General features: G+C 60.6%; 50 protein-coding genes. 21 read left to right on the top strand and 29 right to left on the bottom strand.

Annotated features, from left to right (window positions below; translation table 11 throughout):
* The first annotated feature begins 3 nt into the window (after positions 1 to 3).
* The 6 genes from V3W27_RS07275 to nagE all read left to right on the top strand — a co-directional run bounded on the left by V3W27_RS07275 (position 4) and on the right by nagE (position 7,972).
* Positions 4 to 519, top strand: a complete 516-nt coding sequence (locus V3W27_RS07275) for a L,D-transpeptidase family protein (protein ID WP_027610965.1) — start codon at positions 4 to 6, stop codon at positions 517 to 519.
* Between the two features lie 282 nt (positions 520 to 801).
* Positions 802 to 1,533: a GntR family transcriptional regulator gene (locus tag V3W27_RS07270; protein ID WP_442962646.1), complete on the top strand. Its 732-nt coding sequence runs from the start codon at positions 802 to 804 to the stop codon at positions 1,531 to 1,533.
* 30 nt (positions 1,534 to 1,563) lie between these two features.
* A complete protein-coding gene (nagA, locus tag V3W27_RS07265; protein WP_330206305.1) occupies positions 1,564 to 2,670 on the top strand; it encodes an N-acetylglucosamine-6-phosphate deacetylase in 1,107 nt (368 codons plus the stop codon).
* The gene (locus V3W27_RS07260) at positions 2,651 to 3,673 is read left to right on the top strand and encodes an SIS domain-containing protein (protein ID WP_330206304.1); all 1,023 of its coding nucleotides are present in this window, start codon (positions 2,651 to 2,653) and stop codon (positions 3,671 to 3,673) included. Before nagA ends, V3W27_RS07260 begins: the two co-directional genes overlap by 20 nt.
* Positions 3,674 to 3,707: 34 nt before the next feature.
* Positions 3,708 to 6,221, top strand: coding sequence for a phosphoenolpyruvate--protein phosphotransferase (gene ptsP / locus V3W27_RS07255; protein ID WP_330206303.1), 2,514 nt, complete (start codon positions 3,708 to 3,710; stop codon positions 6,219 to 6,221).
* 35 nt (positions 6,222 to 6,256) lie between these two features.
* On the top strand, positions 6,257 to 7,972 hold the full coding sequence (gene nagE, locus V3W27_RS07250) for an N-acetylglucosamine-specific PTS transporter subunit IIBC (RefSeq protein WP_330206302.1): 1,716 nt from the start codon (positions 6,257 to 6,259) through the stop codon (positions 7,970 to 7,972).
* A 54-nt stretch (positions 7,973 to 8,026) separates the two neighbouring features.
* Here nagE and V3W27_RS07245 read toward each other — a convergent pair whose 3' ends face one another.
* From V3W27_RS07245 to purL, 5 genes are all read right to left on the bottom strand, one after another.
* A complete protein-coding gene (locus V3W27_RS07245; protein WP_007967820.1) occupies positions 8,027 to 8,473 on the bottom strand; it encodes a hypothetical protein in 447 nt (148 codons plus the stop codon).
* Positions 8,457 to 9,095: a DUF6036 family nucleotidyltransferase gene (locus V3W27_RS07240; protein ID WP_247267841.1), complete on the bottom strand. Its 639-nt coding sequence runs from the start codon at positions 9,093 to 9,095 to the stop codon at positions 8,457 to 8,459. The genes V3W27_RS07245 and V3W27_RS07240 overlap by 17 nt, the downstream gene beginning before the upstream one ends.
* Positions 9,096 to 9,367: 272 nt before the next feature.
* A complete protein-coding gene (locus V3W27_RS07235; protein ID WP_330206301.1) occupies positions 9,368 to 9,730 on the bottom strand; it encodes a DUF6124 family protein in 363 nt (120 codons plus the stop codon).
* Between the two features lie 1,090 nt (positions 9,731 to 10,820).
* Positions 10,821 to 11,132: a YqfO family protein gene (locus V3W27_RS07230; protein WP_115988147.1), complete on the bottom strand. Its 312-nt coding sequence runs from the start codon at positions 11,130 to 11,132 to the stop codon at positions 10,821 to 10,823.
* Between the two features lie 5 nt (positions 11,133 to 11,137).
* Entirely contained in the window at positions 11,138 to 15,034 is a 3,897-nt protein-coding gene (gene purL / locus V3W27_RS07225) for a phosphoribosylformylglycinamidine synthase (RefSeq protein WP_330206300.1), read from the bottom strand.
* Positions 15,035 to 15,319: 285 nt separating this feature from the next.
* Between purL and mltF the strand changes: the two genes are divergently transcribed.
* Entirely contained in the window at positions 15,320 to 16,780 is a 1,461-nt protein-coding gene (gene mltF / locus V3W27_RS07220) for a membrane-bound lytic murein transglycosylase MltF (RefSeq protein WP_097086355.1), read from the top strand.
* A 127-nt stretch (positions 16,781 to 16,907) separates the two neighbouring features.
* Here the strand turns inward: mltF and pdxJ are convergent, their stop codons facing one another.
* From pdxJ to lptF, 8 genes are all read right to left on the bottom strand, one after another.
* Complete coding sequence (gene pdxJ / locus V3W27_RS07215) at positions 16,908 to 17,651, bottom strand: pyridoxine 5'-phosphate synthase (protein ID WP_122595029.1); 744 nt, start codon at positions 17,649 to 17,651, stop codon at positions 16,908 to 16,910.
* A gap of 39 nt (positions 17,652 to 17,690) precedes the next feature.
* Positions 17,691 to 18,380: a DNA repair protein RecO gene (gene recO / locus V3W27_RS07210; protein ID WP_330206299.1), complete on the bottom strand. Its 690-nt coding sequence runs from the start codon at positions 18,378 to 18,380 to the stop codon at positions 17,691 to 17,693.
* 170 nt (positions 18,381 to 18,550) lie between these two features.
* Positions 18,551 to 19,453 carry a GTPase Era gene (gene era / locus V3W27_RS07205; RefSeq protein ID WP_003221935.1) on the bottom strand — a complete coding sequence of 301 codons (903 nt, stop codon included), beginning with the start codon at positions 19,451 to 19,453 and terminating at the stop codon, positions 18,551 to 18,553.
* Positions 19,446 to 20,135, bottom strand: coding sequence for a ribonuclease III (gene rnc, locus V3W27_RS07200; protein WP_024011703.1), 690 nt, complete (start codon positions 20,133 to 20,135; stop codon positions 19,446 to 19,448). The genes era and rnc overlap by 8 nt, the downstream gene beginning before the upstream one ends.
* 183 nt (positions 20,136 to 20,318) lie before the next feature.
* Positions 20,319 to 21,173 carry a signal peptidase I gene (lepB, locus tag V3W27_RS07195; RefSeq protein ID WP_025112167.1) on the bottom strand — a complete coding sequence of 285 codons (855 nt, stop codon included), beginning with the start codon at positions 21,171 to 21,173 and terminating at the stop codon, positions 20,319 to 20,321.
* Positions 21,174 to 21,182: 9 nt separating this feature from the next.
* On the bottom strand, positions 21,183 to 22,979 hold the full coding sequence (gene lepA, locus V3W27_RS07190; protein ID WP_003221926.1) for a translation elongation factor 4: 1,797 nt from the start codon (positions 22,977 to 22,979) through the stop codon (positions 21,183 to 21,185).
* Positions 22,980 to 23,151: 172 nt separating this feature from the next.
* Positions 23,152 to 24,213 carry an LPS export ABC transporter permease LptG gene (gene lptG, locus V3W27_RS07185; protein WP_007965162.1) on the bottom strand — a complete coding sequence of 354 codons (1,062 nt, stop codon included), beginning with the start codon at positions 24,211 to 24,213 and terminating at the stop codon, positions 23,152 to 23,154.
* Positions 24,206 to 25,327 carry an LPS export ABC transporter permease LptF gene (lptF, locus tag V3W27_RS07180; RefSeq protein WP_330206298.1) on the bottom strand — a complete coding sequence of 374 codons (1,122 nt, stop codon included), beginning with the start codon at positions 25,325 to 25,327 and terminating at the stop codon, positions 24,206 to 24,208. Before lptF ends, lptG begins: the two co-directional genes overlap by 8 nt.
* Positions 25,328 to 25,635: 308 nt before the next feature.
* Between lptF and V3W27_RS07175 the strand changes: the two genes are divergently transcribed.
* The 5 genes from V3W27_RS07175 (at position 25,636) to rlmF (ending at position 32,320) form a co-directional block, all read left to right on the top strand.
* Positions 25,636 to 27,126: a leucyl aminopeptidase gene (locus V3W27_RS07175; RefSeq protein WP_027610952.1), complete on the top strand. Its 1,491-nt coding sequence runs from the start codon at positions 25,636 to 25,638 to the stop codon at positions 27,124 to 27,126.
* Between the two features lie 60 nt (positions 27,127 to 27,186).
* A complete protein-coding gene (locus V3W27_RS07170; protein ID WP_330206297.1) occupies positions 27,187 to 27,615 on the top strand; it encodes a DNA polymerase III subunit chi in 429 nt (142 codons plus the stop codon).
* A gap of 8 nt (positions 27,616 to 27,623) precedes the next feature.
* Entirely contained in the window at positions 27,624 to 28,019 is a 396-nt protein-coding gene (locus V3W27_RS07165) for a hypothetical protein (protein ID WP_027610950.1), read from the top strand.
* Positions 28,020 to 28,219: 200 nt separating this feature from the next.
* Positions 28,220 to 31,066, top strand: a complete 2,847-nt coding sequence (locus V3W27_RS07160; protein WP_007965170.1) for a valine--tRNA ligase — start codon at positions 28,220 to 28,222, stop codon at positions 31,064 to 31,066.
* A gap of 234 nt (positions 31,067 to 31,300) precedes the next feature.
* Positions 31,301 to 32,320, top strand: coding sequence for a 23S rRNA (adenine(1618)-N(6))-methyltransferase RlmF (gene rlmF, locus V3W27_RS07155; RefSeq protein WP_330206296.1), 1,020 nt, complete (start codon positions 31,301 to 31,303; stop codon positions 32,318 to 32,320).
* A 185-nt stretch (positions 32,321 to 32,505) separates the two neighbouring features.
* Here the strand turns inward: rlmF and V3W27_RS07150 are convergent, their stop codons facing one another.
* Positions 32,506 to 32,787, bottom strand: coding sequence for an HU family DNA-binding protein (locus tag V3W27_RS07150; protein ID WP_003221909.1), 282 nt, complete (start codon positions 32,785 to 32,787; stop codon positions 32,506 to 32,508).
* A 395-nt stretch (positions 32,788 to 33,182) separates the two neighbouring features.
* On the opposite strand from V3W27_RS07150, the gene yejK reads away from it, so the two are divergent.
* Positions 33,183 to 34,187, top strand: a complete 1,005-nt coding sequence (gene yejK / locus V3W27_RS07145) for a nucleoid-associated protein YejK (protein WP_330206295.1) — start codon at positions 33,183 to 33,185, stop codon at positions 34,185 to 34,187.
* Entirely contained in the window at positions 34,187 to 34,537 is a 351-nt protein-coding gene (locus V3W27_RS07140) for a glutaredoxin family protein (protein ID WP_330206294.1), read from the top strand. The genes yejK and V3W27_RS07140 overlap by 1 nt, the downstream gene beginning before the upstream one ends.
* A 117-nt stretch (positions 34,538 to 34,654) precedes the next feature.
* Here the strand turns inward: V3W27_RS07140 and V3W27_RS07135 are convergent, their stop codons facing one another.
* From V3W27_RS07135 to V3W27_RS07115, 5 genes are all read right to left on the bottom strand, one after another.
* Entirely contained in the window at positions 34,655 to 35,590 is a 936-nt protein-coding gene (locus V3W27_RS07135; RefSeq protein WP_330206293.1) for a glutathione S-transferase family protein, read from the bottom strand.
* A gap of 84 nt (positions 35,591 to 35,674) precedes the next feature.
* Positions 35,675 to 35,977, bottom strand: a complete 303-nt coding sequence (locus tag V3W27_RS07130) for a GIY-YIG nuclease family protein (RefSeq protein ID WP_027610945.1) — start codon at positions 35,975 to 35,977, stop codon at positions 35,675 to 35,677.
* A gap of 39 nt (positions 35,978 to 36,016) precedes the next feature.
* Positions 36,017 to 36,487, bottom strand: coding sequence for a nuclear transport factor 2 family protein (locus V3W27_RS07125; RefSeq protein ID WP_027610944.1), 471 nt, complete (start codon positions 36,485 to 36,487; stop codon positions 36,017 to 36,019).
* A 204-nt stretch (positions 36,488 to 36,691) separates the two neighbouring features.
* Complete coding sequence (locus tag V3W27_RS07120; protein WP_183785814.1) at positions 36,692 to 37,978, bottom strand: CynX/NimT family MFS transporter; 1,287 nt, start codon at positions 37,976 to 37,978, stop codon at positions 36,692 to 36,694.
* A complete protein-coding gene (locus tag V3W27_RS07115; RefSeq protein WP_097086330.1) occupies positions 37,968 to 38,627 on the bottom strand; it encodes a FadR/GntR family transcriptional regulator in 660 nt (219 codons plus the stop codon). Before V3W27_RS07115 ends, V3W27_RS07120 begins: the two co-directional genes overlap by 11 nt.
* Before the next feature lie 497 nt (positions 38,628 to 39,124).
* Here V3W27_RS07115 and V3W27_RS07110 point away from each other — a divergent pair, with 497 nt between their 5' ends.
* Positions 39,125 to 40,501 (top strand): S8 family peptidase, encoded by a 1,377-nt coding sequence (locus V3W27_RS07110; RefSeq protein WP_330206454.1) that lies wholly within the window; start codon positions 39,125 to 39,127, stop codon positions 40,499 to 40,501.
* Positions 40,502 to 40,570: 69 nt separating this feature from the next.
* On the opposite strand, the gene V3W27_RS07105 is transcribed toward V3W27_RS07110, so the two are convergent.
* From V3W27_RS07105 to V3W27_RS07090, 4 genes are all read right to left on the bottom strand, one after another.
* Positions 40,571 to 41,335 carry an amino acid ABC transporter ATP-binding protein gene (locus V3W27_RS07105; RefSeq protein WP_003221897.1) on the bottom strand — a complete coding sequence of 255 codons (765 nt, stop codon included), beginning with the start codon at positions 41,333 to 41,335 and terminating at the stop codon, positions 40,571 to 40,573.
* Positions 41,336 to 41,348: 13 nt separating this feature from the next.
* Positions 41,349 to 42,446 carry an amino acid ABC transporter permease gene (locus tag V3W27_RS07100; RefSeq protein ID WP_027610941.1) on the bottom strand — a complete coding sequence of 366 codons (1,098 nt, stop codon included), beginning with the start codon at positions 42,444 to 42,446 and terminating at the stop codon, positions 41,349 to 41,351.
* A 10-nt stretch (positions 42,447 to 42,456) separates the two neighbouring features.
* Positions 42,457 to 43,638 carry an amino acid ABC transporter permease gene (locus V3W27_RS07095; RefSeq protein WP_097086328.1) on the bottom strand — a complete coding sequence of 394 codons (1,182 nt, stop codon included), beginning with the start codon at positions 43,636 to 43,638 and terminating at the stop codon, positions 42,457 to 42,459.
* A gap of 65 nt (positions 43,639 to 43,703) precedes the next feature.
* Positions 43,704 to 44,735: an amino acid ABC transporter substrate-binding protein gene (locus V3W27_RS07090; RefSeq protein WP_007965188.1), complete on the bottom strand. Its 1,032-nt coding sequence runs from the start codon at positions 44,733 to 44,735 to the stop codon at positions 43,704 to 43,706.
* 468 nt (positions 44,736 to 45,203) lie between these two features.
* Between V3W27_RS07090 and V3W27_RS07085 the strand changes: the two genes are divergently transcribed.
* The 5 genes from V3W27_RS07085 (at position 45,204) to V3W27_RS07065 (ending at position 50,507) form a co-directional block, all read left to right on the top strand.
* Entirely contained in the window at positions 45,204 to 45,860 is a 657-nt protein-coding gene (locus tag V3W27_RS07085; protein ID WP_330206292.1) for an alpha/beta hydrolase, read from the top strand.
* Positions 45,861 to 45,956: 96 nt separating this feature from the next.
* Complete coding sequence (gene rhlB, locus V3W27_RS07080; protein WP_247267855.1) at positions 45,957 to 47,429, top strand: ATP-dependent RNA helicase RhlB; 1,473 nt, start codon at positions 45,957 to 45,959, stop codon at positions 47,427 to 47,429.
* Between the two features lie 135 nt (positions 47,430 to 47,564).
* The gene (locus tag V3W27_RS07075) at positions 47,565 to 48,509 is read left to right on the top strand and encodes an ornithine cyclodeaminase family protein (RefSeq protein ID WP_330206291.1); all 945 of its coding nucleotides are present in this window, start codon (positions 47,565 to 47,567) and stop codon (positions 48,507 to 48,509) included.
* A gap of 151 nt (positions 48,510 to 48,660) precedes the next feature.
* Positions 48,661 to 49,788, top strand: coding sequence for an NAD(P)/FAD-dependent oxidoreductase (locus V3W27_RS07070; RefSeq protein WP_330206290.1), 1,128 nt, complete (start codon positions 48,661 to 48,663; stop codon positions 49,786 to 49,788).
* Between the two features lie 92 nt (positions 49,789 to 49,880).
* Positions 49,881 to 50,507 (top strand): helix-turn-helix transcriptional regulator, encoded by a 627-nt coding sequence (locus V3W27_RS07065; RefSeq protein WP_330206289.1) that lies wholly within the window; start codon positions 49,881 to 49,883, stop codon positions 50,505 to 50,507.
* 100 nt (positions 50,508 to 50,607) lie between these two features.
* Here V3W27_RS07065 and V3W27_RS07060 read toward each other — a convergent pair whose 3' ends face one another.
* The 6 genes from V3W27_RS07060 to V3W27_RS07035 all read right to left on the bottom strand — a co-directional run bounded on the left by V3W27_RS07060 (position 50,608) and on the right by V3W27_RS07035 (position 55,873).
* On the bottom strand, positions 50,608 to 51,384 hold the full coding sequence (locus tag V3W27_RS07060; protein WP_330206288.1) for an ABC transporter substrate-binding protein: 777 nt from the start codon (positions 51,382 to 51,384) through the stop codon (positions 50,608 to 50,610).
* Positions 51,385 to 51,656: 272 nt separating this feature from the next.
* The gene (gene moaE, locus V3W27_RS07055; RefSeq protein ID WP_007965204.1) at positions 51,657 to 52,109 is read right to left on the bottom strand and encodes a molybdopterin synthase catalytic subunit MoaE; all 453 of its coding nucleotides are present in this window, start codon (positions 52,107 to 52,109) and stop codon (positions 51,657 to 51,659) included.
* 3 nt (positions 52,110 to 52,112) lie between these two features.
* The gene (gene moaD, locus V3W27_RS07050) at positions 52,113 to 52,355 is read right to left on the bottom strand and encodes a molybdopterin converting factor subunit 1 (RefSeq protein ID WP_330206287.1); all 243 of its coding nucleotides are present in this window, start codon (positions 52,353 to 52,355) and stop codon (positions 52,113 to 52,115) included.
* Complete coding sequence (gene moaC, locus V3W27_RS07045; protein WP_330206286.1) at positions 52,352 to 52,825, bottom strand: cyclic pyranopterin monophosphate synthase MoaC; 474 nt, start codon at positions 52,823 to 52,825, stop codon at positions 52,352 to 52,354. The genes moaD and moaC overlap by 4 nt, the downstream gene beginning before the upstream one ends.
* A 239-nt stretch (positions 52,826 to 53,064) precedes the next feature.
* A complete protein-coding gene (locus V3W27_RS07040) occupies positions 53,065 to 54,459 on the bottom strand; it encodes a PhoH family protein (protein WP_027610931.1) in 1,395 nt (464 codons plus the stop codon).
* A gap of 337 nt (positions 54,460 to 54,796) precedes the next feature.
* Positions 54,797 to 55,873 (bottom strand): polysaccharide deacetylase family protein, encoded by a 1,077-nt coding sequence (locus tag V3W27_RS07035; RefSeq protein ID WP_442962649.1) that lies wholly within the window; start codon positions 55,871 to 55,873, stop codon positions 54,797 to 54,799.
* A gap of 313 nt (positions 55,874 to 56,186) precedes the next feature.
* Here V3W27_RS07035 and yaaA point away from each other — a divergent pair, with 313 nt between their 5' ends.
* On the top strand, positions 56,187 to 56,966 hold the full coding sequence (gene yaaA, locus V3W27_RS07030; protein ID WP_108181747.1) for a peroxide stress protein YaaA: 780 nt from the start codon (positions 56,187 to 56,189) through the stop codon (positions 56,964 to 56,966).
* The last annotated feature ends 705 nt before the right edge of the window (positions 56,967 to 57,671 follow it).

The raw sequence follows: 57,671 nt of genomic DNA, 5'->3' as shown, positions 1-57,671 counted from the left end.
TCAATGCGCTGGTTGCTTGCCCTGTTTTGCCTGTCGTTCGTCACCGTGTCCCAAGCGTCATTCGTGACCACCGTGACGCCGTCGAATACCCCGATGATCGAAAAAATCCTGGTGCTCAAATCGGCTCATCAACTGCAATTGATCGCCGACGGCAAGCCGATCAAGACCTATCGAATCTCCTTGGGCAAGGGCGCGAAAAAAGGCCCGAAACTGATTGAAGGCGACAAACGCACGCCCGAAGGTTTCTACTGGATCGACTGGCGCAAGGTCAGTGAAAAATTCAACCTGGCGATGCACATCTCCTACCCGAACATCAGCGATTCGGCCCGTGCCCGCCGCGAAGGCGTCGAGCCTGGCGGCATGATCATGATCCACGGCACCCCGGATTCGGAAGAAACCCCGGAAGACCTGTTCCACACCCTGGACTGGACCGACGGCTGCATCGCCATGCGCAACATGGACATGCGTGAAGTCTGGGGTCTGGTGCCGGACGGCACGATGATCGAGATCCGTCCTTAGCCCGCGACCACTGGTCACCTGAAAAAAATAAATCAAAAGATCGCAGCCTTCGGCAGCGCCTACAGGGTTGATACCACTTCCCACTGTAGGAGCTGCCGCAGGCTGCGATCTTTTGCTTTTTACAGCCCACCCCTAATACCACTTCAATCCACAACCCCCGAAACCCGCCATTTCGTTGGGCTAAACGCCATTTCCCCGCGTTGACATGGTATTCAAGTGGTATTAATTTCCGCCCCACAAGCGAGCAACAACAATCCTATACTCGCGTCGGAAATGACCTACATGAACGACCTCCAGGCCCTACGCCCAGATGACTCCCAGCCGACGCCGCTGTACCTGCAGCTGGCGCGCAATCTGGAATCGGCGATCCATTCCGGGCAGTGGAAGGCCGAGCAGGCGATGCCGTCCGAGCGCAACCTCAGCGAGCAACTGGGTATCTCCCGGGTCACCGCACGCAAAGCGCTGGAAGTGCTGCTCGATCAAGGTCTGATCCGCCGCCTGCAAGGTTCCGGCACGTTCATCACACCCCGTCTGGAACAACCGCTGTCACGCCTCTCGGGCTTCAGCGAAATGCTTCGCCTCAAGGGCTTTGTCCCCAGCTCGCAGTGGCTGGAACGCGAAATCACCCTGCCGACTCACGAAGAACTGATCCGCCTGAGCCTGTCGCCGAACGACAAGGTCGCGCGCATGAAACGCCTGCGCAAGGCCGACGACACGGTGATGGCCATCGAGATGAGCACCCTGCCCGCCAAGATCATGCCCAAGCCGCAATTGGTCGGCGATTCACTCTACGAGTACCTCGACGGCATCGGCAAACCGATCGTCCGCGCCCTGCAGCACATCCAGGCAATCAACGCCTCGGACGAGTTCGCCGCGCTGGTCGGCATCGCCCCCGGCACCGCCATGCTGCTGATGACCCGGGTCGGCTATCTGGAAGACAACACGCCGATCGAAGTCACCGACACTTATTGCCGCAACGACTACTACGACTTTGTTGCAGAGCTTCGCCGCTGATCAGCAGCCAGGCCAAACGAGAGAACCGAAATGTCCGAAGACAACATCCTCACCGCCAGCGGCTGGGTTCGCGGCCGGCTGATCCACGAACACGGCAAAGTCGTGTCGATCGAAGGCGTGCCCTGCGATCCGGCCGACAATGATCTGCCCTACCTGCTGCCGGGTTTCATCGACCTGCACGTCCACGGCGGTGGCGGCAAAGACATCATGGAAGGTGCCAGTGCCTTCGAGACCATCACCCGCACCCACGTGCGCTTCGGCACCACTTCGCTGCTGGCCACCACCATGACCGCGCCGAGTGCTGAGATCTCCAGCGTGCTGAAAGAAGTCGGCGAGTTCTGCGAACAGCGTCCGCAAGGCGCCGCCCGGGTACTCGGTGTGCATCTCGAAGGCCCGTACATCAACCCCGGCAAACTCGGCGCGCAACCGAATTTCGCCCACACCGCGTTGATGGCCGAGGTCGAGCAATACCTCGCGCTGGCGCCGATCCGGGTGATCACCATCGCCCCGGAAATCGCCGGTCACGACGGATTGATTCGTGAACTGAGCAGCCGGGGCATCCGCATGCAGATCGGCCATACCCTCGGCAGCTACGAGGAAGGCGTCGCCGCTCTGGAGGCTGGCGCGACCAGTTTCACCCATTTGTACAACGCCATGAGCCCGCTGCATCACCGCGAACCGGGGATCGTCGGCGCCGCGCTGGCCCACGCCAAATTCGCCGAACTGATCCCGGACTTGCTGCACGTGCATCCCGGTGCGATCCGCGTGGCCCTGCGTTCGATCCCGTGCCTGTACTGCGTCACCGATTCGACCGCCGCCGCCGGCATGCCCGACGGTGAATACAAGCTCGGCAGCCACACCGTGACCAAATGCCTGGGCGGCGTGCGCCTGCCCGACGGCACGCTGGCCGGCAGCACCCTGACCATGGATCAGGCCCTGCGCAATCTGGTGAAGATCGGATTGCCGATCGCCGAGGCCTCGCAACGTCTTTCGCAATTCCCCGCCGACTACCTCGGCATCACTGAACGCGGGCGCCTGCAACCGGGGGCCTGGGCCGACTGCGTGCGGCTGGATCGCTCACTCACACTGACCGCCGTCATGGTCGAAGGAGAAGACATTGACTTCAAAAATGCTTGAAGAGGCGCTGTCCTCGTTCGAGGCCGTGCAAGCCCAATTGCAACAGCTCGACCCGCAGATGATCGAAATCGCCGGGCGCCTGCGCCGTCAGCCGCCGCAAGTGGCGATGACCGTTGCGCGCGGCAGCTCCGACCACGCGGCGAGCTACTTCGCCTACCTGACCATGCAGCAACTGGGCGTACCGGTGGCGTCGTTGCCGATGTCGGTGGTGACCATGCAGCAGGCGCCGCTGAAGGTCAGCGGTCAGGTGGCGTTCGCGTTCTCGCAATCGGGTCAGAGCCCGGATCTGGTCAACAGTCTGCGTCTGCTGCGCAAGCGCGGCGCACTGAGCGTATCGATGGTCAATGCCGCCGATTCGCCATTGGAAGCGGCGTGTGAATTCAGCCTGCCGTTGCTCGCCGGTATCGAAAGCAGCGTCGCCGCGACCAAGAGTTTCATCGCCACCCTCAGCGCCAGCGCCCGCCTGATCGCGCACTGGAAAGAAGACAGCGAACTGCTGGAAGCGCACAACGCCCTGCCCGAAGGACTGCGCGACGCGGCGCAACAGGACTGGAGCACCGCGATCGACGCCTTGCGCGACTGTGAACGGCTGATGGTCATTGGCCGTGGTGCCGGTTTTGCCATCGCCCAAGAGGCCGCGCTGAAATTCAAGGAAACCTCGGCCATTCAGGCCGAAGCGTTCAGCAGTGCCGAAGTCCGTCACGGCCCGATGGCGCTGATCGACGAACACTACCCGCTGCTGGTGTTCGCTCCACGCGGTGCCGAACAGGCCGGTCTGATCAGTCTTGCGGCAGAGATGCGTCAACGCGGCGCTCGCGTGCTGCTGGCCGCGCCGGACGACATCCTCGAACGCGACCTGACCCTGAGCCGCGCCGAACACCCGGCCCTCGATCCGATTCTGGCGATCCAGAGTTTCTACGTGATGGCCGCAGGTCTCGCCGTGGCCCGCGGCATGGACCCGGATCAGCCGCGCCACCTGAGCAAAGTGACCCGTACGCACTAAGTCCGAATGACTGCACACCTGATGAGACCGAGCCATGCACAACAACAATAAAGAGCTGACCCTCAGCGCCCCGCTCAGCGGCCCGGTGCTCACGCTCGCCAAAGTCCCGGACGCGGTGTTCGCCAGCGGCGCGATGGGTGACGGCATCGCCATCGACCCGCTGAATGACACCCTGTATTCGCCCTGCGCCGGGGAGATCATCCACGTCGCCCGCACCGGCCACGCGCTGACCGTGCGTGCCGATAACGGCGCGGAAATCCTCCTACATCTGGGCCTGGACACCGTTGAACTGAACGGCGAAGGCTTCTCGATGCTGGTCAAGCAAGGCACGCGGGTCAGCAACGGCCAGCCGTTGTTGCGCTATGACCTGGACAAGGTCGGCCAGCAGTGCAAAAGCCTGGTCAGCCTGTTGATCCTGACCAACAGCCAGGATTTCCAGGTGCGCCCGATCACGCTCAAAGCGGTGAAGGTCGGCGAGCCGCTGCTGCACATCATTGCACGCAACAGCTCTGCGGCGACTGCCGAAGCGGTTGGCGGGCCAGAGGTTCAGGGTCAGGTGCTGGTGGCGCATCGCGGCGGCTTGCATGCGCGCCCCGCCGCGCTGATTCGCCAGACCGCACAAGGTTTCAAGAGCCAGTCGCAGCTGCACTTCGCCGGTAAATCGGCGCCGTGCAACAGCCTGATCGGCCTGATGGGACTGGCCATTGGCGAGCAGGATGAAGTGCACGTCAGTTGTCAGGGGCCGGACGCCGAAGCCGCGCTGCAAGCCTTGCTCAATGCGTTGGCGACTGCCCTGCTCGACGATCATCACGCCGCTGCACCGGTCAGCGCCGCACCGCGCAAGCGCCCGGCCGAAGCTGGCGTACTGCAGGGTGTGTGCGCCGCGCCGGGACTGGTCGGCGGGCCGCTGTTTCGCCTGAACGCGATCAGCCTGCCGGCAGATGCGGGCAATCATGCTCCGCTTGAGCAACTGCAGAAACTTGAAGCCGCGCTGAATCAGGTTCGCGGCGAAATCAACGCCACGCTCACCCAAGCAAAAAAGCACAAGAACATCGATGAAGAAGCGATCTTCGCCGCGCACCTGGCCCTGCTCGAAGACCCGGCCCTGCTCGACACCGCGCAGCATTCCATCGACCAAGGCACGGCGGCGACCCACGCCTGGAGCCAGTCGATCGACGTGCAGTGCGAAGTACTGCAACACACCGGCAGCGCGCTGCTGGCCGAACGCGCCAACGATCTGCGCGACCTCAAGCAACGTGTCCTGCGCGCCCTGCTCGGCGAAGCCTGGCATTACGACGTGCCGGCCGGCTCCATTGTCGCTGCGCATGAACTGACGCCGTCGGATCTGCTGCAACTCAGCGCGCAAGGTGTCGCCGGGTTGTGCATGGCCGAGGGTGGCGCGACCTCGCACGTGGCGATTCTGGCGCGCGGCAAAGGCCTGCCGTGCCTGGTTGCACTGGGCGCCGCTTTACTCGATCAAGCACAAGGTCAGTCGGTGGTGCTGGATGCCGATGGCGGTCGCCTCGAACTGGCGCCGAGCACCGAACGCCTGGCCGAAGTACAACAGGCGCAAATCGAGCGTCAGCAACGCCGCGATGCGCAACAGGCCAAGGCGCATCTGCCCGCTGAAACCCGCAATGGCGTGGCGATCGAAGTGGTCGCCAATGTCGCCTCCAGCCATGAAGCGGCAGACGCTTTTGCCAACGGTGCCGATGGCGTCGGCCTGCTGCGCACCGAGTTTCTGTTCGTCGACCGGCAGACCGCGCCGGACATCGAAGAGCAGCGTGCCGCCTATCAAGCCGTGCTCGATGCCATGGGCGAGCACTCGGTGATCATCCGCACCATCGACGTCGGTGGCGACAAGCAACTCGACTACCTGCCGCTGCCCGCTGAAGCCAACCCGGTCTTGGGTCTGCGCGGCATTCGTCTGGCTCAGGCCCGTCCGGAAATCCTCGATCAGCAACTGCGCGCACTGCTGCAAGTCAGCCCGCTGCGCCGTTGCCGGATCCTGTTGCCGATGGTCACCGAAGTCGACGAACTGCTGCACATCCGCCAACGGGTCGATGCGCTGTGCCTGGAGTTGGGCATTAATCAGCGCCCGGAAATCGGCGTGATGATCGAAGTCCCCGCCGCCGCGCTGCAAGCCGAACAACTGGCCGAGCACGCCGATTTCCTGTCGATCGGCACCAACGACCTGTCGCAATACACCTTGGCCATGGACCGCGACCACGCCGGCCTCGCCGCTCGCGTCGATGCCCTGCACCCGGCGCTACTGCGGCTGATCGCCATGACCTGCGCAGGTGCGGCGGTGCACAAGCGCTGGGTCGGCGTGTGCGGCGCCCTCGCCTCCGATCCGCTGGCGACACCGGTGTTGATCGGCCTGGGCGTGACCGAGTTGTCGGTGAGCCCGGTGCAGATCGGTGAAATCAAGGATCGCGTGCGCCAGTTGCACGAGGCCGAATGCCAACGCCTCAGCCGCGACCTGTTGAAACTCAACAGCGCCGCTGCGGTTCGTCACGCCTGCCATCAGCATTGGCCTCTGCACTAACAACAAGCTCTCTATAAAGAGCAGGGAGAACCACCATGTACCAACTCTTCATCGAAGGCCTGCAACGCCTCGGCCGTGCGCTGATGCTGCCGATCGCGATCCTGCCGATTGCCGGCCTGCTGCTGCGTCTGGGTGACACCGACCTGCTGAACATCGCGATCATCCACGATGCCGGGCAAGTGATCTTCGCCAACCTGGCAATGATCTTCGCCATCGGCATCGCCGTCGGATTCGCCAAGGACAACAACGGCACCGCAGGCCTCGCCGGGGTGATCGGTTACCTGGTGATGATCTCCACGCTCAAGGTGCTCGACCCGAGCATCAACATGGGCATGCTCGCCGGGATCGTCAGCGGCCTGATGGCCGGCGCGCTGTACAACCGCTTCAAAGACATCAAGCTGCCGGAGTACCTGGCATTCTTCGGCGGCCGGCGCTTCGTGCCGATCGTCACCGGGTTCGCAGCCGTCGCGCTGGGCGTGGTGTTCGGCTACATCTGGCCGCCGATCCAGCACGGCATCAACAGCTTCGGCGCCTTGATGATGGAAAGCGGCAGCATCGGTGCGTTCGTCTTCGGCGTGTTCAACCGCCTGCTGATCGTCACCGGCCTGCACCACATCCTCAACAACATGGCGTGGTTCGTGTTCGGCAACTTCACCGACCCGACCACCGGAGCGTTAGTAACCGGCGACCTGTCACGCTACTTCGCCGGCGATCCAAAGGGCGGCCAGTTCATGACCGGCATGTTCCCGATGATGATCTTCGGCCTGCCCGCCGCGTGCCTGGCAATGTACCGCAACGCGTTGCCGGAGCGCCGTAAGGTCATGGGCGGGATCTTCCTGTCGATGGCGCTGACCTCGTTTTTGACCGGGGTAACCGAGCCCATCGAATTCGCCTTCATGTTTTTGGCGCCGTTGTTGTATCTGCTGCATGCGCTGCTGACCGGCCTGTCGATGGCGATCACCAATGCGCTGAACATCCATCTCGGTTTCACCTTCTCCGGCGGCTTCATCGACATGGTGCTCGGTTGGGGGCGCTCGACCAATGGCTGGCTGGTGATTCCGGTCGGGCTGGCGTACGCCGTGGTGTATTACGCGGTGTTTGATTTCTGTATCCGCCGCTTCAATCTGAAGACGCCGGGGCGTGAGGACGTGGCCGCCACCGAGAAGTCGGTGCTTACGGAAAACGAACGTGCCGCTGCGTACATCAAGGCCTTGGGCGGTGCCGAGAATCTGCTTACCGTGGGCGCCTGCACGACTCGTCTGCGTCTGGAAATGGTTGATCGCAACAAGGCTTCCGACGCTGACTTGAAAGCACTGGGTGCGATGGCCGTGGTACGCCCGGGCAAGGGCGGCAGCTTGCAGGTGGTGGTCGGGCCATTGGCCGACAGCATCGCCGACGAAATCCGCCTCGCCATGCCGGCGCTGGGGCGTGCGTTGGTGGCTGCGCCTGCGGTGGTGGTCGAGGAACCAAAAGCTGCAATGGTCGCTGCACCGGAAGCCCAACAATGGCTGACGGCGTTGGGCGGTAGCGACAATGTGCTGCAGCTGGACTGCATCGCACTGACCCGCATTCGCCTGCAACTGGCCGATGGTAAAGCGTTGTCCGAGGCTCAGTTGAAAGAGCTGGGTTGCCAGGGTGTCAGCCCGCTGGAGGGTGGGGTCTGGCATTTGTTGATTGGCGAGAAAGCGGCGAGTTTGAGTGGGGCGATTGAGGCGCTGGTTAATCGGAGTGAGGTCAGCGCCAAGGTTTAATCAACACAAAAAAACCGGCTCAGGCCGGTTTTTTTTATCGCTGGCACGTTCAGCTCAGGGTAAATGCTGTTCTGCCTGGTAATGGCGAGTCTGGAATGGCATCAGCGTTTGAACCTTCAATCCAAGGCTTTCTGCTAACCCCCAAGAGACGGCTAATTGATCCTTGCGATTTCGTAACGAAACCATCTTTGGAGGTGCAACATCCTGCTTCGGCGTCGAGTGCGCGAAAAGCTGCAACGCATGCAGCGTTTCCAGCACGCGACTATCAGACACACAAGAGAAGCGCGTAAACCGCTCCAACAGGTAAGCCGCGCGACGGCGTTCTATATCGTCACTGTGATTTTTCAGAAACGCCTTAACCTCGCTTTCAACACTAGAATTCGAGTACCACACTTCTTTCGCGGCGTTCACCAGCGCGACGTCATCGGCCTGATTGAGAGGGCTCCTGACGAGAGTATCCAACGCGGATGAGAGGACGTGCGCGTCATTCACCTTCGTCATCTCCCTTCTCCAGATAGTCTTGCAATATGTTAGTCAGCACCGAAGTCGGCGCCTCTTTGTTGCCAACATATACATCAATGGCCTGCAATGCCAGACGCCGAAGCTCGCTGGTCAGTATGAATCCAAACCTGAGAAGGGCATTGATGTCGGCGATATCGTGATCGGTAGCCCTGCCCAGTTTTGTAATGGCTATGTCGACGGGTGCAGCAATATGTACACGGAGAGGGGACACCCGCGAAAACTCTGGCAGGGGAATACTTCGAGACCAATAATCTTCGTGGATCGGGCCAAAGCTAGTGTTGTATTGCAAGTCGTAGTTCAACTCCATCTTTCGCGCAGAACGCTCATCGACAAACGGCTCCGGCACCTCGGCAAGCAGCGTACGCAGGTCGAATCCTGCCGGAATACAAGCCTCATAGATTTCCGCGTCGACGTCCAACGATATGCGGTGATTGGTGTAGAGGTGAACCGCGCATCCTCCAAACACGATGATCTTGACCGCCCCCGGCGCAGCGTTCTCTTGAATCAGTTCCGTCTCGACTGACTTGAACATCGATACCAGCGCCCGCCCCAACGCGGTGTTCGTGTTGATACGGGGCGTAACGACGGGAAGCAATTCCATTTTAAACCTCAGAGTCATAGCGACGGCTCAGTGAAAGAGCAACATCCCGTTTTCGGTCTATTGCCAAGTTCGCTGTTTGCCAGAGACAACCCAAGGTAGAGAGGCTGCTTCCGAGGGACAACCTGAACATCTGGTAGGAAAAATCTACTAATTGATGAGGTACAGGAAGTATTCCGACAGCTAGAAAAATGCTTTCGCGAGCAAGCTCACTTCCACAGTGAAGCATTTCAAATGTGGGAGCCAGCCTGCTGGCGATGAACGATGGGCGCTCGTCAGGTTTGTGGATCGACCCGATCCAGCGCCCGGTTTACCGCGAGTTCGGCGAGCATGACGATTTGCTGGATCGCCAGTGCGGTGCTGCGTTGCAGGCCGCTGAGTTCGCTGGCGAAGTTGCTGGCCATGGCACTGGCGCAGGCCAACGATTCGTAGGCGTGGGCCAGCAGGGTTTCTGTTTCGATGCTGGGGTTGACCAGGAACATCGTGCTGGGCTGATGCGCCTCAGCGGATTGCGGGGTGAAGTAGAAATCGACAGCGCGCTTGATGGCTTCACGGTCTTTCGTCAAGTCTTCAACCCGGATGGCGTCGGCGGGTGGAAGTGTGACTTTGTGGGGTGGGTCGGGGATCAGTTTGTCCAAAATTCAACTCCTGCTACGGCGTGTGAAGATGCCATCTTCGCCGGATCTCACGCGGCAAAGAGGTGGCAGCTATGTGCAGGGTGAGATCCACCGGAGCAGGCAACCGGCCAGACCGAAGTCTGCCCGCACACAGCCGCCATAAAGCAGGCAGCAGATTGAGCTGGCGCCAATTATCGTGGTGTTGGCGCTAGTTGCAAGCATTCCGGGGATCTCACGCCCGGTCGCTGAATTGGCAGCGACAGACGAAGCCTAGAGACCGGACGTCCGAGGGACAACCTGAAAACCTTGTGGGAAGCTTCTGGTTATTTGACACAGATTTAAACAAGCCCAATGCCCTTGGTGACCAGACTGGCCCCATCGCCAGCAGGCTGGCTCCCACAGTTTCAACCCGGTTTATTCAGATAGAGACTGGTCGGCTGTCAGGCCGCCATCGCTGGCAAGCCAGGCTCCCACAGGGGTTGTGGGCATCTGCAATGGATCAGTGAGCTATCAGGATGCCTTCGCGAGCAAGCCCGCTCCCACAGTTTGAACCCGGTGTATTCAGGTAGAGATTGGTCGGCTGTCAGGCCACCATCGCCAGCATCCTGGCTCCTGCAATTTAGCAAGCGCACACCCCATGCGGCGAAGCCGCCCCACTCCAGGATGAGCGCAAGCTCGGCTGTCGCTCTTGATCTTGATCCACGGGCGACGTCGGAAGGCTGAGTGGAGGGATTGATCCGGGGGTGGGAGCGCAGCGACCGTTTGGCGCAGCCAAACACAGCGAGAGGAGGTGCAGCGAAGCAAACCGGAGGCGCTGCGCCCGGATCAATCCCGCAGCGAAGGGATCCCGAGCCCCAGCGAGCGGGCCGAACGCAGGAGCAAGCGTTTTGGGTTACTTTTTAGGCGTTTGTAAAAAGTGACTCGCCGTAAGGGCGAAACCGCCAGCCGCTGCACCCGAAGCAACGGATATTCACACAGTCAGCCAGAGCATGGTCGCCTGTCAGGGCGCCATCGCGAGCAGGCTCACTCCTACAGAAAAGCAAATCGCAGGCAACAAAAAACCCGCAGACAATCACTCATCTGCGGGTTTCTCATTCCAGCGGCAGAAAGATCAGAAATCCTCCAGCCGCCACACCTCATAAGCCGGCGTCTCGTAAGGGTGGCTCAACTTGAGAGCAGCCACCACATCACCAATCAACGCGTCACAAACCACAAGCTCAACCTTCCATTCCTCGACCCGCTCAACCTGCCCCGCCTCACCAATGAACGGCTGACTGCCGTCCAAAGGCCGAAACTGACCAGACCCAAGCACCTGCCAAGCACAGTGGTCATAGTCCCCGATCCGCCCACCACCGGCAGCGAATACAGCGTCCTTGACCACCTCGACATGACTGTCAGGAACAAAAAACCCGAGCTTGTACACGACGCTTAGTTCACCCAGACGCGAGCATTACGGAACATGCGCATCCAAGGAGCATCCTCGGTCCAGTCTTCCGAACGCCACGAGTTCTGCACCGCGCGGAACACCCGCTCCGGGTGCGGCATCATGATCGTCACGCGACCGTCGCGGCTGGTGAGACCGGTGATCCCGCGCGGCGAACCGTTCGGGTTGGCCGGGTAGGCTTCGGTGACCTTGCCGTGGTTGTCGACAAAACGCATCGCCACGCAACCCGACAGATCGGCTTCCAGCAAGGCTTCTTCGCTGGAGAACTCGGCATGGCCTTCACCGTGAGCGATGGCGATCGGCATACGCGAACCGGCCATGCCCTGCAGGAAGATCGAGTTCGATTCCTGGATCTGCACCATCGCCACGCGCGCTTCGAACTGCTCGGAGCGGTTGCGCACAAAGTGCGGCCAGAACTCGCTGCCCGGGATCAGCTCGTGCAGGTTGGACATCATCTGGCAACCGTTGCACACGCCGAGGGTGAAGCTGTCGTTACGCTCGAAGAAGCCCTGGAACGCATCGCGGGCACGGCTGTTGAACAGCGCCGACTTGGCCCAGCCTTCACCGGCGCCGAGTACGTCGCCGTAGGAGAAACCACCGCAGGCCACCAGGCCTTTGAACTCGTTCAGGTCGACGCGGCCAGCGAGAATGTCGCTCATGTGCACGTCGATCGCGTTGAAACCGGCACGGTCGAACGCGGCGGCCATTTCCACCTGACCGTTGACGCCCTGCTCACGCAGCACGGCAACCTGTGGGCGGATGCCTTTCTTGATGTAAGGCGCGGCGATGTCCTGGTTGACGTCGTAGCTCAGCTTGACGCTCAGGCCCGGGTTGTCTTCTTCCAGCAGCGCGTCGAACTCTTGCTCGGCGCAGTCGGCGTTGTCGCGCAGACGCTGGATCTGATAGCTGGTCTCGGCCCACTGACGTTGCAGCAGACGGCGCTGGCCTTCGAACACGGTGTCACCGTTGAAGGTGATGTTGATCTGGCCGTTGTTGATCGGCTGACCGATCACCGACACGCAGTCACCCAGGCCGGCCGCGCTGAATTGCGCGAGGATGTCCGGGGTGGCGTCCTGACGAACCTGGATAACGGCACCCAGCTCTTCGTTGAACAGGATCGCGGCGATTTCTGCCGAGTTTTCGGCAACGCTGTCCAGGTTCAGGCTCAGACCGCAGTGGCCGGCAAAGGCCATTTCCACCACGGAGGTCAGCAGACCACCGTCGGAACGGTCGTGGTAAGCCAGCAGGTGACCGTCGGCATTGAGGCCCTGGATCACCGCGAAGAAGGCTTTCAGGTCTTCGGCGTCGTCGACGTCCGGCGCCTGCTTGCCGAGCTTGCCATGAACCTGAGCAAGGATCGAAGCACCCATACGGTTCTGACCGCGACCGAGGTCGATCAGGATCAGGTCGGTGGTGCCCTTGTCCATGCGCAGTTCCGGGGTCAGGGTCTGACGGATGTCAGCCACTGGGGCGAAACCGGTCACGATCAGTGACATCGGCGAGGTCACGGTTTTTTCTTCACCGTTGTCGTTCCAGCGGGTGGCCATGGACATCGAGTCCTTGCCCACCGGAATGGTGATGCCCAGCTCAGGGCACAGTTCCATGCCGACCGCTTTCACGGTGTCGTACAGACGCGCGTCTTCGCCCGGGTGGCCGGCGGCGGACATCCAGTTCGCCGACAGTTTGATGTCGGAAATCTTGTTGATGCGCGAAGCGGCAATGTTGGTCAGGGTTTCGCCGATGGCCATGCGGCCCGACGCTGGAGCGTCCAGCAGCGCCAGCGGAGTGCGCTCGCCCATGGCCATCGCTTCACCGGTGTAGACGTCGAAGCTGGTGGCGGTAACTGCGACGTCGGCCACCGGAACCTGCCATGGGCCGACCATCTGGTCACGGGCCACGAGGCCGGTGATGGTACGGTCGCCAATGGTGATCAGGAAGCTTTTGCTCGCCACGGCCGGGTGATGCAGGACGCGTTCGATGGATTCGCTGATGTCGAGGTTCGACGGATCGAAATCGTCGCCCAGCTCGGCTTCGCGAACCACCGAACGGTGCATGCGCGGGGCCTTGCCCAGCAACACTTCCAGTGGCATGTCCACCGGGTTGTTGCCGAAGTGGCTATCCGTGACAGTAAGCTGCGGCTCGGCAGTGGCTTCGCCGACCACGGCGAACGGGCAACGCTCACGTTCGCAGATCGCCTTGAAGCGCTCGAAGTCGGCCGGGCCGACCGCCAGAACGTAACGTTCCTGGGATTCGTTGGACCAGATTTCGTGCGGGGCCATGCCCGGCTCGTCATTTGGAATGTTGCGCAGTTCGAAACGGCCACCACGGTCGCCGTCGTTGACCAGTTCCGGGAAGGCGTTGGACAGACCGCCCGCACCCACGTCGTGGATGAAGCTGATCGGGTTCTTGTCGCCCAGTTGCCAGCAACGGTCGATGACTTCCTGGCAGCGACGCTCCATTTCAGGGTTTTCACGCTGAACGGAAGCGAAGTCCAGATCCGCCGAGCTGGTGCCGGTGGCCATGGAAGAAGCGGCACCGCCGCCCAGACCGATCAGCATGGCCGGGCCGCCGAGCACGATCAGCTTGGAGCCGACGAGAATCTCGCCTTTCTTGACGTGTTCTTCGCGGATGTTGCCCATGCCGCCCGCGAGCATGATCGGCTTGTGGTAACCGCGAACTTCGTCACCGTGCGGGGTGCTAATCGATTGTTCGAAGGTACGGAAGTAGCCGGTCAGGGCCGGACGACCGAATTCGTTGTTGAATGCGGCGCCGCCCAGCGGGCCTTCGATCATGATGTCCAGCGCGGTAACGATGCGCTCAGGCTTGCCGTACGGCACTTCCCACGGCTGTTCGAAGCCCGGGATCTGCAGGTTCGATACGGTGAAACCGGTCAGGCCGGCCTTTGGCTTGGCGCCACGACCGGTTGCACCTTCGTCGCGGATCTCGCCACCGGAACCGGTGGACGCGCCCGGGAACGGGGCGATCGCGGTCGGGTGGTTGTGGGTTTCGACCTTCATCAGGATGTGCACCGGCTCCTGCACCGCGCCGTACTGGCGGGTTTCCGGATCCGGGAAGAAGCGGCCGGCGACGTTGCCGACGATCACCGAGGCGTTGTCCTTATAAGCGGACAGCACGCCTTCGTTGTGCATCTGATAGGTGTTCTTGATCATGCCGAACAGGCTCTTTTCCTGGCTCTCGCCGTCAATATCCCAACTGGCGTTGAAGATCTTGTGGCGGCAGTGCTCGGAGTTGGCCTGGGCGAACATCATCAGTTCGATGTCGTGCGGGTTGCGCTTGAGACCGTTGAAGGCGTTGACCAGGTAATCGATCTCGTCTTCGGCCAGGGCCAGGCCCAGCTCGGTGTTGGCCTTTTCCAGCGCGGCGCGGCCGCCACCGAGGATGTCGATCGCGGTCAGCGGCTTCGGCTCGGCGTGGCTGAACAGACCGGCGGCCTGTTCCAGATTGCCCAGAACGATCTGGGTCATGCGGTCATGCAGCACGTCGGCGATTTGCTGGGCTTCGGTATCGCTGAACTGGCCAGCGACGTAGAACGCGATGCCGCGCTCCAGGCGCTGGATCTTGCTCAGGCCGCAGTTGCGGGCGATGTCGCTGGCCTTGCTCGACCATGGCGAGATGGTGCCGAAACGCGGCAACACCAGAAACAGACGGCCGGTCGGCTCTTGTACCGGAACGCTTGGGCCGTACTTCAGAAGGCGCGCAAGCACCTGCTGTTCGTCGCCGGTCAGGACGCCGGTGACTTCGGCGAAGTGAGCGAATTCAGCATACAGGCCACTGACAGCTGGAACCTTCTGGCTCAGTTGCTCAAGGAGTTTGCTGTGGCGAAAGGCAGAAAGGGCAGGAGCGCCGCGCAGGATCAACATCTTCGGGACAGCCTCGGGAAGGGGTGTGCTTTGAGGCCGTGCATTCTAGCCTAAACCGCCCTCAACATCACCCGAAACGCTACGCACGGTTGCACTCGGATATCAATCTGTGTTTCTGCCTTTGAAGTCAAATTTCAAGGGTGTGCGAGCAGCGCTTATTTTTTCTGTCACAAAATGCCGTTCAGCCCTATTCCTGCGGGGTTTCGTGCGGTTTTGTGATCTCTAGCAGACAAGCCGCTCACTGTCGAGATATGGCGCCCGCAGCCGTTTGCGTATACTGCGCAGATGTTTTTCCCAACGGCTTTGCGTCCGCGGTACGCCAAATGGCTGATCGCAACCGGACTCTTCCTGATGCTCGGTGGCTGTGTTGATAAACCCAACACACTCGAGCGCGTAAAGGAGGATGGTGTGCTGCGGGTGATTACCCGTAACAGCCCCGCCACCTACTTTCAGGATCGCAGCGGTGAAACCGGCTTCGAATACGAGCTGGTGAAGCGCTTCGCCGACGATTTGGGGGTTGAACTGAAGATCGAGACCGCCGACAACCTCGACGACCTGTTCAACCAGATCGGCAAGCCGAACGGCCCGGTGCTGGCGGCGGCAGGTCTGGTCAGCAGCGAGGATCGCAAGAAGCAGGTGCGGTTTTCCCACTCCTACCTCGAAGTCACCCCGCAGATCATCTACCGCAACGGCCAGTCGCGCCCTACCGATCCAGGTGATCTGGTCGGCAAGAAGATCATGGTGCTCAAGGGCAGCACCCACGCCGAACAACTGGCGGAGCTGAAAAAGAAATTTCCAGGCATCGAATACGAAGAATCCGACGCCGTTGAAGTGGTCGACCTGTTGCGCATGGTCGATGAAGGCCAGATCGACCTGACGCTGGTCGACTCCAACGAAGTGGCGATGAACCAGGTGTACTTCACCAACATCCGCGTGGCCTTCGACCTCGGCGATGCGCGCAGCCAGAGCTGGGCCGTTGCCGCTGGCGAAGACAACAGCCTGCTCAACGAGATCAACGCCTACCTCGACAAGGTGCAGAAAAACGGCACCCTGCAGCGCCTGAAAGACCGCTATTACGGCCATGTCGATGTCCTCGGCTACATGGGCGCCACCACCTTCGCCCAGCACTTGCAGCAGCGCCTGCCCAAATACGAACAGCACTTCAAAACCTACGCCAAGAAAGAGAAAGTCGACTGGCGCCTGCTGGCGGCCATCGGTTATCAGGAATCGCTGTGGCAACCGGCAGTCACTTCGAAAACCGGCGTGCGCGGTTTGATGATGCTGACCCAGAACACCGCTCAGGCGATGGGCGTGTCGAACCGTCTAGATCCCAAGCAAAGCATCATGGGCGGCGCCAAGTACCTGGCCTACATGAAGGATCAGCTCGACGAATCGATTCAGGAGCCGGACCGCACCTGGTTTGCCCTGGCGGCGTACAACGTCGGCAGCGGTCACCTCGATGACGCACGCAAACTGGCGTCCCGCGAAGGCCTGAACCCGGACAAGTGGCTGGACGTGAAGAAGATGCTGCCGCGCCTGTCGCAGAAGCAGTGGTACAGCAAGACCCGCTACGGCTACGCCCGGGGCGGCGAGCCGGTGCATTTCGTGGCGAACATCCGTCGCTACTACGACATCCTGACCTGGGTGACCCAACCGCAGCTTGAAGGCGATCAGGTGGCCGAGGGCAATCTGCATGTGCCCGGTATCGACAAGTCAAAACCGGCTCAGGAGCCTGCCCCGCTCTAACCAACAGCATAAATCCAATGTGGGAGCGGGCTTGCTCGCGAATGCGGTGTGTCAGTCGACATGTTCTTTGACTGATACACCGCATTCGCGAGCAAGCCCGCTCCCACATTGGGTTCTGGGGTGTTGCTTAGGGCTTGGCGGCAGCCAAGATCAGCGCCTTCATCTCGGACACTGCAGACTTGAACCCGACGAACAACGCATGCGCCACCAGCGCATGGCCGATGTTCAATTCGTTGATGCCTTTGATCGCCGCCACGGCTTCGACGTTGTGATAATGCAGGCCATGCCCGGCGTTGACGATCAGGCCCTGCGCCAGACCAAACGCCACACCGTCCGCCACACGCTTCAACTCTTCAGCAACTTCGGTCGGGGTTTCGGCATCAGCGTAACGCCCGGTGTGCAGTTCGATGGCCGGCGCACCAACGCGCTTCGAAGCAGCGATCTGGCGCTCGTCAGCATCGATGAACAGCGACACCTCGCTGCCGATCTTCGACAGGCGCTCGACCGCTGCCCTGATGCGTTCTTCCTGCCCCGCTACATCCAGACCGCCTTCAGTGGTCAGTTCCTGACGGGTTTCCGGGACCAGGCAAATGTGCGCCGGACGGATGCGCTCGGCGAACGCCATCATTTCTTCGGTGACGCCCATTTCGAAATTCATGCGGGTCTGCAGCACATCCTTGAGCAGCAGCACGTCGCGCTCCTGAATGTGCCGGCGGTCTTCACGCAAGTGCACGGTGATGCCATCGGCGCCCGCCTCTTCCGCGTCCAGCGCTGCCTTGACCGGATCCGGGTAGCGTGTGCCACGGGCCTGACGCAGGGTGGCGACGTGGTCGATGTTCACGCCAAGAAGAATGCGATTGCTGGTGGTCACGGATGCGCTCCTGAAGGGAAAGATTCGGCGCACAGCATATCAGGGCTTGCGAAATAGCTCGCGGCTGACGAGGGGACGACCGCCCAAGTGCACGGCCAGTGCCTGACGCATCAGGCGCTTGGCCGCCGACAGTGCGCCGGGAGCGGTCCAGTCGGCGTCGGCCATGGCCAGCAGTTCGGTGCCGTTGAACAGGCCCGGCTGCAACAGAAACACCCGTTCAAGTCCGGCATCCACTTGCAGACGATACAGACCGTCCGGCGCGACCGGTTCGCTGTGGATATCGGTGTTCAGGGAGAAGCCGTAACCGAGATCGTCCAACAGGCGCCATTCGAAAGAACGCAGTAGCGGCTCCAACGGGCGACCCTCGGCCAGGGCCAGCAGTGTTGCAGCGTAATGGTCGAACACCGCCGGGTGCGGGTCTTCGGCAGGCAGCAGGCGGATCAGCAGCTCATTGAGATAGAGGCCACTGAACAGCGCCTCACCGACCATCCAGGTCGCGTTGCCGGCACTTTCCATGCGCCCGACGTTCTTCAATTCACCCTTGCCACGAAACTCGACTTCCAGTGGCACAAACGGTCGCGCCAGTGTCCCGGCCTTGCCCCGCGCACTGCGCAACACCGCCCGCAGCCGCCCTTGCGGCGTAAGGAAGTCGACCAGCGCGCTGGTTTCGCGGTAGGCGCGCGAATGCAGGACGTAGGCGAGCTGGGCGGGAGGTGGGGTTTGCGACATGGAGTTCTCGATGAAGAAACGCAGCTTTGTAAACAACCCAAAACCAAATGTGGGAGCGGGCTTGCTCGCGAATGCGGTGTAACAGTCAACATCAATGCTGAATGCTACACCGCATTCGCGAGCAAGCCCGCTCCCACAGGGGGTTCTCCGGTGTTTCGGAAAACCGCTATTTACAGGTCGCCGTAACCCAGCGAACGCAGTGCACGCTCGTCGTCGGACCAGCCGCCCTTCACCTTGACCCACAGGTTGAGCATGATCTTGGAGTCGAACAGCAGCTCCATGTCCTTGCGCGCCTCGGTGCCGATGCGCTTGATGCGCTCGCCCTTGTCGCCAATGATGATTTTCTTCTGGCCGTCACGCTCGACGAGGATCAGCGCGTGGATGTGCAGGGTCTTGCCCTGCTGCTTGAACTCTTCGATCTCGACGGTGATCTGGTACGGCAGCTCGGCGCCCATCTGACGCATGATTTTCTCGCGCACCAGTTCAGCGGCGAGGAAACGGCTGCTGCGGTCGGTGATCTGGTCTTCCGGGAAGAAGTGATCGTTCTCCGGCAGGTGATCGGCGATGACCTTTTCCAGCGCGTCGAGGTTGTGCCCGTGTTGCGCGGAAATCGGGATGATCTGTGCGTTCGGCAGCTGTTCCTGCAACCACGACAGGTGCGGCATCAGCTCGGCCTTGTCTTCGATGCGGTCGGTCTTGTTCAGTGCGACGATCAGCGGCCCGGTCACGTACTGCACGCGCTCCAGCACCATCTGGTCCTCTTCGGTCCACTTGGTGCGATCAACCACGAAGATCACCACGTCGACATCTTTCAACGCCGCCGAAGCGGTTTTGTTCATGTAGCGGTTCAGGGCCTTTTCGCCACCCTTGTGCATGCCGGGGGTGTCGACGTAGATCGCCTGCACGTCACCCTCGGTCTTGATCCCGAGCATGTTGTGACGGGTGGTCTGCGGCTTGCGCGAGGTGATCGCGAGCTTCTGGCCGAGGATGTGATTGAGCAACGTCGACTTGCCGACGTTGGGACGGCCGACGATGGCAACGTAGCCACAGCGAGTTGCGTTTGTATCAGTCATTGCCATTCTCCACGCCCAGGGCAATCAGTGCTGCGGCGGCCGCTACCTGTTCGGCAATACGACGGCTCACACCCTGACCTCGGCTTTTTTCATTCAATAAGACCACTTCGCACTCGACGAAGAAGGTACGGCAGTGCGGCTCACCCTGGATGTCCACCACTTCGTAGCGTGGCAGTTCGCAACCGCGCGATTGCAGGTGTTCCTGCAGACGGGTCTTGGGATCCTTGTTGGTGTCGACCAGCGTCAGGCCTTCGAACTCACCGGCCAGCCAGGCCAGTACGCGCTCGCGAGCGACGTCCATGCCGGCATCGAGGTAGATCGCGCCGATCAACGCTTCCAGGGCATCGGCCAGAATCGATTCGCGACGGAAGCCACCGCTTTTCAGTTCGCCCGAGCCCAGACGCAGGTAGTCGCCCAAGTCGAAACCACGGGCCAGCACGGCCAGTGTCTCACCCTTCACCAAACGTGCGCGCAAACGCGACAACTGGCCTTCGCGGGCCAGCGGGAAGCGATCGAACAGCGCCTCGCCGGCAACGAAGTTGAGGATGGCATCGCCGAGGAATTCCAGGCGTTCGTTGTTACGCCCGGCAAAGCTGCGGTGCGTGAGGGCCAGCAGCATCAGCTCCTGATCCTTGAAGGTGTAACCGAGCTGGCGCTCGAGACGGCTTAGAGAAACGCTCACGGTTTACCCACGCTGAGTTCGTGGCTGGATTCCACTGCCATCGCCGGGGTACGGCGCAGGCCTGGGACAATTAACGCTGTGTTCAAAAATGACGTCCTGAATATCGTGGCTTCATGCCCTGGTGCCGATTTGTGTCGACTCCAGAAATGCATTCGGCGCTGTGGTCAACAGCGCCGTGATTGATTACTTGATCAGGCCAACCCGCGAGAAATTCGGCAGGTGGCTGAGTTTCGGTTCCGGCCAGCTCATCCAGACAGCGAAGGCTTTGCCGACGATATTCTGGTCGGGAACCATGCCCAGCAGGTCCTTGGGAATGTTCGGGTCATCCCAGTAGCGACTGTCGTTGGAGTTGTCGCGGTTGTCGCCCATCATGAAGTAGTGCCCGGCCGGCACGGTCCAGGTATGGTCCGGCGTGGCGCGGTAGCGGCTCATTTCCTTGCGGATCAGGTGCTCGGCGGCGCCGAGTTTTTCCTTGTAGAGCTCGGCGCTGCCCAGCGTGCCTGGCTCGGAGCCGACCAGTTGCTCGGCAATCGACTCGCCATTGACCAACAGACGCTTGTCGGCGGTGTAACGCACCGTGTCGCCCGGCAGACCGACTACACGCTTGATGTAGTTGACGTTCGGGTCGCTCGGGTAGCGGAACACCATCACATCGCCACGCTGTGGATCACCGACTTCGATGATTTTCTTGTCGATCACCGGCAGGCGGATCCCGTAAGAAAACTTGTTCACCAGAATGAAGTCGCCCACGTCCAGAGTCGGTTTCATCGAGCCGGACGGGATCTGGAACGGTTCCACCAGGAACGAACGCAGCACCAGCACGATGAACAGCACCGGAAAGAACGACTTGCCGTATTCGACCAGCAACGGCTCTTTGTTCAGCTTCTCGACCACCACGGGCTCGGGCTGGCTGACACTGCCTTGGTAAGAGGCAATGGCAGCACGCCGACGCGGCGCCAGGAACAGCAGATCGAGCAACGCCAACAGGCCGCAGACGAACACGGCGATGACCAGCAACAGCGGGAAATTTAGTGACATAGGACCTGACTATTCCAACCTGAGCACGGCAAGGAAGGCTTCTTGTGGAATTTCCACGTTGCCGACCTGCTTCATGCGTTTCTTACCGGCCTTTTGCTTTTCAAGCAGCTTTTTCTTACGGCTTACGTCACCGCCGTAGCATTTGGCCAATACGTTCTTTCTGAGTGCCTTGACGGTTGTCCGGGCAACGATCTGACCGCCAATGGCCGCCTGGATCGCCACGTCGAACATCTGACGAGGAATCAGTTCTTTCATCTTCTCGGTCAACTGGCGACCTTTGAAGTGCGAATTGTCACGGTGCACGATCAACGCCAGGGCGTCGACCTTGTCACCGTTGATCAGCACGTCCAGTTTCACCAGATTAGCCGATTGGTAACGATCGAAATGGTAATCCAGCGAAGCATAGCCGCGGCTGGTGGATTTGAGGCGGTCGAAGAAATCCAGGACCACTTCGTTCATCGGCAGGTCGTAGGTCACCTGGACCTGATTGCCGAGGAACAGCATGTCGACCTGTACGCCGCGTTTCTCGATGCACAGGGTGATGACGTTACCCAAGTGCTCCTGCGGAACCAGGATGTTGGCCCGCACGATTGGCTCGCGCATGTCTTCGATGGCCGACACATCCGGAAGCTTGGATGGGTTGTCGACGTAAATCGTTTCACCGGTTTTCAGTACCAGCTCGAAAATTACCGTTGGCGCGGTGGTGATCAGGTCCAGGTCGTATTCGCGCTCGAGGCGCTCCTGGATGATCTCCATGTGCAGCATGCCGAGGAACCCGCAACGGAAGCCGAAGCCCAGTGCGTCGGAGCTTTCCGGGGTGTACTGCAGCGACGAGTCGTTCAGGGTCAGTTTCTGCAGCGCTTCGCGGAAGTCCTCGAAGTCGTCGGAGCTGACCGGGAACAGACCGGCGTAAACCTGTGGCTGGATGCGTTTGAAACCGGGCAGAACCGGGACATCCGGGGTCGAGCTCAGGGTCAGGGTGTCACCGACCGGTGCACCGTGAATGTCCTTGATGCTGGCGATGATGAAGCCCACTTCGCCAGCCTTGAGGTCAGCGGTAGCGGTGTGCTTCGGGTTGAATACACCAACGCTGTCGACCAGGTGGATCTTGCCGGTGGATTTCACCAGGATCTTGTCACCCTTCTTCACGCGGCCATGACGCACGCGCACCAGGGAGACAACGCCCAGGTAGTTGTCGAACCAGGAGTCGATGATCAGCGCTTGCAGCGGATCTTCGATGTTGCCGGTCGGCGCAGGAATGGTCGCGACCAGACGCTCGAGCACTTCGTCGACACCCAGGCCGGTCTTGGCGCTGCAGGTGACGGCGTCGGTGGCGTCGATGCCGATGATCTTCTCGATCTCGTCCTTGACGCGGTCCGGCTCGGCCTGTGGCAGGTCGATCTTGTTCAGCACCGGCATGACCTCGAGGCCTTGCTCGATGGCGGTGTAGCAGTTGGCCACGGACTGGGCTTCAACACCCTGACCGGCATCGACCACCAGCAACGCGCCTTCACACGCGGCCAGGGAACGGCTGACTTCGTAGGTGAAGTCGACGTGACCCGGGGTGTCAATGAAGTTCAGCTGGTAGGTGACGCCATCTTTGGCTTTGTAATAGAGGGTAACGCTGTGGGCCTTGATGGTGATCCCGCGTTCGCGCTCCAGATCCATGGAATCCAGTACCTGGGCTTCCATTTCACGCTCGGCCAGGCCACCGCACATCTGGATGAAACGGTCAGCCAGCGTCGACTTGCCATGGTCAATGTGGGCGATGATGGAGAAATTGCGGATATGACTCAAATCACTCACGGATCAACACTCAAAAAGGCTGCAGGCTTGGCCCGCCGAAAAATAGCCGGGAATTGTACCTGATACACGGCGCAAGCGTCACGTTCGCCTGTCACCCCGATTGCATACGAAAACGCCCCGATCTGTCGACCGAGGCGTTTTCGCGGTTAAAGCGTTGGCAACAACGCGGCCATCAACCGGCCCGTCGCAGCAACCACACACCCGCCAGCGCACAGACCGTGGCCGGCACCAGCACCGCGAACAGCGGCGAGAAGCCGAACACCAGGCTTGACGGGCCGAGCAGATCCTGGACGATGCGGAAGGTGAAGCCCACCAGCACACCGGTGAACACTCGCTGACCGAGGGTGACCGAGCGCAACGGGCCGAAGATGAAGGAGATCGCCATCAGCACCAGCGCGGCGGTGACCAGCGGCTGCAACACCTTGACCCAAAATGCCAGCCAGTAGCGGCCATTGCTCAGGCCCTGATCCGCCAGATAGTGGATGTAGCCCCACAGACCGGAAATCGACAGCGACTCAGGCGCCATCACCACCGTGTTGAGCAGTTGCGGGCTCAGCGACACGTCCCACTCCTCGCTCGGCGCATTCACCACTTCGGTGCTGCGCTCGTGGAACACCGTGGTGGTCACGTCGCTGAGCAGCCAGCGCTTGCCGTCGAACTCCGCACGCTTGGCGAAGCTGGAGCTGAGCAGGTGGCGCTCTTTGTCGAAGTGATAGCGGGTCACCCCATACAACAGGCCGTCGGGTTGCACGGCGTTGATATGGATGAATTCCTCACCCTGACGGTGCCACATGCCGTGCTTGGCGCTCTGCGCGTCGCCGCTGCCTTGCGCCAGCGAGCGATTGGCCTGGGCCATGCTTTCAGTGGCCGGGGCCACGTATTCGCCGATCAGCACGCCGGCCAGCATCAGCACCAGCATTGGCTTCATGACGGCCCAGACGATGCGCCCGATGGACACACCCGCGGCACGCATGACCGTCAGCTCGCTGCTGCTGGCCAGACTGCCAAGGCCGATCAGACAGCCGATCAGCGCGGCCATCGGCAGCATTTCATACAGGCGACGCGGCGCGGTGAGCAGGACGAAGCTCAGCACGTCGGTCAGCGTGTAGGTATCGCTGACATCGCTCATCTCGTCGATGAAGGCAAACAGGGTCGCCAGACCCAGAATGATCGCCAGCACGGCGATGATCGCCACGAATACGCTGCTGCCGATGTAGCGGTCGAGTTTAACCACGGGCCACCTCCAGCGCAGCGCTGCGACGGCTGGCCAGCTTCAGGCGCAACGGCTCCCAGTACAGCAGGCCGAGACCGATGACCAGGAAGATCCCGTGCACCCACCACAGTCCCAGCGCCGCTGGAATCTTGCCTTTTTCGAGGGCGCCGCGGGCGGCAATCAGGATGGTCAGGTAAGCCATATAAAGAAGAATCGCCGGCAGCAGCTTCAGGAAACGGCCCTGACGCGGATTGACCCGCGACAGCGGCACCGCCATCAGGGTCACGATGAACACCAGCAACGGCAGGGAAATCCGCCATTGCAGTTCGGCCTTGGAACGCTCGTCGTTGGCGCCCAGCAGGGTCGAAGTCGGGATCGCGTCACGGTCGGTGACTTCGTCACTGGCATCGGGTTTTGGCAGCAATACGCCGTAGGTGTCGTATTTGATCGCGCGGTAATCGGCCTGACCCGGGCTGCCGTCATAGCGATAGCCGTTGTGCAGGATCAGGTAGCGGTTGCCGTCAGAGTGGATCTCCTGACGGCCCTTCTCGGCCACCAGCACGGAAATCCCGCGGTCCTTCTGATCGGAGCCGAGGTTTTTCTGCGAGATAAACACGCCACCGAGGTTGACGCGATCGTCGGTCAGGCTTTCGGTGTAGGTCACCCGAGTGCCGTCACGCAACGCCTGGAAACGGCCAGGTTCGAGGGTATCGAATTCGGTCAAGGCGTCCTGTTTGTTCAGCAGCAGCTGGAACTGGTTGGCGCCCTGCGGGGCCAGACTCAGGCTCAGCCACGCCACCACCAGTGCCACCAGCGTCGCCGGGAACAGGGTCATGCGCAGCAGACGCTGCTGACTCATGCCGGTGGCCGAGAGCACGGTCATTTCGCTTTCGAGGTACAACCGGCCGTAAGCCAGCAGGATCCCGAGAAACAGACCCAACGGCAGGATCAGTTGCATGAAACCCGGCAGACGGTAACCCATGATCAGGAACAGCGATCCCGGATCGAGTTGGCCCGCAGCGGCCTGGGCAAGGTATTTGATGAAGCGACCGCTCATGATGATGACCAGCAGCACGGCGCTGACGGCGCTCAGGGTCAACATCACTTCACGGGACAGATAACGGAAGACGATCAAACCAGACACTCCAGGGTTGTCAGGCTAAGGCGGCCAAACAAGCAAACGTTTCGAGCGACCCGCAAGGCAGAGCCGTCGAAAAAAGATGCGGCATTATCCTGTGATTGAGGGCGCCTGTCACTGCGCACACTCACCCAAGCGTAGATTCCGTTGAAGATCGCACAACCGAGGGTTGTCAGGCGCGGTGAGCGAGGTTCAAACTGCCGCCTTCGTCGCAGGCACAGACCTGCGCCTCTTCTATCTATAAGCAGGCGACTGCGGACACCGTCGAACGCCTGTGTGTTGACCATTCATTCAGGGATCCGGACATGGAACTGGTTGTAAAAAGCGTTAGCCCAGAAACGTTGAAAACCGCCACCCTGGTGGTTGCCGTCGGCGAAGGCCGCAAACTCGGCGTCGCCGCCAGACAGGTCGACGAGCTGAGCGGTGGCGCGATCAGCGCCGTGCTCAAGCGTGGCGATCTGGCCGGCAAGGTCGGTCAGAGCCTGCTGCTGCACAGCCTGCCGAACCTGAAAGCCGAGCGCGTGCTGCTGGTCGGCGTGGGCAAGGATGAAGAACTGGGCGACCGTCCGTTCCGTAAAATCGTGGCTGGCATCCTCAATACCCTGAAAGGTCTGGGTGGCAGCGATGCCGTGCTGGCCCTGGATGAAATCATCGTCAAGAACCGCGACAGCTACGGCAAGACCCGTCTGCTGGCGGAAACCCTGGTGGACGGCGAATACACTTTCGACCAGTTCAAGAGCCAGAAAGCCGAACCGCGCGCCCTGAAGAAAATCACCCTGCTGACCATCAAGGCTGCGCAGGCCGAAGTGCAGCGCGCCGTGAACCATGCCACCGCGATCGCCAACGGCATGGCCTTCACCCGTAATCTGGGCAACCTGCCGCCGAACATCTGCCACCCGACCTTCCTCGGCGAGCAAGCCAAGAACCTCGGCAAAGAGTTCAAGGATCTGAAAGTCGAAGTCCTCGACGAGAAGAAGATCAAATCCCTGGGCATGGGCTCGTTCTACGCCGTCGGCCAAGGCAGCGCCCAACCGCCGCGCCTGATCGTCATGCAATACAACGGTGGCAAGAAATCCGAGAAACCTTACGCGCTGGTCGGTAAAGGAATCACCTTCGACACCGGCGGCATCAGCCTCAAGCCGGGCGCCGGCATGGACGAAATGAAGTACGACATGGGTGGCGCGGCCTCCGTGTTCGGTACCCTGCGTGCCGTGCTCGAACTGAAACTGCCGATCAACCTGGTGTGCATCCTCGCCTGCGCCGAAAACATGCCGAGCGGCAACGCCTCGCGTCCGGGCGACATCGTCACTACCATGAGCGGCCAGACCGTGGAAATCCTCAACACCGACGCCGAAGGCCGTCTGGTGCTGTGCGATGCCCTGACCTACTCCGAACGCTTCAAGCCTCAAGCAGTGATCGACATCGCCACCCTGACCGGTGCCTGTGTGGTTGCACTCGGTGCACACACGTCTGGCTTGCTGGGCAACAACGACGAGCTGATCGAGCAACTGCTCAGCGCCGGCAAAGCTGCTGACGACCGCGCCTGGCAACTGCCGCTGTTCGACGAATACCAGGAGCAACTGGACAGCCCGTTCGCCGACATCGCCAACATTGGCGGGCCGAAGGCCGGCACCATCACCGCCGCGTGCTTCCTGTCGCGCTTCACCAAGAACCTCAACTGGGCGCACCTGGACATCGCGGGCACCGCATGGACCAGCGGCGGCAAGGACAAGGGCGCCACTGGCCGTCCGGTTCCGCTGCTGACCCAATACCTGCTGGACCGCGCCAAAGCCTGAAACCGATGAACCTGGGCGGCGTCACTCTACGGTGACGCCGCTCAAGGCTCAGGAACCGCAATGACCAAAGTCGACTTCTATATCCTGCCCAGCGCCGACCCATCGGCTCGCCTGGACTTTGCCTGCAAGCTCACCGAGAAAGCCTGGCGCATGGGCCATCGCATCTACCTGCATTGCAGCGATGCTGCTCAGCGTGACGATCTCGATGCGCGCCTGTGGGCGTTCAAGGGCGAAGCCTTCGTGCCGCACGGCCCTGCCGATAGCGAACCGGACGGTTTGATCGTGCTGGGACTTGGCGCTGACTGCGGCGAGCATCAGGATCTGCTGGTCAACCTCGACCTGAAAGTCCCGGCCTTCGCCAGCCAATTCGCCCGCGTGGCGGAAGTGGTGGTGGAAGATCCGGCGATTCGCGCGGCGGCACGGGAGAGTTTCCGTTTCTACCGCGAACAGGGCTATCCTCTGCAAGATCACCGTTTACAGCGACTCTGAGTACGCCGATGGACACTCCAAAACCGCTGCAAAAGCCTGCGCACCTGCTGGACGATCTCGAGTCGATCCGCCAGTTGCTCGGCGATGACAACCTGCAACCGCCCTTGCTGACCGACACGGTCGAGGACGGCGAACAGGAACAGATTCCGATGTTGTTCGAGGCCGTCGACGCCACGCCGCCCGCCATCGAACCGCACCAAGCTCCGGCCCCGGCGCCTGCTGCCAAACCGGCAGCACCTGTGGATAAAGGCCCGGACGCCCTGCTGCACCTCGATAGCGAACTGCGCGCCGCCGCGCAATTGATCATGCAGGACGTGATCGACGACTTCGCGCCGCACATCGAAACCGAAATCAAACGCCGCCTTGAGGCGCGGATGGAACGGCTTTTGAGCCAATACGAATAACCACAAATCCCCTGTGGGAGCGGGCTTGCTCGCGAATGCGGTATGTCAGGCACCATCATCGCTGGCTGACACACCGAATTCGCGAGCAAGCCCGCTCCCACATTTGAACCGCGCACTACCTCCCCCGCTCGCCCTCGGCCCCATGCCCCGCTATACTTCCCGGCTTTTCCTGAATAAATGCCAATAGGGTCCCGCCGCGCATGGATAAGACCTACCAGCCGCACGCCATTGAAACTTCCTGGTACAACACCTGGGAGTCCGAGAACTATTTCGCACCGCAAGGCGCGGGCGATTCCTACACCATCATGATCCCGCCGCCGAACGTCACCGGCAGCCTGCACATGGGTCACGGTTTCAACAACGCGATCATGGACGCCCTGATCCGTTTCCGCCGCATGCAGGGTCGCAACACCCTGTGGCAGCCGGGCACCGACCACGCCGGTATCGCCACGCAGATGCTGGTGGAGCGTCAACTGGAAGCCACCGGCCAGAACCGCCACGACCTGGGCCGCGAGAAATTCCTCGAGAAAGTCTGGGAGTGGAAGGATCAGTCCGGCGGCAACATCAGCCGTCAGATCCGCCGCCTCGGTTCGTCCGTGGACTGGAGCCGCGAGCGCTTCACCATGGACGACGGTCTCTCGGAAGCGGTTAAAGAAGCCTTCGTACGCCTGCACGAAGACGGCCTGATCTACCGCGGCAAGCGTCTGGTCAACTGGGACACCAAGTTGCACACGGCGATTTCCGACCTCGAAGTGGAAAACCACGACGAGAAAGGTTTCCTGTGGAACCTCAAGTACCCGCTGGCTGACGGCGCGAAAACCGCTGAAGGCAACGATTTCCTGATCGTCGCGACCACCCGTCCGGAAACCATGCTCGGCGACTCCGCCGTCGCGGTTAACCCGAACGATGAGCGCTACAAAGCCCTGATTGGCAAATTTGTCGAGCTGCCACTGGTTGGCCGCCGCATCCCGATCATCGCCGACGATTACTGCGATCCAGAATTCGGCACCGGCTGCGTGAAGATCACCCCGGCCCACGATTTCAACGACTACGAAGTCGGCAAGCGCCACAACCTGCCACTGCTGAACATCTTCGACAAGAACGCCAACGTGCTGCCCGCCGCCCAGGTGTTCAACCTCGACGGCACGTTGAATGACAGCATCGATGGCAAGATCCCGGCCGAGTATGCCGGTCTCGAGCGTTTCGAAGCGCGCAAGCAGATCGTCGCTGCGTTCGACGCCGCCGGCCTGCTGGTCAGCGTCGACGATCACAACCTGAAAGTGCCGAAAGGCGACCGCTCCGGTACCGTCATCGAGCCGTGGCTGACCGACCAGTGGTACGTGTCGACCAAGCCTCTGGCTGAACCGGCGATTGCAGCCGTTGAAGACGGCCGTATCCAGTTCGTGCCAAAACAGTACGAAAACATGTACTTCTCGTGGATGCGCGACATCCAGGACTGGTGCATCAGCCGTCAGCTGTGGTGGGGCCACCGGATTCCGGCCTGGTACGACGAGTCGGGCAAGGTCTACGTCGGTCGCGACGAAGCCGAAGTGCGTGCCAAGCACAACCTCGGCCCGGACGTTGCGCTGCAACAGGACAACGACGTGCTCGACACCTGGTTCAGCTCGGGCCTGTGGACGTTCTCCACCCTCGGCTGGCCGGAAAAGACCGAGTTCCTGAAAAAATTCCACTCCACCGACGTGCTGGTCACCGGTTTCGACATCATTTTCTTCTGGGTTGCCCGGATGATCATGCTGACGATGCACCTGATCAAGAACGAGGACGGCACTCCGCAAGTACCGTTCAAGACCGTTTACGTGCACGGCCTGGTGCGTGATGGCCAGGGCCAGAAGATGTCCAAGTCCAAGGGCAACGTCCTGGACCCGCTGGACATCATCGACGGTATCGAGCTGGAAGCCCTGGTGCAGAAACGCACCTCCGGCATGATGCAGCCGAAACTGGCGAAGAAGATCGAGAAGCAGACCCGCGACGAGTTCGCCGACGGCATCGCCAGCTACGGCACCGACGCCCTGCGCTTCACCTTCTGCTCGCTGGCGTCCACCGGTCGCGACATCAAGTTCGACATGGGCCGCGTCGAAGGCTATCGCAACTTCTGCAACAAGATCTGGAACGCCGCGCGTTATGTTCTGGACAAGGGCGAAGACTGCGGCCAGAACGGCGAAGCCTACGAGCTGTCGCTGGCGGATCGCTGGATCATCTCGCAACTGCAGCGCACCGAAGCCGAAGTGACCCGTCAACTGGATCAGTTCCGTTTCGACCTCGCCGCGCAAGCGCTGTACGAGTTCATCTGGAACCAGTACTGCGACTGGTACCTGGAACTGTCCAAGCCAGTGCTGTGGGACGAAAACGCTCCGGTCGAGCGTCAGCGCGGCACCCGTCGCACCCTGGTGCGCGTACTGGAAGTGGCGCTGCGTCTGGCGCACCCGTTCATGCCGTTCATCACCGAAGAAATCTGGCAGCGCATCGCGCCGCTGGCCGGCATTCAGGGCAAGACGATCATGCTGCAGCCTTGGCCGGTGGCCAACGAGGAGCGCATCGATCCGGCCGCCGAAGACGACATCGAATGGCTCAAGGGCCTGATGCTCGGCACGCGCAACATCCGTGGCGAAATGAACATCGGCCCGGGCAAACCGCTGCCGATCTACCTGAAGAACGTCAGCGCTGAAGATCAGCGTCGCCTGACCGAGAACGAAGCGCTGCTGAAGAAACTGGCGCGTCTGGAATCGATCACGGTACTCGCTGCTGGCGAAGAAGCGCCGCTGTCCGCCACCGCACTGGTGGGCGAGATGGAAGTGCTGGTGCCGATGGCCGGTCTGATCGACAAGGGCGCCGAGCTGGCACGTCTGGACAAGGAAATCCTGCGTCTGCAGGGCGAAGTCCAGCGGGTTGGTGGCAAGTTGTCCAACGCCGGTTTCGTCGACAAGGCCCCGGCCGAAGTCATCGAGAAGGAACGCGCCAAACTGGCCGAGGCTGAACAGGCCCTGGGCAAACTGGCCGAGCAGCACGCGCGGATTTCCAGCCTGTAAGGGCAAGCCGCAATGAAAAAGGGAGGCCCGTAAAGGCCTCCCTTTTTTATTCAAGAATCGCCACGAATCCCCTGTGGGAGCGAGCCTGCTCGCGAATGCGGTGTGTCATTCAACCTATGTGTTGGCGGACACACCACTTTCGCGAGCAAGCCCGCTCCCACAGTTTGAACGGTGTTGCCTTTAGATGTGGGACAATACCCGCCACTTTCAGCCATACCCGAATCGATCACACCCATGAACGCCCCCCGCACACCCAAACCTGCGCGCAAGAAGCCTGATGCCGCGACCCCGGCCAAAGCCGTCGAGCCGCGTGAAAAGGCCAGCCTGCACCCGCGCAATCGCCACCAGGGTCGCTACGACTTACCGGCGCTGATCAAGACCACGCCGGAACTGGCAAAATTCGTGATCACCAACCCGTACGGCAAGGAAAGCATCGACTTCGCCAGCCCCGACGCGGTGCGCGTGTTCAACCGGGCGCTGCTCAAGGCGTTCTATGGCATCGAGCATTGGGACATTCCGGCGGATTATCTGTGCCCACCGGTCCCGGGCCGTGCCGATTACGTGCATTTCCTCGCCGACCTGCTGGCCAGCATGAACGACGGCAAGGTTCCGCGCGGTGCGATCGTCAACGTGCTGGACATCGGCATGGGTGCCAACTGTGTGTATCCGCTGATCGGTAACAGCGAATACCGCTGGCACTTCCTCGGTTCGGAAATCGACCCGACCGCCGTGGCTGCCGCCCGAGCCATCGTCCAGTCCAACGGGCTGAACAAAGTGATCCAGCTGCGCCAGCAGGAAAACCGCAAGCACATCCTGATCGGCTTGCTGGAGCCGGGCGAGCGCTTTGACCTGACCATGTGCAACCCGCCGTTCCACGCTTCGATGGAAGAGGCGACCAAGGGCAGCGAGCGCAAATGGCGCGCACTGGGCAAAGCCGATCCAAAACGCAAGCTGCCAGTGCTGAACTTCGGTGGGCAGTCCGCCGAGCTGTGGTGTGAAGGCGGTGAAGCGCGTTTCGTGACGCAACTGATCGCCGAAAGCGCGCACTTCCAGCACAAGGTGCTGTGGTTCAGCACGCTGGTGTCGAAAGCCTCGAACCTGCCCGCCATCGAAACCGCGCTGAAGAAGGCCGGTGTGCTGGAAAGCCAAGTGGTGGAGATGTCGCAAGGGCAGAAACAGAGCCGCTTCGTGGCCTGGACCTTCCAGACCAAGTCCGAGCAGCAGATCTGGCGGCGCGAGCGCTGGGTTCGCTGACACTGAGCTACTTGTGGGAGCGGGCTTGCTCGCGAAAGCGGTATATCAGCTGACATCAGGGTGACTGACACACCGCTATCGCGAGCAGGCTCACTCCTACAAAGGTTCGAGGTGCATCGCTAAATCGCAGACACAAAAAAACCGTGCCCGGATCACTCCGGTGCACGGTTTTTTATCGCTGCGTCTTACTTGTTCACAGCGTCGGTCAGGCCTTTGGCCACAACCAGCTTGATCACTTTCTTGGCAGGGATTTCGATGGCAGCGCCAGTCGAAGGGTTACGGCCAGTGCGGGCAGGACGCTCGGTCACTTTCAGCTTGCCGATACCTGGCAAGGTGATTTCGCCGCCGTTTTCCAGCTGATCGGCAACGATTTGGCCCAGTTGGTCCAGAGCGTTACGCGCGGTGGTTTTCGGCGCGTCGATAGCTTCAGCGATGTCGGCGATCAGTTGGTCTTTAGTAAGAGCCATGTAGTGTTCCTTCCCTATCAAATTCATATGGATTGCAGAGTGCAGTGTCAGCCATCGAGCCCGATCTTCTGGATCTGGCACCCTCGGCGATAACCACGACGAGTCGGGTTATAGATGCCGAAATCAGGGTTTGGTTCGACCTGACAAATGCTGATTGCACGCTTAACGCAGTGACTTCGCGTAAGACCGGGCAAAACTAGCACAGAGACGGGGAAATATCCGCCTCTAGCTACCCATTTGGTCAGCTTTATTGCTCTAAATCGGTAAAAAACTGCATAAGGGCACCCACCCGCCCTGGATTTGCCCTTCACCCCGCGCCAAAACCAGTGGTTGCGGTACACTGGGCGCTTTTTCGGGGGAGCCTGCCCTCCTCCCTTCCACCAGCCGAGAAGCCCATGCCGATCCGTCATTGCATCGTCCACCTGATCGACAAAAAACCCGACGGCACGCCCGCAGTTCTGCACGCCCGTGACTCCGAACTGGCTGAGTCCGCGGCCATCGAGAACATGCTCGCCGACCTCAACGAGAGCTACAACGCCAAACAGGGCAAAGCCTGGGGCCTGTTCCATCCGGAATCCGGCGCGTTTCCGTTCAGCGGCTGGCTGAAGGAATACATGGAAGGCGGCAAGGACTTCGCCACGTTCAGCAAGGTTGCGGTCGAGCATCTGCAGAAGCTGATGGAAGAGTCGAACCTGTCGGTCGGTGGCCACGTGCTGTTCGCCCACTATCAGCAAGGCATGACCGACTACCTGGCGATCGCCCTGCTGCACCACAGCGAAGGCGTGGCGGTGACCGATGAGCTGGACGTGACCCCATCGCGTCACCTCGACCTCGGCCAGCTGCACCTGGCGGCGCGGATCAACGTTTCCGAGTGGCAGAACAACAAGCAGTCCAAGCAGTACATCTCGTTCATCAAGGGCAAGAACGGCAAGAAGGTTTCTGAATACTTCCGCGACTTCATCGGTTGCCAGGAAGGCGTCGATGGCCCGGGCGAGACCCGCACGCTGCTCAAGGCCTTCAGCGACTTCGTCGAAAGCGAAGACCTCCCGGAAGACTCCGCCCGCGAAAAAACCAAGACCCTGGTCGATTACGCCAGCAGTCAGGCCAAGCTCGGCGAGCCGATGGGCCTGGAAGAGCTGTCGGAGCTGATTGACGAAGAACGGCCGAAAGCCTTCTACGATCACATCCGCAACAAGGATTACGGCCTGTCGCCGGAGATTCCGGCAGACAAACGCACCCTCAATCAGTTCCGCCGATTCACCGGCCGCGCCGAAGGCCTTTCGATCAGCTTTGAAGCGCACCTGCTGGGCTCGAAGATCGAGTACGACGAAGAGGCTGGCACCCTGATCATCAAGGGCCTGCCAACTTCGCTCACCGATCAGCTCAAGCGCCGCAACTGATGCTCGGCAATGTGCTGAAGAAGGTTGCGCTGGTTCTGCTGGTGGTCGTGATCTATCAGAACTGGGGCAAGATCGAGCGGGTGTTCAACCCGTCGCAGATGGTCTCTGAGCAAACGCGGGCGCAGGCCCATGTCGTGCTGTATGCCACCGACTGGTGCGGCTACTGCAAACAGACCAGGCGCTTTCTCGACAGCAAGGGGATTCCTTTCAGGGAATTCGACATCGAGAAGGACGCCGAGGCGCGCAAGGCGTACGAGGCGCTGGGCGGACGCGGGATTCCGCTGATCGACGTGAATGGCACGTTGATTCGCGGATTCGACCCGGACGAGATCCTCGCCGCCCTGAAATAACAACTGTGGGAGCGGGCTTGCTCGCGAAAGCGGTGTGCCAGTCAATAATGATCGCGACTGATTCACCGCATTCGCGAGCAAGCCCGCTCCCACAGGTTTTGTATCTGACTTGCGAGATCAGCGAGCTTCGATGCGGAAACCAAAGCGCGGAAAGTGCACATGCACCACGCCGCCACGCGGGTCTTCGCGACGCAGGATCAGCTCTTCGCGGCCGGCAAACAGCAACTCGCCCACCACCGGATCAACGCCGTAATCTGTCGCGGCAATCGCCACCTGCTGCCCGGCCTTGAAGCCGTTCGGATCGACAAACTGCTCATCCGGCAGCGCCGCCGGCGTCGAACTGCGCGCGACTTCCAGCGCCTCCTCGGCAGTCATCTCACTCGCGGCACCATGACCAAAGCCCAGCACACGCCCCAGCCAGGCAGTCACGGCCGGATATTCATCGACCAACGGCGAAGTGACGTGCGTCGCCTTGAGGAACCACAGCGGATGCGCCAGGGCGAAGTCGGCAATCGACGGTTCACCGAAGAGGAAGTCGCCCTGCTCGCGCTGCAACTGCTGCTCCAGCCGCGCCATGATCGTTGGCCATTGATGCTTGGCCTGTTCGGCCGACAGCCGGGTGGCGCTGCCGCCACTGAACAGCCCGGCACGGTCAGCGATAAACGCCTTGATCGCTTCCGGCGGCAACTTGCCGAAACGTACGGCCACCGATTCTGGCTGGAACACCAGGCTGACCGCGTGCTGGAACACCACCGAATCGGCCCAAGCGGCGAAGCTGGCGCTGGTCATTTCCTGCCCTTCCGGGAAAAACGCCGGCAGGGCTTTTTCCTGCTCCAGACGACGGGCAATCAACGAAGTGTCGCAATAGATGTCGGCGCCGACCTGCAACACCGGAGTCTTGCGATAGCCACCGGTCAGCGCGGTCAGATCCGGCTTGGGCATCACCGGCGAAATGTGCACCGAGCGCCACGACAAGCCTTTGAAGCCCAACAGCAGACGAGCCTTTTCGGCAAATGGAGAGGTCGGGTAATGATGCAGAATCAACTCGGACATGCTCGGCTCCGCCGCACAGAAAGTGAGTCCGCAGCTTAGCGTGCATTTGATTAGCAGCCTACAGATCTGCCTGATGAGAACCAATCAGTCAGATTGATAAGACGCGACCAGGCATTCCTTGGCGCTCTTGCGCAGTTTTTTGATCAGCCGTTCCTGACGCAACGCGTCGCTCTTGTCGCGGCAACGCTCGGTGTAGACCAGCGCCATCGCCGGGCTGGACAGGAAGAAGCGTGCGCCCTTGCCGCTTTGATGCTTGGCGAAGCGGCGCACCGGGTCGTCGCTGATCCCGCAGTACAGCGAACCGTTGGCCGCGCGCACGAGGTAGACGAACCAGGCCTTGCTCACTGGCTCGACGACTTCAACCGGTTTTTCGCTGAGGCTGGTCACTTCGGGATCTGGACGTGTAGGAAACAGGCCGCGATCTTATCAGCGAGTAGCCTGAAATGCCTTCAGACCTTTAAGCGCCTGCGCCCGGACCGCGTTGCGCACCAGCGGAGTCCAGCCGAGCAGCAGGCCTTTGAAGCCCAACGCCTGCCGCGACCAGCGCCACAGGTCGAAGTGATCGTGGTGCTCGCAGATCTTGCCGTCGCGAAAGACGAAGCGCGCCTGGATATCGTTGATCACCACGTTGCCAGTCTGGCTGAACAGGTAAGTGGCCACCCAGTGCGCGCCGCCGCTGCGCTCGTCGGCGCGGACATTGTCGAAGGTCAGGGAGAAGTCCTTGGCGCGGGTGGTGAGCATGCGCCACATGTCGCCGGCATCGCGCCCGCGCAGTTCACCGAAGGCCGGATCGCTGAACACCACATCGTCGGTATAGCAGGCGGCCATGGCCTCGGCGTCGAGGCGCTGGAAGGCCTGGTAGAAGCGGGTGATCAGGGCGGCGTGGGCTTCGCTCATGGGCAAACTCCGGGAAATGGACAGATTGCCAGCACGATAAGCTGCAAATCGCAGAAACACTATCGGCATTCGTGCACCGAATATCAGCAACACACAGAACCACTGTAGGAGTGAGCCTGCTCGCGATAGCGGTGTATCAGTCAGCGCAATGTTGACCGACACACCGTTATCGCGAGCAGGCTCACTCCTACAAGTTGAACCGTGTCAGATTTTCTCGCTTTGCACTTGCACGTACAGCGCCCGGCCCGCACCCAGCCCGGCAATGATCGCACCGGTGCCAATGATGCCGAAGATCCAGCCCACGGCATTCCAGCCGCCGGTCCAGTCATGCACCACGCCGACCGCGAACGGTCCCATCGACGCCAAGGTGTAGCCGAAGCCCTGGGACATACTCGACAGGTTCGCCGCCACATGCGAATCCCGCGAGCGCAGCACGATCAAGGTCAACGCCAGGCTGAACGTACCGCCCTGCCCCAGACCCAGCAGAATCGCCCAGCCCCACAGCCCTTCAATCGGCGCATACAGGCAACCGAACAGACCACCGAGGGTCAGCGCCATCACCACCACGATCGCCAGGCGCTGGTCCTTGCCACGGGTCGCCAGCCACGGCGCAGCCAGCGAACTGGCGAGCTGGATGATCACCGAGCCGGACAGCACCAGGCCGGCCTGGGTCGGAGTCAGGCCGCGGCCGATCAGAATCGACGGCAACCAGCCGAACACGATGTACGCCAGCGACGATTGCAGGCCCATGTACAAGGTCACTTGCCACGCCAGCGGATCGCGCAGCAGACCTTTCACCCGATAGGCGACGTTGTGCGCGCCGTGTTTCTGCCCGACCTGCGGCAGCCAGAACAACGCCGCCACCAGCGCCGGGATTACCCAGAAGCCCAGGCCCAGTGCCCAGCTGTGGTCGAAGTGTTCGCTCAACGGCACGGTGGAACCCGCGGCCATTGCCGCGCCCAGGCACAGGGCCATGGTGTACACGCCGGTCATGGTCCCGGCGTGTCTGGCGAAGTCGCGTTTGACGATGCCCGGCAGCAGCACGCCGATAATGCCGATGCTCGCACCGCCAAGCACGCTGCCTGCAAACAGCCCGATCTCACCGAAGTTGCTGCGCACAATGATCCCGGCGGCCAGGGTCAGCAGTATCCCCAGTACCACCCGTTCGGCGCCGAAACGCCGCGCCAGAATCGGCGCCAGCGGCGCGAACAGTCCCAGGCACAACACCGGCAACGTGGTCAGCAAACCGGCCTGAGCCGCAGACAGGCCAAGGCTTTTCGACACTTCGCTGAGCAGCGGCGCCATGCTCGACAGCGCCGGGCGCAGGTTCAGCGCCACCAGAATCAGTCCCAGCAACAACAGCCACGGCCGGCGCACCAGCGGATGGCTTTGCTGCACTTGTTCGTCGTCAGCCTCGGCGTCGATCAGCAGCTCCTCGAGCTCCGCCGTGCGCTTGGGGGTTGAAAAGTTTTTCTCGCTTTCAAGGTTCATTGATCAACTGTCTCGATATGGCTTTGGCCCGTTCCGGGTCGCGTTGTTCGACGGCATCGAGCAACTCGATGTGCAGGTCGAACACTTCCTGACGGCGCGGGACGATGTTCAGCGTCTGGCGCAATTGCGCGCCGACGATGCTGGAGAAATAGCGATACAACTCGCTGAGGGTCGGGTTGTGCGCGGCGTCCACCAGACGGCGGTGGAACACCAGATCGCAGGCAATGTAAGTATCGAGATCGCCATGGTAGTGGCTGCCGCTGGTGCCGAGCGCTTCGCGCAGCGCGAGCAGGTCTTCATCGGTGCGACGCAGCGCGGCCAGGCCAATCGCCTCAACTTCGAGGATGTGCCGGGTCTCGCGCGCCTGCTCCAGCGAGCAACGGGACAACGCTTTGAGCGTGTCCATCGGATCGACCACTGCGCGCAGATAACTGCCGTCGCCCTGCCGGATTTCGATCAACCCGGAAAACGCCAGCACACGCATGGCCTCGCGCACAGTGTTGCGGCTGATGCCCAGCTCGGCGCACAGCTCAGGCTCGGTCGGCAGCCGTTCGCCGACCTGCCACACGCCATCGGTAATGCGCTGACGCAATTGATCCAGGGCCTGATCGACCAGAGATCGCTTGATCAAAGGTGAGATGTCTGTCATGAAATTCGCCCTTTCATCCAATCATAGGATGAATTTTTTGACATGGTAGTCAGCTGAAGTGCCGCACACAACCCCAACCGAGACATCAGTCCTACCCGACGAGTTGTAAAAACCGCTGACAGGCGAAGTGATTTCCCACAGTCCGCAGTAATACTGCCGACATCACTTGCAGACGCTGGACTGCAGACTCTGGAAATTGATCCAGGGGCGTTTTGCCCCGTCTTTATCCAAAGGAAGATGCAACGTTCATGGTAGAAGTCAATTTTGGCAAGCGGCACGACCGCCCTTTTGTTCTGCAGAAAAATCGCCGATTGCTGGCAATCCGCAGCCACGCGGGAGCGCAGTTGGCGCAAACGCTTTGCTGCGAATCTGCTCACGCAGCGCTGGAAGGTTGCGAACTGTTGCTGCATGTCGAGGACGCTGATGTGCAGATTTTCAAACTGCCTGAGCACTCGGACGCCTCGCAACGCAAGGCGCTGTTACGCGAATTGCCCGACGTGCGCTTCGCGGGCAGCGTGCTGGTGGATCCCATCACTCAGGAGCCGGTGCTCTATACCGAAAATATCTTTTTGAAGTTCATCGACTCGCTGAAAGCCACCGAGTGCATGGTCATACTTCAAGCGCTGGGCCTGATGATCAAGCAACAGGTGCCGTATGCAAAAAATGCCTTTTTTGTGCATCACCCCGCCATCCATGGCATCGATATCTGCACCCTCACGAGTGAATGGCTGGAACGCGACGAGATCGAATACTGCCACCCGGAGCTGCTGCGCCAGGGTCAACGCCGAGCGATCCATGCCAATCAGTGGCACCTGAAGAAAACCACCGTGACCTATCAGGTTGAAATCGATGCCAGCGCCAACGTCGAAGCCGCACATGAGCTCGCGCAGGGCGAAGGCATCGTCATCGCAGTCATCGATGACGCGTTCGATATTGACCATCCCGAATTTTCCGGAGAAGGCAAAGTGGTCGGTGCACAGAACTTTGACCGACGCAACGCCAAAGGCGGCCCGCGCCCACAGAACGCCCTGGAGCGCCACGGTACGGCCGCCGCCGGCGTGGCTTGCGCCAATGGAAAGGACGGCGCCAGCGGTGTCGCCCCCAAAGCCAGCCTGATGCCGTTGAAACTCACCAAACCCTTGGGAGCCCGCGCGGAGGCCGACGCCTTTTTCTGGGCGGCCGATCAGGGAGCCGACGTCATTTCCTGCAGCTGGGGGCCGGCTGAAGGGCATTGGGCCGACCCGGCGGACCCGCGTCACACGCAAGTGTTTCCCCTGGCCGCCAGCACACGGCTGGCAATCGAATACGCCGCCACCAAGGGCCGCAATGGCAAAGGCTGTGTGATCTTTTTTGGCGCGGGAAACGGTAACGAGTGCGCCGATAACGATGGCTATTCCAGCCACCCCCACGTCATTGCGGTAGGTGCCTGCAACGATCAGAACCGGCGCAGTGCCTACAGTGATTATGGCAAGTCACTCTGGTGCTGCTTTCCCAGCGGCGATCAGCAACACCCCGATCCGAAGTTCAAACCTGCAACCTCGATCCCGCAGACCCGGGGTATCCGTACCACTGATTTGAGCGCAAAGTTTGCCGCCGCCACATTGCCGGCCTACACCGACACCTTCAGCGGTACCTCCAGCGCCTGCCCCGGCGCCGCGGGCATCGCTGCGCTGGTGCTCGGCGTCAATCCCGAGCTTGATCGCTCTGCGGTACGCCAGATCCTTGCCGATTGCTGCGACAAGATCGGCCACCCCGATGACGGGCCGCGCGGCCAGTACGACGAAAACGGCCACAGTCACTACTACGGGCACGGCCGACTCAACGCGCTGCGTGCCGTGCACCTGGCACTTGAACGCAAAACAAATGCGGGCTGATTCGCCTCCATGAAAAAAGCCCTGTCGGCATACCGGCAGGGCTTTTTGTCAGGCGAGCTTTTCAGGCAATCAATGCAGGATCTGGCTCAGGAACAGCTTGGTACGGTCATTCTGCGGGTTGTCGAAGAAGTCGTTCGGCGCCGCCTGTTCGACGATTTCGCCCTTGTCCATGAAGATCACCCGGTTGGCCACGGTGCGGGCGAAGCCCATTTCGTGGGTCACGCAGAGCATGGTCATGCCGTCCTCGGCGAGACCGATCATGGTGTCCAGCACCTCTTTGACCATCTCCGGGTCGAGTGCCGAAGTCGGTTCGTCGAACAGCATGATTTTCGGTTTCATGCACAGCGCACGGGCAATCGCCACACGCTGTTGCTGACCGCCGGACAGTTGCCCCGGGAATTTATGCGCCTGCTCCGGAATGCGTACGCGCTCCAGATAATGCATGGCGATTTCCTCGGCCTTGCGCTTGGGCATCTTGCGCACCCACATCGGCGCCAGCGTGCAGTTCTGCAGGATGGTCAGGTGCGGGAACAGGTTGAAGTGCTGGAACACCATGCCGACTTCGCGGCGGATCGCTTCGATCTGCTTGAGGTCGTTGGTCAGCTCCACGCCGTCGACAACGATGCGCCCCTGCTGGTGCTCTTCCAGACGGTTGAGGCAGCGGATGGTGGTCGATTTGCCGGAACCCGACGGGCCGCACAGGACGATGCGTTCGCCCTGTTTGACGTTGAGGTTGATGTCTTTCAGCACGTGGAACTGGCCGTACCACTTGTTCACGCCCTGCATCTGGATAATGCCTTCAGGGCCGACAGGCTTTTTGATTGCTTCGCTCATTTACAGAGAACTCCTAACGCTTGTGGCCAGTGTCGAGCTTGCGTTCCAGATGCATGGAATAGCGCGACATACCAAAACAGAAAATCCAGAACACCAGAGCGGCGAACACGTAGCCTTCGGTGGCCATGCCCAGCCATTTCGGGTCGGCAGCGGCTTGCTTGACGCTGTTGAGCAGGTCGAACAGGCCGATGATGATCACCAGGCTGGTGTCCTTGAACAGCGCAATGAAGGTGTTGACGATGCCCGGAATCACCAGCTTCAGGGCTTGCGGCAGAATCACCAGGCCCATCGCGCGCCAGTAACCGAGGCCCATCGCCGCTGCCGCTTCGTACTGACCTTTGGGGATCGCTTGCAGACCGCCGCGCACCACTTCGGCAACGTAGGCCGACTGGAACAGGATCACCCCGATCAGCGCCCGCAGCAGCTTGTCGAAGTTCATGCCTTCGGGCAGGAACAGCGGCAGCATCACCGAGGACATGAACAGCACGGTGATCAACGGCACGCCGCGCCAGAACTCGATGAAGGTCACGCAGACCACACGAATCGCCGGCATGTTCGAGCGACGGCCCAGCGCCAGAATGATCCCCAGCGGCAAGGCGCCGGCGATACCCACGGTGGCGATCACCAGGGTCAGCATCAGACCGCCCCACTGGCTGGTCGCCACGGCGTCGAGGCCGAACACGCCACCGTGCAGCAGGCACCAGGCGACAATCGGGTAGATCACCAGGAAGCTCAGGCCGTACACAGCTTTGTGTGCCACGCGTTTGATGAACAGCGGTGCCACGCCGATCACCGCCAGCCACACGGTCAGGTCAACGCGCCAGCGCAGTTCCGCCGGGTAATAGCCGTACATGAACTGGCCGAAACGCTGCTGAATGAACACCCAGCAGGCGCCGTCCTTGGTGCAGTCGGCGCGGGTGGTGCCGACCCAGTTGGCATCGAGAATCGCCCAACTGAGGATCGGTGGTACCACCAGATAGATCAGGTAAAACGCAAACAGGGTCAGCAGGGTGTTGAGCCAGCTGGAAAACATGTTCGCGCGTATCCATGCCATCGGGCCGAAGACCTTGGCCGGCGGTGGCATGTCGGGTTTGAAAGTATGGGTTGTCATGCGCGTTTCCTCACCGCTCGATCAGCGCAATGCGCTTGTTGTACCAGTTCATCAGCAGGGAAATGCTGATACTGATCGCCAGGTACACGCTCATGGTGATGGCAATGACTTCGATGGCCTGACCGGTCTGGTTGAGCACGGTGCCGGCGAACAGCGAAACCATTTCCGGATAACCGATACCGGCGGCCAGCGACGAGTTCTTCGCCAGGTTCAGGTATTGGCTGGTCAGCGGCGGAATGATCACCCGCAAGGCTTGCGGAATGATCACCTTGCGCAGGGTCGGGCCGTTGCGCAGGCCGAGCGAACGCGCCGCTTCGGTCTGACCATGGCTGACCGACTTGATCCCCGAACGCACGATTTCGGCGATGAACGCCGCGGTGTACACGGTCAGGGCGAGGGTCAGCGCCAGCAGTTCCGGGATCAGCACCCAGCCGCCGACGAAGTTGAAACCCTTGAGTTGCGGCATTTCCCAGTGCAGGGGGGCACCGAAGATCAGCGCGCACAAGGTCGGGATCACCAGCAGGATCGCCAGGCCGGTCCAGAACTTGTGGAACGGGACGCCGGTATCTTCGAAACGCTTGTTGGCCCAGCGGCACATCAGCACGATGGCGACGATGGCCAGCACCACGCTGATGAAGAACGCCCAGAAGCCGTCAGCCATTTGCGCGGCCGGCATGTTCAGGCCACGGCTGCTGACGAAGAAGGTGTCGCCGAAGTTGTGGCTGTTGCGCGGTCCCGGCATGGTCAGGAATACCGCGAAGTACCAGAACAGGATCTGCAGCAGCGGCGGAATGTTGCGGAACACTTCCACGTACACGGTCGCCAGTTTGCTGATGATCCAGTTCGGCGACAGCCGCGCCACACCGATGATGAAGCCCAGCAGGGTCGCCAGGATCACGCCGATGAAGGTCACCAACAGGGTGTTGAGCAGGCCGATCACGAACACCCGAGCGTAACTGTCCGCTTCGGTGTAGGAGATCAGGTGCTGAGCGATGCCGAACCCGGCACTGCGCTCCAGAAAGTCGAAACCGGAGGTGATGCCCCGGTGCTGAAGGTTGGTCTGGGTGTTATCGAACAGATACCAGCCCATGGCGACCACCGCCACGACGGTGATGATCTGAAACAGCCACGCACGCACTCGCGGATCGCTGAGGCTGAGCCTCTGCTTTGGTGCGCCGATTGAATTTTGCATGAAGTGCCCCGGAAGAAATGGAACAGAACATCACCCGGCGGTTGGCCCGCCGGGTGATAGAACCATTAGCGCACTGGTGGTGCGTACTGAATGCCGCCGTTGGTCCACAGCGCGTTCAGGCCACGGTCGATTTCCAGCGGAGTGCTCTTGCCGAGGTTTTTCTCGAAGATTTCACCGTAGTTACCGACCTGCGAAACGATTTTCACAACCCAGTCCTTCGGCAGTTTCAGGTCTTTGCCGTATTCACCGTCAGCACCCAGCAGACGAGCGACGTCCGGGTTCTTGGTGGATTTGGCTTCTTCCAACACGTTTTTCGAGGTCACGCCGGCTTCTTCAGTGTTCAGCAGCGCGTAGCCAACCCAGCGAACGATCGCCAGCCACTCGTCGTCGCCGTTACGCACGACCGGGCCCAGTGGTTCTTTGGAGATGGTTTCCGGCAGCACCACGTAGTCTTTTGGCGAAGCCAGTTTGCTGCGCTGTGCGTACAGCTGCGACTTGTCGGAGGTCAGCACGTCGCAACGACCGGATTCCAGCGACTTGGCGCTTTCATCGGAGGTGTCGAAAGTGATCGGGGTGTACTTCAGGCCGTTGGCGCGGAAGTAGTCGGACACGTTCAGTTCGGTGGTGGTACCGGCCTGGATGCAGATGGTTGCACCGTCCAGTTCCTTGGCACTTTTCACGCCCAGCTTGTTGTTGGCCAGGAAGCCCACGCCGTCGTAGTAAGTGATGAAGCCCGGGAATTTCAGGCCCATGCCGGCGTCACGCGAGCTGGTCATGGTGGTGTTGCGCGAGAGCAGGTCGATTTCGCCGGACTGCAGCGCGGTGAAGCGCTCCTTGGCGTTCAACTGGCTGAACTTGACCTTGTTGGCGTCGCCGAATACGGCAGCGGCCACAGCGCGGCAGACGTCAGCGTCGATCCCGAGGATCTTGCCCGAAGCGTCCGGCACCGAGAAACCCGGCAGACCGTCGCTCACGCCACATTGCACGAAACCTTTCTTCTGCACGGCATCCAGGGTTGCACCCGCCTGAGCGAACCCGCTGACGCCGAGTACTGCTGCTGCAGTCACGACCGCCAGAGTGGATTTCAACATCTTCATTCAAACCTCCAGTTTTGCTCTTGTTGTGTCGGAGCTTGAGTCCAGTCGCACCCTTTTGAGGCGTTGTTGACCCGTGTTGGCTTTTTTTGGGGTCAACCGACGTAAGACCTTCGCTATGAGTCTAGTAGGAGAAAATCCACATCATGGACAACTCACTTCTCACCAATCGGCCGAACGGGCTGTAGCCCTTTCACGTTCGCTTTGCCCGTAGCGGCCATTGGCGAACATCCATCACCGGATTCTTTGCAATCCCGCCGCAAGACGTACACTGATAGTGTTACCGCAAGACGTAGGACGCTTCGTACAGAATCCTCCATAGCAAAGCCCGTACCACACCGCTTGCTGAAGCGGTTGCGCGACAGGTCAATAGCAAAACTTGTAGCCTTGCGACATCTTCTTAACGGATCGACCGGACGCGCACCTCAATCACGCACTTAATGAGAGCGCCCGCACATTTTTGGAGCAGCCATGACCGAGCCCCTGATTCTTCAACCCGTAAAGCCTGCAGACGCCTGCGTAATCTGGCTGCACGGCCTCGGCGCGGACCGCTATGACTTCTTGCCGGTCGCCGAAGCGCTGCAGGAAAGCCTGCTGAGTACGCGCTTCGTATTGCCGCAAGCGCCTACCCTGCCCGTCACCATCAATGGTGGTTACGAGATGCCGAGCTGGTACGACATAAAGGCCATGAGCCCGGCGCGGTCGATTGATCGTGAGCAGCTGGAAGCGTCGGCGGATCGCATTATTGAATTGATCGAAAAGGAGCGCGCCAGCGGAATAGACGCTTCGCGGATTTTTCTCGCCGGGTTTTCCCAAGGCGGCGCCGTCGTTCTGCACACCGCTTATATAAAGTGGCAAGGCCCGTTGGGTGGCGTACTTGCCCTGTCCACCTACGCCCCGACTTTCACTGACGAGATGGAGCTTTCAGCCAGTCAGCAGCGTATTCCTGCGCTGTGCCTGCACGGCCAGTTCGACGGCGTGGTGCAGAACTCGATGGGGCGCAGCGCCTATGAGCATTTGGTGAAGCATGGTGTCACCGTGACATGGCAGGAATACCCAATGGAGCACGAAGTGTTACCCGAAGAAATTCGTGACATCGGCGTCTGGCTGAGCGAACGCCTGCGTTGATTCGGCCGCTTGGCGGACCGCTTTGATCATCCCACTACGCCGCGCCCGTTTCTTGCATTACACTGGCCGGCGTACATTCCTTAACCAATTGATGAGATGACCGTGCTCAAAGCACTCAAGAAAATGTTCGGTAAAAGCGAGGCTGAGCAGCTCGCGCCAGTCCCCAGTGCGCCGTCGCACGCCCCCGGCCCTCGCAGCGCTGCGCCCAAGGCTGAACGTCCGGCTCCGGTAGCGACACCCCAGCCTGAGCCGCAACCTGCCGTCGCTACCGAACCGGTCCGCGCCGAAGCGCCAAAACCACCCCGGCCGCGCCGCGAACCGAAGCCCAAGGCACCGGTCATTCCCTGGAAACTCGAAGATTTCGTTGTCGAACCCCAGGAAGGCAAAACCCGCTTTCACGATTTCAAGCTCGCTCCGGAACTGATGCACGCCATCCAGGACCTGGGCTTTCCGTACTGCACGCCGATCCAGGCGCAGGTGTTGGGTTTTACCCTCGCCGGCAAAGACGCCATCGGTCGCGCGCAGACCGGCACCGGCAAGACCGCCGCGTTCCTGATCTCGATCATCACCCAGCTGCTGCAGACACCTCCGCCGAAAGAACGCTACATGGGCGAACCCCGTGCGCTGATCATCGCGCCGACCCGTGAGCTGGTGGTGCAGATCGCCAAGGATGCTGCCGACCTGACCAAGTACACCGGCCTCAACGTCATGACGTTCGTTGGCGGCATGGACTTCGACAAGCAACTCAAGCACCTCGAAGCACGCCACTGCGACATCCTTGTCGCCACCCCGGGCCGTCTGCTCGACTTCAATCAGCGCGGCGACGTGCACCTGGACATGGTCGAAGTGATGGTGCTGGACGAAGCCGACCGCATGCTCGACATGGGTTTTATCCCGCAAGTGCGGCAGATCATTCGTCAGACCCCGCCGAAGTCCGAGCGTCAGACCCTGCTGTTCTCCGCGACCTTCACCGAAGACGTGATGAACCTGGCCAAGCAATGGACCACCGATCCGGCAATCGTCGAAATCGAAGTCACCAACGTGGCCAACGAAAACGTCGAGCAGCACATCTATGCCGTGGCCGCGGCTGACAAATACAAACTGCTCTACAACCTGGTCAACGATAACGGCTGGGAACGCGTGATCGTCTTCGCCAACCGCAAGGACGAAGTGCGCCGCATCGAAGAGCGCCTGGTGCGCGACGGCATCAACGCCGCGCAACTGTCCGGCGACGTGCCGCAGCACAAGCGCATCAAGACCCTCGAAGGCTTCCGCGAAGGCAAGATCCGCGTGCTGGTGGCCACCGATGTCGCCGGTCGCGGCATCCACATCGACGGCATCAGCCACGTGATCAACTTCACCCTGCCGGAAGTGCCGGACGATTACGTGCACCGCATCGGCCGTACCGGTCGCGCAGGCGCTGACGGCGTGTCGATCAGCTTCGCCGGTGAGGACGACTCCTACCAGTTGCCGTCGATCGAAGAAAAACTGGGTCGCAAGATCAGCTGTGAAACACCGCCGACGCACCTGTTGCGTGCAGTGGAACGCAAGCGTCCGCAGCCGCAGTAAGCGATCTGTAACGAAAAAGCGCAGCCGGTGACGGACTGCGCTTTTTTTTGCCCGGCGTTTAAGCAGGCGCTTGCGATAGACAACTAAAAGTCCATAATAGACAAATTAGTTTATATCCAGACCGTGGAGCCTGACATGTCCAGTACACCCTACGTGATCGACCACACCCAGGCCCGCGAGCTGCTGGCGCGCATCGATGTGCCGCAGATCCTGCGCAAACTGTTTCGCGACCTCGCCGCCGGCCACGCCGTGCAACCGGCGCAGCAATTGGTGGAGTTTCCGCAGGGCGCCGGCGACTTCATCAATTATCTGGGGGTGCTGGCCGAGGACGGCGTGTACGGGGTCAAGACCTCGCCCTACATCGTCCGTGAACAAGGGCCGCTGGTCACGGCGTGGACACTATTGATGTCGATGAAAACCGGCCAACCGCTGTTGCTTTGCGATGCCGGCGAGCTGACCACCGCACGCACTGCAGCGACCACCGCCGTAGCGATCGATGCCCTCGCGCCGTTGAAAGCCCAACGGCTGGCGATCATCGGCAGCGGCAAGGTTGCCCAGGCTCATTTGCATTACGTGAAAGGTCTGCGCGACTGGCAGAACATCAGCGTGTATTCGCCGAGCCTGTCTGAAGACGCTGAAACCCGGGCGCTGCTGAAAGAGATCTACCCGGGGGTGAAGATTGCCGACAGCCGCGATGTCGCCCTCACAGACGCGGACGTGATCATGCTCTGCACGTCATCCGCCGGCCCGGTCATCGACCCGGCCAGCTTGAGCAAACCGGCGCTGATCACCTCGATCAGCACCAACGCACCACGCGCCCATGAGCTGCCGCCGCAGAGCCTGGGCGACATGCAGGTGTTCTGTGACTATCGGCTGACCACGCCGGGCTCGGCCGGTGAGATGTTGATCGCGAGAGAGCAGCATGGCTGGGACAAGTCTGCGATTGTCGGTGACCTCGCCGACCTGCTCAGCGAGAAAGTGCCGCGCCCCGGTTACGACCGTCACGTATTTTTCCGTTCAATCGGCCTGGGCCTGGAAGACATCGCGCTGGCCAATGCGGTTTATCACTTGACCCACTAATCACCACAAATCCCATTGTGGGAGCGGGCTTGCTCGCGAAGAGGCCGTGTCAGGCAACGTATTTGCCGAATGACATACCGCCTTCGCGAGCAAGCCCGCTCCCACAGGGGATCAGCGAATTTTCCAATATTGCGAGCAACTGGAGACTTTCATGGGCCAGGCAGATTTCATCATCATCGGCGGCGGGATTGCCGGCGCTTCCACCGGTTTCTGGCTGTCGCCCCACGCCAAAGTGATCGTGCTCGAACGTGAATCGCACCCGGCCTATCACTCCACCGGGCGTTCTGCCGCGCTGTACACCGCCGCCTACGGTACGCCGCAGGTGCGCGCGCTGACACTCGCCAGCCGCGAGTTTTTCGACCATCCGCCGAGCGGTTTCTGCGAGCACCCATTGCTGACGCCGCGCGGCGAAATGACCGTGGATTTCAGCGGTGATGCCGCCGAACTGAACAACCAGTACCTCAGCGCCAAGGCCACAGTGCCAGAAATGCAGTTGCTCAGCGCCGACGAAGCCTGCGCCCGTCTGCCGATCCTGCGTCGGGAAAAAGTCCACGGCGCGATCTACGATCCGACCGCCAGTGACATCGACACCGACGCCCTGCATCAGGGCTACCTGCGCGGTATCCGCCGCAACAACGGCCAAGTGCACACCGATTGCGAAGTGCTGGGCCTGACGCGCGACGCCGCTGGCCTCTGGCAGGTGCAAACCAACGGTCAGACCTTCAGCGCGCCGGTCATCATCAACGCCGCCGGCGCCTGGGCTGACCAGATCGGCGCGCTGGCTGGCGCCCAGGCGCTGGGCCTGCAACCCAAGCGCCGCGCAGCGTTCATTTTCGCCGGCCCCGAGGGCGTGGACATTCATCACTGGCCGATGCTGGTCAGCCTCGACGAATCGTTCTACATGAAGCCCGACGCCGGGATGTTCCTCGGCTCGCCGGCCAACGCCGATCCGGTCGAACCGCATGACGTGCAACCGGAAGAGCTGGACATCGCCATGGGCATCTATCAGATCGAAGAGGCTACGACCCTGACCATTCGCCGCCCGACCCGCATCTGGGCCGGACTGCGCAGCTTCGTCGCCGACGGTGATCTGCTCAGCGGTTTCGATCCGCAGGTGCCGGGGCTGTTCTGGGTCGCGGCCCAGGGCGGTTACGGTATTCAGACTTCACCGGCCATGGGCCAGGCCAGCGCGGCATTGGTGCGTGGTCAGCCGTTGCCTGAGTCGTTGCAGCAGTTCGGCCTGAGCAGCGCCATGCTCTCCCCTTCACGACTGCGCTGATGGCCCCTGCGGATGACGCGCCCAACGGATTGCGGCACACTCGCAGCGCCCCCGTGCACGGGGGCGCTGACGCCGCCTGGAGCTCCACAAACATGACCGCCCCCGAATTCGATCCGGCACTGGATAACTTCCGTGCCATCGCCGACGCCATCGCCACGCTGTTCTTTCCCCACGCCGAGGTGGTGCTGCACGACCTGCGCACGCAGAAGGTCGACTACATCGCCAACAACCTGTCCAAGCGCGAGATCGGCGACGATTCATCGCTTGAAGACATGCTCAGCGAGGAGGTCAGCGAGCGCAACATCGGCCCGTACGAAAAGCTCAATTGGGACGGCCAGAAAATCCGCAGCCTGAGCACCGTGCTGCGCGACGGTGAAGAGCGGCCACTGGCGGTGCTGTGCATCAACCTGAATATTTCGCTGTTCGAGAATGCCAAGGCCGCGCTGGATCTGTTCCTGTCGCCGAGCAAACTGATCCCGCAGCCGGATTCACTGTTTCGCGATGACTGGCAGGAACGCATCAACACCTTCCTCCACGCTTGGCTGCGCGAGCGGCAGCTGAGCCTGAATCTGCTGACCCGCGATCACAAGCGCGAACTGGTGCTGGCGCTGCACGCCGAAGGCGCGTTCAAGGGCAAGAGCGCCTCGAACTATGTGGCCAATGTGCTGAACATGGGGCGGGCGACGGTGTACAAGCATTTGAAGGAATTGAAGGGCTGAAGATCTGCATTGGCATTTCCGGCCCCATCGCGAGCAGGCTCACTCCTACAGTTGGAATGCGTTCCCCTGTAGGAGTGAGCCTGCTCGCGATAGCGGACTATCAGTCGCCGTAGATGTCGGACTTGAAGTACTTCTGGGAAATCTTCTGATACTCGCCACTCGCCCGAATCCCGTCGATGGCCGTGTTCAACTCGCTGACCAGCTCGGTATTGCCCTTGCGCACCGCAATCCCCGCGCCCTCGCCCACGTACTTCGGATCCTTCAGCTCCGGCCCGACAAACGCATAGCCCTTGCCGCGTGGCATCGACAGGAAGTCGGTCAGCGGGATGGTGTCGGCGAAAATCGCATCGAGCCGCCCGGCCGCCAGGTCCATGTAGATTTCTTCGTTATTGCCGTAGCGCTTGACGTTGATGCCCTTCGGTTCGAACACCTCGGTAGCATAACGATCGGTGGTGGTGGCGCGCTGCACGCCGACGGTCTTGCCCTTGAGGCTGGCGTATTGGTCATCGACCGTGGCGCCTTCCTTCATCACCAGTCGCGACGACGTGAAGTAGTACTTGTGGGTGAAATCCACCGACTTCTTGCGGTCTTCGTTGATGGTCATCGACGACAAAGCCATGTCGATTTTCTTTACTTTCAACGAAGGAATCAAACCATCGAACTCACCCTCGACCCACACGCATTTGACCTTCATCTGTGCGCACAGGGCGTTGCCGATGTCGTAGTCGAAACCGACGATTTCACCCTTGTCGGTTTTCGAAGCGAACGGTGGATAAGCGGCCTCGATGCCGATGCGCAGGGTTTTCTCGGCGGCAAACGAGCTGGTGCACGCCAACAGGCTCAGGGCCAGACCGGTAATCAGGGGGAGTTTCTTCATGTTCATTCTCTCGCGGGTTGTTGTTGGTTTGGCAAGACGAAGAAGAGCAGCTGGGAGCAGGGAGCTACGAGCGGCAAGATTGAAGCTTTTTGTACTTGGAAATCCATATTGGACTTATAGGTACAAGCCGTCAATTAGGGAAGAAAGTGTGTCTGCGAGGTTTTTGGTGTTACAGATGGCCCCTTCGCGAGCAAGCCCGCTCCCACATTGGAATGCGTTCTCCTGTGGGAGCGAGCCTGCTCGCGAAGACGGACTTGAAGGCGCTATAAAAACTATTTTTTCCAGCGATCCGCAGCGGCATGATCACTGTCACGCCCCTCGACCCAGCGCGGGCCGTCACTGGTGTTTTCTTTCTTCCAGAACGGCGCGCGGGTTTTCAGGTAGTCCATGACAAAGGCGCAGGCGTCGAACGCCGCCTGGCGATGGGCACTGGCCGCACCGACAAACACGATCGGCTCGCCAGGCTCCAGCGCGCCGATGCGGTGCAGCACTTCCAGCTTCAACAGCGGCCAGCGCTGCTCGGCCTCGACGGCGATCTTGCCAAGGGCTTTTTCGGTCATGCCCGGATAATGCTCGAGGAACATACCCGCCACATCCAGACCGTCGTTGAAGTCGCGCACGTAGCCGACAAAACTCACCACCGCGCCGACACCGACATTCGCCGCGTGCATCGCGTTGACTTCAGCGCCGGGATCGAACGCCGTGGACTGCACCCGAATCGCCATGCCTCAGCCTCCGGTCACGGTGGGGAAAAACGCCACTTCGTCGCCATCGCTCACCGGCTCGTCGAGCTGGCACAGGTCTTCGTTGCGTGCGCACATCAGGTTCTGTTCGCTCAGCACTTCGGCGCCCTGGCGTTGCGCGAGCAGCGCACGCACAGCGTCGACCGTGGCGAAATCGCCTTCGACCTCGACCGAGTCCACGCCCAGCGCTTCACGATAACGAGCAAAGAATTTAACCGTCAGCTTCATGGCTGCTCAGCCTGAAAGTGCCCGCTCTTGCCGCCGACCTTCTCCAGCAGACGCACGCTTTCGATGATCATGCCGCGATCCACCGCTTTGCACATGTCATAGATGGTCAGTGCGGCGACGCTGGCAGCGGTCAGTGCTTCCATCTCTACGCCGGTCTGCCCTGACAGCTTGCAGCGGGCGACGATGCGCACGCTGTCGACACCTTCAGCGCTGAGTTCAACCTTGACCCCGGTGAGCATCAGCGGATGGCACAGCGGGATCAGATCACTGGTTTTCTTCGCCGCCTGAATGCCGGCAATGCGCGCCACGGCAAACACGTCGCCCTTGGGATGGCCGCCGCTGACGATCATCTGCAGGGTTTCGGGGAGCATGCGCACCAGCGCTTGGGCCGTCGCCTCACGGAACGTCACGGCTTTTTCGGTGACGTCGACCATGTTGGCGCGACCTTGGGAATCGAGATGAGTCAGCACGGGATTACTCCTGATCAGGAGCAGGGATTGTAAACCTGTGGGTCAAATATCTGCGAGTGAGATTACTGTTGCCCCGCAAATCCCCTGTAGGAGTGAGCCTGCTCGCGATAGCGGTGTATCAGTCGACAATTATGCTGAATGTCACACCGCTATCGCGAGCAGGCTCACTCCTACAATGGCCTTGCGTTTATCCATAAAAAAAAGGGCGGCTGTCAGGCCGCCCGGTTTTGTTGGAAGGGTTACAAATGCGATTCGGCGTATTCAGCCAGAATCGAGCGAGGCACCCCTTGCAGGGTGATGTGCACCCCGTTGGGGAAATCCTTGAAGCGTTCGGTCAGGTAGGTCAGCCCGGAGCTGGTCGCGGACAGGTAAGGGGTATCGATCTGTGCCAGGTTGCCCAGGCACACCACTTTGGAACCGGCACCGGCCCGGGTGATGATGGTTTTCATCTGGTGCGGCGTGAGGTTCTGGCATTCGTCGATCAGGATCAGGCTCTGCTGGAAGCTGCGACCACGAATGTAGTTGAGCGATTTGAACTGCAACGGCACTTTGCTGAGGATGTAATCGACGCTGCCATGGGTGTTTTCGTCATCCATGTGCAAGGCTTCGAGGTTGTCGGTGATGGCGCCCAGCCAAGGCTCCATTTTTTCCGCTTCAGTACCCGGCAGGAAGCCGATTTCCTGGTCCAGGCCCTGCACGCTGCGGGTCGCGATAATGCGGCGATAGCGTTTGCTGACCATGGTCTGCTCGATCGCTGCAGCCAGCGCCAGAATGGTTTTACCGGAACCGGCGGCACCCGACAGGTTGACCAGATGAATGTCCGGATCCAGCAACGCATACAGCGCCAGGCTCTGGTAGATATCGCGCGGTTTGAGACCCCAGGCTTCCTGATGCAGCAGCGGTTCCTGATGCAGGTCGAGGATCAGCAGCTTGTCTTCCTGGATTTCCTTGATCCAGCCGACAAAGCCTTGTTCGTCAATGATGAACTCGTTGATGTGCACCGCCGGCAGGTTGTCGATCAACTGCACCTGATGCCAGGTGCGGCCGTGATCCTGACGGGTTTCGACTTTGCTGACGCGGTCCCAGAAGGAGCCGGTCATGTTGTGGTAGCCGTTGGGCAGCAGGGACACGTCATCGACCAACTGGTCGGTGCTGTAGTCCTCGGCATCGATCCCGCAGGCGCGCGCCTTGAGGCGCATGTTGATGTCTTTGGTGACCAGCACCACGGCCTTCTTCGGATCACGGGTGTGCAGGTCGATCAACTGGTTGATGATTTTGTTGTCGTTCAGATGCTCGGGCAGAATCAGGTTCGATTCGGCCTGTTTGCTCATCAGAATTGACAGCAAGCCCTTTGGCCCGCCCTTGCCGCGCTGGATCGGCACACCCAGTTCAACGTCCTCGGGGGAGGCATCGCCCAGGGTCTTGTCGATCAGCCGGATCGCCTGGCGGCATTCGGCAGCAACGCTGTGATGGCCGCTCTTGAGCTTGTCCAGCTCTTCGAGCACGGTCATCGGGATCGCGACGTGATGTTCTTCGAAATTCAGCAGGGCATTTGGATCGTGAATCAATACGTTGGTATCGAGTACATAAAGGATTGGCTGGTTGGAAGAAGGGCTACGTCCGTGATCATCCATACTCGGTCACCTTTGTGGGAGCCATTCGACGCAATACCTGGGCGGTGCTGCGCCTCGAAGTGACTGCCGAATTCATCCACGAGGGCCTGGATGAACTGCACACAAAAGGAGTCTTGGAAGACGCCACCTGTGTTGCAGGTTTCGGCGGTCTGTCTTCGTAATACTCCAAAACCCATGACATAAAAAAGCACTTTGACGGTTTTTTTAAGTTTATTTTGCAGAGTGACGAAAAGCCCTTGGCGGACCGTCCAGACCCCGCTAAAGTCGGAAGTCCGCCTGCATCGAATTCTCTAGAAAAATCGCCCCAAGCCCAATGTTTCCTGGCTTTTTCCGTTTGTCAGCGAAACCCGTCCTGACAGTCTTCAAAGCCGATGCCGCTTTGCGCAGTTTGCGTGATCAGCCACGGCAACGCGGTCTTCACCGCATCCTGTTTCATGTTGAAATTGATCACCCCGTGACGCCACAGCAGCATCAGGGTCAGCACCCGCTGCGCACTCTGTGCGCCCTTGAGCTTGCCGGCGCCGTCCTGGGCATCGATGTCCCACAGCGCCACTTGCAGGCCCTGATTGCGGAAGAAGCTGCCAGCATCACTGCGGCGCTGCCCCTCCGGCGGACGGAACAGTGGCACATAGTTCTCCGGCAACTTGTTCTTCACCAGATCGGCGCTGCGGCGCACCGAGTCCTGCCAGTCCTGCCAATAGCTGTGGGAACGGAACTCCCAACCCTGCACGCCCACACACTGTTTCGAGAACTCCGATTGCAGGTTGCTCACCGAGCGATCAGCGAGCCGCGCCTGCACATCCTTGCCCAACAGGAAGAACGTGCCGCTGAGATTGGCTTTGCGCAGGTAGTCGGCAATCCAGTCGGTGTTGTCCGGCTGCAGATTGGCGGCGCTGTCGAAGCTCAGCAGAAACAGCCGGTCATGCATCTCGTCGCCGCTGCGTTCATAGTCGCCGAAACGATCGATTTCACTGCTGGTCTGCGGCGACAGCGCGGCCTTGCGCATCAGCTCGTCCAGATACTGCAGATGAAACAACCGGCTCGGCTCGGCCCACTTGGTGTAATAGCTGTAGTCGCTGACCACGAACTTGGCGGCCTGCTCGCGCAGGGTCGGCAGGTCTTCGACGAGGAAGCAGAACGAGGCATCCTGATCGCAGCTCTGCTGGGCGAAGTTGTAGTTGGCCAACAGACGTTCCCAGAGCCGCTGGCGCAGGTGGCTGATCGCGTCGACGTTGACCGTGCGCAGCCCAAGGCGCTGGGCCAGCGCGGCCTCGTCCAGCGCTTCAGTGCCGAGCAGGCCGCGGGCGAACATGAGGATTTCCGCGCGCGAGGCAACGTCGAACAGCGTCGGGCTGCTCAGTTGCTCCGGCCAGGTGCTGCGATCCAGCGTCGCCACATCGCCCGGCGCCGCCATGGCCCCGAAGCTCAACAGCCACGCGGTGAATAAAAGAACAATGCGCAAAGGGGTGTCTCCATAACCAAACCCGCGCGGCACTATAGCTGATCCCGCACGATTCCCCTCAGCCACTCCGATTCCCTGTGGGAGGGGGCTTGCTCCCGAATGCGGTGTGTCATCCAACAGATGGGCAGGCTGATACGGCCTCTTCGGGAGCAAGCCCCCTCCCACAGGGAAATGTGGCGAGCCGTCGATCACCTATGGGCTTGATAGCTGGAGTCAACCCGGCCAACCCCCTAGAATCGCCCCCACGATTAAAGGAGACGACTTCATGCTGATGGTGATTTCCCCCGCCAAGACCCTCGATTACGAAACACCGCCGGCGACCCAGCGCTTTACCCAGCCGCAATACCTCGATCATTCTCAGGAGCTGATCCAGCAGTTGCGCGAACTGAGCCCGGCGCAAATCAGCGAACTGATGCACGTGTCCGACAAGATCGGCGGCCTGAATGCCGCGCGTTTCGGTAGTTGGACGCCCGCCTTCACCCCGGAAAACGCCAAGCAGGCACTGCTCGCGTTCAAGGGTGACGTGTACACCGGCCTCGACGCGCAATCGTTCAGCGAAGCTCAGTTCGACTATGCGCAAAAGCACTTGCGCATGCTCTCCGGTCTCTATGGCCTGCTGCGTCCGCTGGACCTGATGCAGCCGTATCGTCTGGAAATGGGCACCAAACTGGCCAACGCCCGTGGCAAGGACCTGTACGCGTTCTGGGGTACGCGCATCAGCGAATGGCTCAACGAAGCGCTGGCCGATCAGGGCGACGATGTGCTGCTGAACCTGGCCTCCAACGAGTACTTTTCGGCGGTCAAACGCAGCGCCCTGAACGCCCGGATCATCAACACCGATTTCAAGGACCTGAAGAACGGCCAGTACAAGATCATCAGCTTCTACGCGAAGAAGGCCCGCGGCCTGATGAGCCGTTTCGTGATTCAGGAAAAAATCAACGATCCTGCCCTGCTCAAGCAGTTCGATGTGCAGGGTTATCGCTACAGCGCCGAGCAATCGAAACCGGACAATCTGGTGTTTCTGCGCGACCACGCCCCGGAATAAAGCATGCCCATTGCACGACTCTTTCTATAAAGAGTCGTGCAGCTCGCACGACGTCAAAAATCCTTCGCAACATTTCGCCGTTTTATTGGCGCCATAAAATCGTCCTGCCCAATTCTAATTTTAGTTTCACTCGACAGCCGCACTTTTTTTCAGTAGTGGCACGTAAATTTTTTTACGGTAGTGGCACAAAACTATCCAGCCCGATTACGCACCGATTAACAAAGGCCCAAATCGAAAGTGCTATCAAATTGAGACCAGTGCCATCTTTGGCAATATTTCAAAAAATTTCAGATTTCGCGATGAGCGGGTAGGAACTATGTCCAAATGCATAGCTCATACCACCGGTAACGATTCTCGCCGAGTTTGTACGAGATAACTTACGCAGAGCAGAGAACCATGTAACCAAGTTGTCACAGCAACTTGCCTAGATGGTTCACTCATCTGATCAACTAACGATGGATAGGTGATACGCACCATAAACATCCTCTACAAGGCCAAGGCTGCGCCCCTGTAACTGTGCTCGCCTGAGCACCCAACCGCTTGATCTACGGGCCTTTCGTCCGACATCAGGTGGACTGAACACATGCACAAGAGTCTTCCAGCAAGAAGATCCGCTGCATAACAGGGCAAGTCATAACAACTAAGGCCTAGTTGCGCACATCTTGAGTGCACTTATTTAGACACTCGGAACTTAGTATGCCTGCA

The organism is Pseudomonas sp. AM14(2022) (assembly GCF_036346455.1).
GTDB classification, from domain to species: Bacteria; Pseudomonadota; Gammaproteobacteria; order Pseudomonadales; family Pseudomonadaceae; genus Aquipseudomonas; species Aquipseudomonas putida_A.
The sequence above is the reverse complement of the archived record's forward strand: the minus strand, read 5'-3'. Positions and strand labels throughout refer to the sequence as shown.

What these genes read in the sequence shown, in the direction of transcription:
- V3W27_RS07105 (WP_003221897.1), bottom strand. Translation starts at nt 41,335, where the DNA reads ATGAGCGAAGCAATCAAAAAGCCTGTCGGCCCTGAAGGCATTATCCAG.
- nagE (WP_330206302.1), top strand. Translation starts at nt 6,257, where the DNA reads ATGTACCAACTCTTCATCGAAGGCCTGCAACGCCTCGGCCGTGCGCTG.
- V3W27_RS07245 (WP_007967820.1), bottom strand. Translation starts at nt 8,473, where the DNA reads ATGACGAAGGTGAATGACGCGCACGTCCTCTCATCCGCGTTGGATACT.
- V3W27_RS07140 (WP_330206294.1), top strand. Translation starts at nt 34,187, where the DNA reads ATGCTCGGCAATGTGCTGAAGAAGGTTGCGCTGGTTCTGCTGGTGGTC.
- ptsP (WP_330206303.1), top strand. Translation starts at nt 3,708, where the DNA reads ATGCACAACAACAATAAAGAGCTGACCCTCAGCGCCCCGCTCAGCGGC.
- V3W27_RS07035 (WP_442962649.1), bottom strand. Translation starts at nt 55,873, where the DNA reads ATGGCGGCGCCGGGCGATGTGGCGACGCTGGATCGCAGCACCTGGCCG.
- V3W27_RS07075 (WP_330206291.1), top strand. Translation starts at nt 47,565, where the DNA reads ATGTCCAGTACACCCTACGTGATCGACCACACCCAGGCCCGCGAGCTG.
- V3W27_RS07090 (WP_007965188.1), bottom strand. Translation starts at nt 44,735, where the DNA reads ATGAAGATGTTGAAATCCACTCTGGCGGTCGTGACTGCAGCAGCAGTA.
- V3W27_RS07040 (WP_027610931.1), bottom strand. Translation starts at nt 54,459, where the DNA reads ATGGATGATCACGGACGTAGCCCTTCTTCCAACCAGCCAATCCTTTAT.
- moaE (WP_007965204.1), bottom strand. Translation starts at nt 52,109, where the DNA reads ATGGCGATTCGGGTGCAGTCCACGGCGTTCGATCCCGGCGCTGAAGTC.
- purL (WP_330206300.1), bottom strand. Translation starts at nt 15,034, where the DNA reads ATGTTGATCCTGCGCGGCGCTCCTGCCCTTTCTGCCTTTCGCCACAGC.
- rhlB (WP_247267855.1), top strand. Translation starts at nt 45,957, where the DNA reads ATGACCGTGCTCAAAGCACTCAAGAAAATGTTCGGTAAAAGCGAGGCT.
- V3W27_RS07085 (WP_330206292.1), top strand. Translation starts at nt 45,204, where the DNA reads ATGACCGAGCCCCTGATTCTTCAACCCGTAAAGCCTGCAGACGCCTGC.
- V3W27_RS07150 (WP_003221909.1), bottom strand. Translation starts at nt 32,787, where the DNA reads ATGGCTCTTACTAAAGACCAACTGATCGCCGACATCGCTGAAGCTATC.
- V3W27_RS07070 (WP_330206290.1), top strand. Translation starts at nt 48,661, where the DNA reads ATGGGCCAGGCAGATTTCATCATCATCGGCGGCGGGATTGCCGGCGCT.
- V3W27_RS07170 (WP_330206297.1), top strand. Translation starts at nt 27,187, where the DNA reads ATGACCAAAGTCGACTTCTATATCCTGCCCAGCGCCGACCCATCGGCT.
- V3W27_RS07125 (WP_027610944.1), bottom strand. Translation starts at nt 36,487, where the DNA reads ATGAGCGAAGCCCACGCCGCCCTGATCACCCGCTTCTACCAGGCCTTC.
- era (WP_003221935.1), bottom strand. Translation starts at nt 19,453, where the DNA reads ATGACTGATACAAACGCAACTCGCTGTGGCTACGTTGCCATCGTCGGC.
- lepB (WP_025112167.1), bottom strand. Translation starts at nt 21,173, where the DNA reads ATGTCACTAAATTTCCCGCTGTTGCTGGTCATCGCCGTGTTCGTCTGC.
- recO (WP_330206299.1), bottom strand. Translation starts at nt 18,380, where the DNA reads ATGTCGCAAACCCCACCTCCCGCCCAGCTCGCCTACGTCCTGCATTCG.
- yejK (WP_330206295.1), top strand. Translation starts at nt 33,183, where the DNA reads ATGCCGATCCGTCATTGCATCGTCCACCTGATCGACAAAAAACCCGAC.
- mltF (WP_097086355.1), top strand. Translation starts at nt 15,320, where the DNA reads ATGTTTTTCCCAACGGCTTTGCGTCCGCGGTACGCCAAATGGCTGATC.
- V3W27_RS07060 (WP_330206288.1), bottom strand. Translation starts at nt 51,384, where the DNA reads ATGAAGAAACTCCCCCTGATTACCGGTCTGGCCCTGAGCCTGTTGGCG.
- V3W27_RS07165 (WP_027610950.1), top strand. Translation starts at nt 27,624, where the DNA reads ATGGACACTCCAAAACCGCTGCAAAAGCCTGCGCACCTGCTGGACGAT.
- V3W27_RS07275 (WP_027610965.1), top strand. Translation starts at nt 4, where the DNA reads ATGCGCTGGTTGCTTGCCCTGTTTTGCCTGTCGTTCGTCACCGTGTCC.
- V3W27_RS07160 (WP_007965170.1), top strand. Translation starts at nt 28,220, where the DNA reads ATGGATAAGACCTACCAGCCGCACGCCATTGAAACTTCCTGGTACAAC.
- V3W27_RS07115 (WP_097086330.1), bottom strand. Translation starts at nt 38,627, where the DNA reads ATGACAGACATCTCACCTTTGATCAAGCGATCTCTGGTCGATCAGGCC.
- V3W27_RS07095 (WP_097086328.1), bottom strand. Translation starts at nt 43,638, where the DNA reads ATGCAAAATTCAATCGGCGCACCAAAGCAGAGGCTCAGCCTCAGCGAT.
- rlmF (WP_330206296.1), top strand. Translation starts at nt 31,301, where the DNA reads ATGAACGCCCCCCGCACACCCAAACCTGCGCGCAAGAAGCCTGATGCC.
- V3W27_RS07120 (WP_183785814.1), bottom strand. Translation starts at nt 37,978, where the DNA reads ATGAACCTTGAAAGCGAGAAAAACTTTTCAACCCCCAAGCGCACGGCG.
- V3W27_RS07240 (WP_247267841.1), bottom strand. Translation starts at nt 9,095, where the DNA reads ATGGAATTGCTTCCCGTCGTTACGCCCCGTATCAACACGAACACCGCG.
- V3W27_RS07065 (WP_330206289.1), top strand. Translation starts at nt 49,881, where the DNA reads ATGACCGCCCCCGAATTCGATCCGGCACTGGATAACTTCCGTGCCATC.
- V3W27_RS07135 (WP_330206293.1), bottom strand. Translation starts at nt 35,590, where the DNA reads ATGTCCGAGTTGATTCTGCATCATTACCCGACCTCTCCATTTGCCGAA.
- V3W27_RS07100 (WP_027610941.1), bottom strand. Translation starts at nt 42,446, where the DNA reads ATGACAACCCATACTTTCAAACCCGACATGCCACCGCCGGCCAAGGTC.
- moaD (WP_330206287.1), bottom strand. Translation starts at nt 52,355, where the DNA reads ATGAAGCTGACGGTTAAATTCTTTGCTCGTTATCGTGAAGCGCTGGGC.
- nagA (WP_330206305.1), top strand. Translation starts at nt 1,564, where the DNA reads ATGTCCGAAGACAACATCCTCACCGCCAGCGGCTGGGTTCGCGGCCGG.
- V3W27_RS07175 (WP_027610952.1), top strand. Translation starts at nt 25,636, where the DNA reads ATGGAACTGGTTGTAAAAAGCGTTAGCCCAGAAACGTTGAAAACCGCC.
- yaaA (WP_108181747.1), top strand. Translation starts at nt 56,187, where the DNA reads ATGCTGATGGTGATTTCCCCCGCCAAGACCCTCGATTACGAAACACCG.
- V3W27_RS07270 (WP_442962646.1), top strand. Translation starts at nt 802, where the DNA reads ATGAACGACCTCCAGGCCCTACGCCCAGATGACTCCCAGCCGACGCCG.